At 73.9% G+C, this 55580-nt stretch carries 49 protein-coding genes, 1 tRNA gene, 1 pseudogene and 1 riboswitch; of the genes and pseudogenes, 25 read left to right on the top strand and 26 right to left on the bottom strand.

What is annotated here, in order from left to right:
• Positions 1-322 precede the first annotated feature (322 nt).
• Genes ABZW10_RS33445 through cbiE form a run of 4 tightly spaced genes read right to left on the bottom strand, consistent with a single transcriptional unit; the run spans position 323 to position 3669 of the window.
• A complete protein-coding gene (locus tag ABZW10_RS33445) occupies positions 323-853 on the bottom strand; it encodes a DinB family protein (protein ID WP_355373685.1) in 531 nt (176 codons plus the stop codon).
• Positions 854-894: 41 nt separating this feature from the next.
• Positions 895-1635, bottom strand: a complete 741-nt coding sequence (locus tag ABZW10_RS33450) for a cobalt-precorrin-6A reductase (RefSeq protein WP_355373688.1) — start codon at positions 1633-1635, stop codon at positions 895-897.
• Between the two features lie 16 nt (positions 1636-1651).
• Complete coding sequence (gene cobM, locus ABZW10_RS33455; RefSeq protein WP_355373691.1) at positions 1652-2413, bottom strand: precorrin-4 C(11)-methyltransferase; 762 nt, start codon at positions 2411-2413, stop codon at positions 1652-1654.
• Positions 2410-3669 carry a precorrin-6y C5,15-methyltransferase (decarboxylating) subunit CbiE gene (gene cbiE / locus ABZW10_RS33460; protein ID WP_355373693.1) on the bottom strand — a complete coding sequence of 420 codons (1260 nt, stop codon included), beginning with the start codon at positions 3667-3669 and terminating at the stop codon, positions 2410-2412. The genes cobM and cbiE overlap by 4 nt, the downstream gene beginning before the upstream one ends.
• A 211-nt stretch (positions 3670-3880) precedes the next feature.
• On the opposite strand from cbiE, the gene ABZW10_RS33465 reads away from it, so the two are divergent.
• Positions 3881-5341 (top strand): catalase, encoded by a 1461-nt coding sequence (locus ABZW10_RS33465; RefSeq protein WP_355373696.1) that lies wholly within the window; start codon positions 3881-3883, stop codon positions 5339-5341.
• A 76-nt stretch (positions 5342-5417) separates the two neighbouring features.
• Here the strand turns inward: ABZW10_RS33465 and ABZW10_RS33470 are convergent, their stop codons facing one another.
• A complete protein-coding gene (locus ABZW10_RS33470; protein WP_355373699.1) occupies positions 5418-5843 on the bottom strand; it encodes a gamma-glutamylcyclotransferase family protein in 426 nt (141 codons plus the stop codon).
• 223 nt (positions 5844-6066) lie between these two features.
• Between ABZW10_RS33470 and ABZW10_RS33475 the strand changes: the two genes are divergently transcribed.
• Entirely contained in the window at positions 6067-6966 is a 900-nt protein-coding gene (locus tag ABZW10_RS33475) for an EamA family transporter (protein ID WP_355373795.1), read from the top strand.
• On the opposite strand, the gene ABZW10_RS33480 is transcribed toward ABZW10_RS33475, so the two are convergent.
• The gene (locus ABZW10_RS33480; RefSeq protein ID WP_355373702.1) at positions 6920-7516 is read right to left on the bottom strand and encodes a dihydrofolate reductase family protein; all 597 of its coding nucleotides are present in this window, start codon (positions 7514-7516) and stop codon (positions 6920-6922) included. The genes ABZW10_RS33475 and ABZW10_RS33480 overlap by 47 nt on opposite strands.
• A gap of 149 nt (positions 7517-7665) precedes the next feature.
• Here ABZW10_RS33480 and ABZW10_RS33485 point away from each other — a divergent pair, with 149 nt between their 5' ends.
• Positions 7666-8241 (top strand): TetR family transcriptional regulator, encoded by a 576-nt coding sequence (locus tag ABZW10_RS33485; protein ID WP_355373704.1) that lies wholly within the window; start codon positions 7666-7668, stop codon positions 8239-8241.
• Here ABZW10_RS33485 and ABZW10_RS33490 read toward each other — a convergent pair whose 3' ends face one another.
• Both ABZW10_RS33490 and ABZW10_RS33495 read right to left on the bottom strand, forming a co-directional pair.
• On the bottom strand, positions 8242-8799 hold the full coding sequence (locus ABZW10_RS33490) for an AAA family ATPase (protein WP_355373707.1): 558 nt from the start codon (positions 8797-8799) through the stop codon (positions 8242-8244).
• A gap of 17 nt (positions 8800-8816) precedes the next feature.
• Complete coding sequence (locus ABZW10_RS33495) at positions 8817-9449, bottom strand: AAA family ATPase (protein ID WP_355373710.1); 633 nt, start codon at positions 9447-9449, stop codon at positions 8817-8819.
• Positions 9450-9649: 200 nt separating this feature from the next.
• Here ABZW10_RS33495 and ABZW10_RS33500 point away from each other — a divergent pair, with 200 nt between their 5' ends.
• Positions 9650-10984 (top strand): MFS transporter, encoded by a 1335-nt coding sequence (locus ABZW10_RS33500; protein WP_355373713.1) that lies wholly within the window; start codon positions 9650-9652, stop codon positions 10982-10984.
• A 43-nt stretch (positions 10985-11027) separates the two neighbouring features.
• Here ABZW10_RS33500 and ABZW10_RS33505 read toward each other — a convergent pair whose 3' ends face one another.
• Positions 11028-11591 carry an EF-hand domain-containing protein gene (locus ABZW10_RS33505; RefSeq protein ID WP_355373716.1) on the bottom strand — a complete coding sequence of 188 codons (564 nt, stop codon included), beginning with the start codon at positions 11589-11591 and terminating at the stop codon, positions 11028-11030.
• A gap of 227 nt (positions 11592-11818) precedes the next feature.
• On the opposite strand from ABZW10_RS33505, the pseudogene ABZW10_RS33510 reads away from it, so the two are divergent.
• The 3 genes and pseudogenes from ABZW10_RS33510 to ABZW10_RS33520 all read left to right on the top strand — a co-directional run.
• Positions 11819-12104 (top strand): annotated as a pseudogene (locus ABZW10_RS33510) (hypothetical protein); the annotation flags it as partial.
• Between the two features lie 163 nt (positions 12105-12267).
• A complete protein-coding gene (locus ABZW10_RS33515) occupies positions 12268-12486 on the top strand; it encodes a ferredoxin (protein ID WP_355373719.1) in 219 nt (72 codons plus the stop codon).
• A gap of 90 nt (positions 12487-12576) precedes the next feature.
• Positions 12577-13782, top strand: coding sequence for a cytochrome P450 (locus tag ABZW10_RS33520; protein ID WP_355373722.1), 1206 nt, complete (start codon positions 12577-12579; stop codon positions 13780-13782).
• Between the two features lie 47 nt (positions 13783-13829).
• Here the strand turns inward: ABZW10_RS33520 and ABZW10_RS33525 are convergent, their stop codons facing one another.
• From ABZW10_RS33525 to ABZW10_RS33540, 4 genes are all read right to left on the bottom strand, one after another.
• Positions 13830-15584, bottom strand: a complete 1755-nt coding sequence (locus tag ABZW10_RS33525) for an ABC transporter ATP-binding protein (protein WP_355373725.1) — start codon at positions 15582-15584, stop codon at positions 13830-13832.
• A 32-nt stretch (positions 15585-15616) separates the two neighbouring features.
• Positions 15617-16609: an ABC transporter permease gene (locus tag ABZW10_RS33530; protein WP_355373728.1), complete on the bottom strand. Its 993-nt coding sequence runs from the start codon at positions 16607-16609 to the stop codon at positions 15617-15619.
• A 97-nt stretch (positions 16610-16706) separates the two neighbouring features.
• Positions 16707-18458 (bottom strand): ABC transporter substrate-binding protein, encoded by a 1752-nt coding sequence (locus ABZW10_RS33535; RefSeq protein ID WP_355373730.1) that lies wholly within the window; start codon positions 18456-18458, stop codon positions 16707-16709.
• Positions 18459-18537: 79 nt separating this feature from the next.
• Positions 18538-19518 (bottom strand): ABC transporter permease, encoded by a 981-nt coding sequence (locus tag ABZW10_RS33540; protein WP_355373733.1) that lies wholly within the window; start codon positions 19516-19518, stop codon positions 18538-18540.
• Positions 19519-19834: 316 nt separating this feature from the next.
• A riboswitch (ZMP/ZTP riboswitch) is annotated at positions 19835-19931 on the top strand.
• A 21-nt stretch (positions 19932-19952) separates the two neighbouring features.
• Between ABZW10_RS33540 and ABZW10_RS33545 the strand changes: the two genes are divergently transcribed.
• On the top strand, positions 19953-21410 hold the full coding sequence (locus tag ABZW10_RS33545) for a glycine hydroxymethyltransferase (protein ID WP_355373736.1): 1458 nt from the start codon (positions 19953-19955) through the stop codon (positions 21408-21410).
• 40 nt (positions 21411-21450) lie between these two features.
• Here the strand turns inward: ABZW10_RS33545 and ABZW10_RS33550 are convergent, their stop codons facing one another.
• The 5 genes from ABZW10_RS33550 to ABZW10_RS33570 all read right to left on the bottom strand — a co-directional run bounded on the left by ABZW10_RS33550 (position 21451) and on the right by ABZW10_RS33570 (position 27400).
• Positions 21451-23601, bottom strand: coding sequence for a hypothetical protein (locus ABZW10_RS33550; RefSeq protein WP_355373739.1), 2151 nt, complete (start codon positions 23599-23601; stop codon positions 21451-21453).
• Positions 23598-24368 (bottom strand): hypothetical protein, encoded by a 771-nt coding sequence (locus tag ABZW10_RS33555; protein WP_355373742.1) that lies wholly within the window; start codon positions 24366-24368, stop codon positions 23598-23600. The genes ABZW10_RS33550 and ABZW10_RS33555 overlap by 4 nt, the downstream gene beginning before the upstream one ends.
• A gap of 145 nt (positions 24369-24513) precedes the next feature.
• Positions 24514-25167 carry a Crp/Fnr family transcriptional regulator gene (locus tag ABZW10_RS33560; protein WP_355373745.1) on the bottom strand — a complete coding sequence of 218 codons (654 nt, stop codon included), beginning with the start codon at positions 25165-25167 and terminating at the stop codon, positions 24514-24516.
• Between the two features lie 134 nt (positions 25168-25301).
• Complete coding sequence (locus ABZW10_RS33565; RefSeq protein ID WP_355373748.1) at positions 25302-25832, bottom strand: Pycsar system effector family protein; 531 nt, start codon at positions 25830-25832, stop codon at positions 25302-25304.
• Positions 25833-25951: 119 nt separating this feature from the next.
• Positions 25952-27400 (bottom strand): aldehyde dehydrogenase family protein, encoded by a 1449-nt coding sequence (locus ABZW10_RS33570; protein WP_355373750.1) that lies wholly within the window; start codon positions 27398-27400, stop codon positions 25952-25954.
• Between the two features lie 407 nt (positions 27401-27807).
• Between ABZW10_RS33570 and ABZW10_RS33575 the strand changes: the two genes are divergently transcribed.
• The 3 genes from ABZW10_RS33575 to ABZW10_RS33585 all read left to right on the top strand — a co-directional run bounded on the left by ABZW10_RS33575 (position 27808) and on the right by ABZW10_RS33585 (position 31544).
• Complete coding sequence (locus ABZW10_RS33575) at positions 27808-28806, top strand: class I SAM-dependent methyltransferase (protein ID WP_355373752.1); 999 nt, start codon at positions 27808-27810, stop codon at positions 28804-28806.
• Positions 28807-29037: 231 nt separating this feature from the next.
• Entirely contained in the window at positions 29038-30441 is a 1404-nt protein-coding gene (gene lysA, locus ABZW10_RS33580) for a diaminopimelate decarboxylase (RefSeq protein WP_355373754.1), read from the top strand.
• A gap of 167 nt (positions 30442-30608) precedes the next feature.
• Entirely contained in the window at positions 30609-31544 is a 936-nt protein-coding gene (locus ABZW10_RS33585) for a LysR substrate-binding domain-containing protein (protein WP_355373756.1), read from the top strand.
• Positions 31545-31583: 39 nt separating this feature from the next.
• Here ABZW10_RS33585 and ABZW10_RS33590 read toward each other — a convergent pair whose 3' ends face one another.
• From ABZW10_RS33590 to ABZW10_RS33620, 7 genes are all read right to left on the bottom strand, one after another.
• Positions 31584-32549 (bottom strand): serine hydrolase, encoded by a 966-nt coding sequence (locus tag ABZW10_RS33590; protein ID WP_355373758.1) that lies wholly within the window; start codon positions 32547-32549, stop codon positions 31584-31586.
• Positions 32546-34240: an amidohydrolase family protein gene (locus tag ABZW10_RS33595; protein ID WP_355373760.1), complete on the bottom strand. Its 1695-nt coding sequence runs from the start codon at positions 34238-34240 to the stop codon at positions 32546-32548. The genes ABZW10_RS33590 and ABZW10_RS33595 overlap by 4 nt, the downstream gene beginning before the upstream one ends.
• A complete protein-coding gene (locus ABZW10_RS33600) occupies positions 34240-34998 on the bottom strand; it encodes an amino acid ABC transporter ATP-binding protein (protein WP_355373797.1) in 759 nt (252 codons plus the stop codon). Before ABZW10_RS33600 ends, ABZW10_RS33595 begins: the two co-directional genes overlap by 1 nt.
• Before the next feature lie 20 nt (positions 34999-35018).
• Entirely contained in the window at positions 35019-36011 is a 993-nt protein-coding gene (locus ABZW10_RS33605) for an amino acid ABC transporter permease (RefSeq protein WP_355373763.1), read from the bottom strand.
• Positions 36008-36904, bottom strand: a complete 897-nt coding sequence (locus ABZW10_RS33610; protein ID WP_355373765.1) for an ABC transporter substrate-binding protein — start codon at positions 36902-36904, stop codon at positions 36008-36010. The genes ABZW10_RS33605 and ABZW10_RS33610 overlap by 4 nt, the downstream gene beginning before the upstream one ends.
• Positions 36905-37085: 181 nt before the next feature.
• Positions 37086-38747, bottom strand: coding sequence for an APC family permease (locus ABZW10_RS33615; RefSeq protein WP_355373768.1), 1662 nt, complete (start codon positions 38745-38747; stop codon positions 37086-37088).
• 246 nt (positions 38748-38993) lie between these two features.
• Positions 38994-39081 (bottom strand) — tRNA-Leu (locus ABZW10_RS33620).
• A 281-nt stretch (positions 39082-39362) separates the two neighbouring features.
• Between ABZW10_RS33620 and ABZW10_RS33625 the strand changes: the two genes are divergently transcribed.
• Entirely contained in the window at positions 39363-39875 is a 513-nt protein-coding gene (locus tag ABZW10_RS33625; RefSeq protein WP_355373771.1) for an ATP-binding protein, read from the top strand.
• 51 nt (positions 39876-39926) lie between these two features.
• Here ABZW10_RS33625 and idi read toward each other — a convergent pair whose 3' ends face one another.
• Positions 39927-40640, bottom strand: a complete 714-nt coding sequence (idi, locus tag ABZW10_RS33630; protein ID WP_355373774.1) for an isopentenyl-diphosphate Delta-isomerase — start codon at positions 40638-40640, stop codon at positions 39927-39929.
• Positions 40641-41003: 363 nt separating this feature from the next.
• Between idi and ABZW10_RS33635 the strand changes: the two genes are divergently transcribed.
• The 13 genes from ABZW10_RS33635 to hpnH all read left to right on the top strand — a co-directional run bounded on the left by ABZW10_RS33635 (position 41004) and on the right by hpnH (position 55464).
• Complete coding sequence (locus tag ABZW10_RS33635; protein ID WP_355373776.1) at positions 41004-41759, top strand: phosphocholine cytidylyltransferase family protein; 756 nt, start codon at positions 41004-41006, stop codon at positions 41757-41759.
• On the top strand, positions 41747-42820 hold the full coding sequence (locus ABZW10_RS33640; RefSeq protein ID WP_355373779.1) for an iron-containing alcohol dehydrogenase family protein: 1074 nt from the start codon (positions 41747-41749) through the stop codon (positions 42818-42820). The genes ABZW10_RS33635 and ABZW10_RS33640 overlap by 13 nt, the downstream gene beginning before the upstream one ends.
• A 91-nt stretch (positions 42821-42911) precedes the next feature.
• Entirely contained in the window at positions 42912-43649 is a 738-nt protein-coding gene (locus ABZW10_RS33645; RefSeq protein ID WP_355373800.1) for a CDP-alcohol phosphatidyltransferase family protein, read from the top strand.
• A gap of 164 nt (positions 43650-43813) precedes the next feature.
• A complete protein-coding gene (locus tag ABZW10_RS33650) occupies positions 43814-44659 on the top strand; it encodes a glycosyltransferase (protein WP_355373802.1) in 846 nt (281 codons plus the stop codon).
• Between the two features lie 152 nt (positions 44660-44811).
• On the top strand, positions 44812-45747 hold the full coding sequence (locus ABZW10_RS33655) for an ABC transporter permease (RefSeq protein ID WP_355373782.1): 936 nt from the start codon (positions 44812-44814) through the stop codon (positions 45745-45747).
• 64 nt (positions 45748-45811) lie between these two features.
• Positions 45812-46588: an ABC transporter ATP-binding protein gene (locus ABZW10_RS33660; RefSeq protein ID WP_355373804.1), complete on the top strand. Its 777-nt coding sequence runs from the start codon at positions 45812-45814 to the stop codon at positions 46586-46588.
• 286 nt (positions 46589-46874) lie between these two features.
• A complete protein-coding gene (gene hpnC, locus ABZW10_RS33665; protein WP_355373807.1) occupies positions 46875-47882 on the top strand; it encodes a squalene synthase HpnC in 1008 nt (335 codons plus the stop codon).
• Between the two features lie 41 nt (positions 47883-47923).
• Positions 47924-48781, top strand: coding sequence for a presqualene diphosphate synthase HpnD (gene hpnD, locus ABZW10_RS33670; protein WP_355373810.1), 858 nt, complete (start codon positions 47924-47926; stop codon positions 48779-48781).
• A gap of 166 nt (positions 48782-48947) precedes the next feature.
• On the top strand, positions 48948-50384 hold the full coding sequence (gene hpnE, locus ABZW10_RS33675) for a hydroxysqualene dehydroxylase HpnE (RefSeq protein WP_355373785.1): 1437 nt from the start codon (positions 48948-48950) through the stop codon (positions 50382-50384).
• Positions 50385-50566: 182 nt separating this feature from the next.
• Positions 50567-51643: a polyprenyl synthetase family protein gene (locus ABZW10_RS33680; protein ID WP_355373813.1), complete on the top strand. Its 1077-nt coding sequence runs from the start codon at positions 50567-50569 to the stop codon at positions 51641-51643.
• A gap of 7 nt (positions 51644-51650) precedes the next feature.
• Positions 51651-53744, top strand: coding sequence for a squalene--hopene cyclase (gene shc, locus ABZW10_RS33685; RefSeq protein ID WP_355373787.1), 2094 nt, complete (start codon positions 51651-51653; stop codon positions 53742-53744).
• Complete coding sequence (locus ABZW10_RS33690; protein ID WP_355373790.1) at positions 53741-54436, top strand: 1-hydroxy-2-methyl-2-butenyl 4-diphosphate reductase; 696 nt, start codon at positions 53741-53743, stop codon at positions 54434-54436. The genes shc and ABZW10_RS33690 overlap by 4 nt, the downstream gene beginning before the upstream one ends.
• A 2-nt stretch (positions 54437-54438) precedes the next feature.
• Positions 54439-55464 carry an adenosyl-hopene transferase HpnH gene (hpnH, locus tag ABZW10_RS33695; RefSeq protein WP_355373792.1) on the top strand — a complete coding sequence of 342 codons (1026 nt, stop codon included), beginning with the start codon at positions 54439-54441 and terminating at the stop codon, positions 55462-55464.
• Positions 55465-55580: the final 116 nt, after the last annotated feature.

The following is a 55580-nucleotide window of genomic DNA, read 5'->3' on the forward strand; positions in this document are numbered from 1 at the left end:
GTGTCTCCTCTCACGTCGGCGTCCGAATCAATCCTAGCGGCGCCCCTATCTACACTTCCCCCCAATTCTTTTCGGTACCCGGCCCCCGGGGGCCGGGCCCCCCCCCGCCCCCCCACGGCCGGGCAGCGTGAACGGGCTCACGGCCAGGTCGAACTCCCGTCCCGCGACGGCGGGCTCTGGTCTGCCGCCGGGCGGCGTGAAGTCGTGCCCGCCCATCCAGAGGCCCGGCACGATCTCGTTCCACGGCTCCTTGTGGGCCGGGGGTGCCGCTTCCCTTCTGCCGGGTTCTCATCGTCCGGAGCCTTCCGCCGTGGTGCGGCTGCTACTCGCCGGTGCGGCCGTCGAGGTGTTCGCGGAGGAGGTCGGCGTGGCCGTTGTGGCGGGCGTACTCCTCGATCATGTGGGTGAGGATCCAGCGCAGGGACCAGCTCTGCCCGCCGTCGGGGCGCAGGTACCCGAGGACGTCCAGCGACGGGGCGGCGGCGACGAGTTCCCGGGCGTGGGCGCACTCGCGGCGCCAGATGCCGAAGGCCTCGTCCGGGTCGGCCTCGTCGGCGTCGAACTCGGCGAAGCTGCCGTCCGGGTGCTTCCAGAAGCCGGGGCGGGCCTCGTCGTTGAGGGCGTTGCGGAACCAGCTGCGCTCGACCTCGGCGAGGTGGCGGGTCAGGCCGAGCAGGGAGAGCGTCGAGGAGGACAGCGGGCGGGCGCGGAGCTGGGCGGTGGTCAGCCCGGCGCACTTCATCGCGAAGGTGTCGCGCTGGAAGTCCAGGAAGGCGGTCAGGGTGGCACGTTCGTCGCCGGCCGAGGGGGGCTCGGTGCGGGCGGCGTCGGCGAGGTCGTAGGCATCCGTCATCGGGCCATGGTGGCAGGGCGGACACCGGCCCGGCACGGGAATCAACGGTCCGCCAGCCACGCCAGGGCGGCCTCGACGCTCTCCGCGACCGGGACGCCGGCCGGAGCCGGCGGGCGGTCCACGACCACCACGGGCAGACCGAGTTCGCGGGCCGCGGTGAGCTTGGGCGCGGTGGCCGCGCCGCCGCTGTCCTTGGTGACCACGACGTCGATCCGGTGCTCGCGCAGCACCGCCCGCTCGCCGTCCAGGGTGAACGGGCCGCGGTCGAGCAGGACGTCCAGCGAGGCGGGCAGCGGCGGCTCGGGCGGATCGACCGAGCGGGCGACGAAGTGCAGGCCGTCCAGGTGGGCGAAGGCGCCGATGCCCTGCCGGCCGCTGGTGAGCAGCACCCGCCGGCCGAGGGACGGCAGCAGGTGCGCCGCCGCGGCGAGCGAGGGGACGCGGTGCCAGCGGTCGCCCGGCACCGGCGCCCAGCCGGGGCGGCGCAGGGCGAGCAGCGGTACGCCGGTCGCCGCGGCGGCCTCGGCGGCGTTGCGGGACATCGCGGCGGCGAACGGGTGAGTGGCGTCCACCAGCGCGTCCGCCCGTTGGGCGCGCAGCCAGGCGGCGAGGCCGTCGGGGCCGCCGAAGCCGCCGATCCGCACCTCTCCGGCGGGCAGCCGGGGCTCGGCGACCCGCCCGGCGAGCGAGCTGGTGACTCGCACGGCGGGCCGCCCGGCCGCCAGCGCGGCGGCGAGGGCACGGGCCTCGGTGGTGCCGCCGAGGAGGAGGACGTGCGTCATCGGGCGATTCCCCCGCTCACGCGCCGCAGGGCTCGTGCGGGCGCTCGCGGTCCGCGGAGTAGAGGTGGCTGTCGCGGAACTGCCCGGCGCCGAGCGTGCGCCCGACGAGGATCACCGCGGTGCGGACCACGCCCGCCGCCTTCACCTGTCCGGCGATGTCACCGACGGTGCCGCGCAGCACCAGCTCGTCCGGCCGGCTGGCCATCGCGACCACGGCGGCCGGGCAGTCGGCCCCGTAGTGCGGCAGCAGCTGCTCGACCACGTCGTCCACGTACCCGGCGGCCAGGTGCAGCACCAGCAGGGCGCCGCTGCGGCCGAGGGTGGCGAGGTCCTCGCCCGGCGGCATCGGGGTGGCACGCTTGGCGATCCGGGTGAGGATGACGGTCTGGCCCACCGTCGGCACGGTCAGTTCGCGCTTGAGCGCCGCCGCCGCGGCGGCGAAGGCCGGCACGCCGGGCACCACCTCGTACGGCACCCCGGCCGCGTCGAGCCGGCGCATCTGCTCGGCGACGGCGCTGAACACCGACGGGTCGCCGGAGTGCAGCCGGGCGACGTCCTGTCCGGCGGCGTGCGCGCGGACCAGCTCGTCGGTGATCGCGTCGAGGGTGAGGTTGGCGGTGTCGACCAGCCGGGCGCCCGGCGGGCACTCGGCGAGCAGCTCGCGCGGCACCAGGCTGCCGGCGTACAGGCAGACCTCGGCGCGGGCGAGGATCCGCTGGCCGCGCAGGGTGATGAGGTCGGCGGCGCCGGGGCCGGCCCCGATGAAGTGGACGGTCACGGGGCGTTCTCCTCGGAGGTGGGGGGCGCGGGCGTGGTGGCGGGCTTGACGACGGACCACTGGGTGACCGGCATCGCCTGGCGCCAGCCGGTGAAGCCGCCGACCGGGACGGCGTGCGCCACGGCGAGCCGCAGCAGCTCCCCGCCGTGCCGCCGGTACCGGTCGGTGAGCAGTGCCTCCGACTCCAGGGTCACCGTGTTGGCGACCAGCCGGCCGCCGGGCGCCAGCGCCGCCCAGCAGGCGTCCAGCAGACCGGGCGCGGTGAGCCCGCCGCCGATGAACACCGCGTCGGGCGCGGCCAGCCCGGCCAGCGCCCGCGGGGCGGCGCCGGTGACCACCCGCAGCCGGGGCACGCCGAGCGCGGCGGCGTTGCGGGCGATCCGCTCGGCCCGCACCGGGTCGCGTTCCACGGTGACGGCCCGGTTGTCGCGGTGGGCCCGCAGCCACTCGATCGCGATCGAGCCGGAGCCGCCGCCGACGTCCCAGAGCAGTTCGCCGGGGACGGGCGCCAGGGTGGCCAGGGTGGCGGCGCGTACGTGCCGCTTGGTCAGCTGGCCGTCGCTCTCGTAGGCGCCGTCGGGCAGGCCGGGGACGACGGGGGTGCGCGGGCCGTCGGCGGGGAGCTCGACGGCGATCACGTTGAGCGGGTCGCCGGGCGGGTGCGGCCAGCCGTCGGCGGGGCCGTCGAGGCGCCGTTCGCCGGGGCCGCCGAGCTGTTCGAGGACGTGCAGCCGGGCGGCGCCGTGGCCGCTCGCGGCGAGCAGCCCGGCGACGGCGGCCGGGGTGGCGGCGCCCGCGCTGAGCACGAGCAGCCGGCGCCCGGGGTTGAGGGCGAGCCGCAGGGTGTCGAGCGGGCGGCCGACCAGGCTGACCACCTCGGTGGCCTCCAGCGGCCAGCCGAGCCGGGCGCAGGCGTACGCGACGGAGGAGGGGTGCGGCAGGACGCGCAGCCGCTCGGGGCCGGCGGTCTCGGCGAGGGTGCGGCCGATGCCGTAGAACATCGGGTCGCCGCTGGCCAGTACGGCGAGCGGGCGTCCGGCGTAGCGGTCGAGCAGTCCGGCCACGGCCGGGCGCAGCGGGGACGGCCACGGCACCCGTTCGGCGGCCACCTCGTCCGCGGGCAGCAGGTCGAGCTGCCGGGGGCCGCCGATCACGGCGCCGGCCGCCCGCAGCGCGGCGCGGGCGGTGCCGGCGAGCCCGGGCCAGCCGTCGGCCCCGATCCCGACGACGGTGATCGGGGGTGGCTGCTGGGGCACCGGTGGGCTCCTCGGGGCGGGTCGGCGGTGGGTCGTCGCCGGGTCGTCGCCGGCTCGGCGGCTGATCGCCGGCGGGCCGGGGACCAGGGTGTGGGCAGCCTACCTGGCGGTATCCGGCGGCCGGTGAGCCAGGGTGCGGGCCCGGTCGCAGCGGGTTAGCGTCGTGCCGGGAACACCTCCGGGGGGACCTCAGCACGCAACGGAGGACAGCATGTCCGAGTCAGCGGTCCCGTACACCACCAACAACGCCGGCGTCCCGGTGCCGAGCGACGACAACTCGCTCACGGTGGGCAGGGACGGCCCGATCCTGCTCCACGACCACTACCTGATCGAGAAGATGGCCCAGTTCAACCGGGAGCGGGTGCCGGAGCGGGTGGTGCACGCCAAGGGAGCCGGGGCGTACGGCGTCTTCGAGACGACGGAGGACGTCAGCCGGTTCACCAGGGCGACCCTGTTCCAGCCGGGCCGGCGGACCGAGATGCTGGCCCGTTTCTCGACCGTGGCGGGCGAGCAGGGCAGCCCGGACACCTGGCGCGACCCGCGCGGCTTCGCGCTGAAGTTCTACACCGAGGACGGCAACTACGACCTGGTCGGCAACAACACGCCGGTCTTCTTCGTCCGCGACACCATCAAGTTCCAGGACTTCATCCGCTCGCAGAAGCGCCGCCCGGACAACGGTCTGCGCGACAACGACATGCAGTGGGACTTCTGGACGCTCTCGCCGGAGTCCGCGCACATGGTCACCTGGCTGATGGGCGACCGGGGCATCCCGAAGTCGTACCGGCACATGAACGGGTACGGCTCGCACACCTATCTGTGGGTCAACGGGGGCGGCGAGCGGTTCTGGGTGAAGTACCACTTCAAGACCGACCAGGGCATCGACTTCCTCACCCAGGCGGACGCCGACCGGCTGGCCGGCTCGGACCCCGACCTGCACCGGCAGGACCTCTGGGAGGCCATCGAGGGCGGCAACCCGCCGTCCTGGACGCTGTACGTGCAGGTCATGCCGTTCGACGAGGCGCCCGACTACCGCTTCAACCCCTTCGACCTGACCAAGGTCTGGCCGCACGGCGACTACCCGCTGATCCGGGTCGGGACGATGACGCTGAACCGCAACCCGGAGGACTACTTCGTCCACATCGAGCAGGCCGCCTTCGAGCCGGCCAACCTGGTGCCGGGCATCAGCGTCTCGCCGGACAAGATGCTGCTCGGCCGGATCTTCTCCTACCCGGACACCCACCGGTACCGGATCGGCCCCAACTACGCGCAGCTGCCGCCGAACCGCCCGCACGTGCCGGCGCACTCCTACGCCAAGGACGGGCCGATGCGCTTCGACCCGGCGCGGACGGCGAGGCCCTACGCGCCCAACTCCTACGGCGGGCCGGCCGCGGACCCCCGGCGCTACGACGACCCGTCGGCCGGCTGGCACAGCTCGGGCGACATGGTGCGCGAGGCGTACTCGCTGCACAGGGAGGACGACGACTGGGGGCAGGCGGGCACCATGGTGCGCAAGGTGCTGGACGACGCGCAGCGCGACCGGCTGGTCTCCAACATCGTCGGGCACCTCCAGGGCGGGGTGAGCGATCCGGTGCTGGAGCGGGCGGTGCAGTACTGGCGCAATGTCGACAAGGCGCTGGGCGACCGGATCGCCAAGGGCGTCGGCAAGGCCTGACGGCGCCCTGCCGTCCTCCGCCGCTCCCGCCGCCGGGGGCGCGGGTCCGCCGGGCCCGCGCCCCCGGGCCGCGTTCTCAGCGCCGGCGCCAGTCGCCGGAGGCGATCAGCGCCGGGCGGGCGCGCAGCCGGGCGGCGGCGGCCGGTCCGGCCAGGTACACCCACGCGTCGGCCGTCGCGCCGTCCGCCGTCCGGACGGTGAGCCGCTCGCGCACGTACGCGCCGAGGCCGTCCGGCCGGCAGTCCTCCAGCCGGTCCAGCGCCGCGAGCGCCCGCGGGTAGGCGGCCGGGTGGACGGTGACCAGCTCGCCGCTGATCCGCCGCCCCGGCGCCGGGTCCGGTACGGCGTAGGGGAACCCGGGCCCTTCGTGCAGCGCCGCGCCCTCCAGCACCGCCGCCCGCACCTCGGCGCACCGGCCGGCGAGGAAGGCGGCGTGGTTGCGCTCCCCGGTGAGCAGGGTGCCGTAGACGAAGAAGGGCAGGGCGGCGGGTGCGGCGGGCACGGGGGTTCCTCCTCGAACGGGGGGCCGGTGGAAACGTCGATGGTGCCCGTTCGGTGATACCCACTGGCGCGCGGGGTGCCCGATGCGGTGTCATGGCGGGTACACCTGCCAGCACCGTCCAAGGGGGACACCCGTGACAGCTCCCGCCGAGCGCGGACCGGCCGCGCCCGCGGACGCCGCGCCCGCCGGCCCCGCTCCCGCCGCGGCGCGGCTCGGGGCGGGCGTGTGGGTGGCGCTGGCCGTCGTCTACGTGGTGTGGGGCTCGACGTACCTGGCGATCCGGATCACGGTCGAGACGATGCCGTCCTTCCTCTCCGCCGCCGCGCGCTTCCTGACCGCCGGACTGCTGCTCGCCGGGTTCGTCGCCGTCCGCCACGGCCGGTCCGGCCTGCGGGTGGACCGGCGGCAGCTGGGCTCCTCGGCCCTGGTCGGCGGCCTGCTGCTGACCGGCGGCAACGGTCTGGTGGTGCTCGGCGAGACCTGGGTCCCCTCGGGCCTGGCCGCGCTGCTGGTCGCCGCCGTACCGCTGTGGATGGTGCTGCTGACGGCGGCGGGCGGGGACCGGCCGAAGCCGGCCGAGCTGGCCGGCGTGCTGCTCGGACTGGTCGGCCTGGCCGTGCTGTCCGCCCCCGCGGTCGGCGGGGACATCGCGCCCGCCGGGGTGGTCGCGATCCTCTGCGGCACCCTCACCTGGGCGTTCGGCTCCTTCGCGTCCAAGCGCATCCGGATGCCCGCCGACGTCCTCGCCGCCAGCGCCTACCAGATGCTGGCCGGCGGGCTCGGCAACGCGCTGATCGGACTGGCCCGCGGGGAGCAGCACGGTCTGCACCCCGGCGACATCTCCACCCGCTCCTGGCTGGCGCTGGGCTTCCTGGTGGTGTTCGGCTCGCTGGTCGCCTTCACCGCGTATGCCTGGCTGCTGCGCTCGGCCCCGCTCACCCTGGTCGCCACCTACGCCTATGTGAACCCGGTGGTGGCCGTGCTGCTGGGCCGGCTGGTGCTGGCCGAGCCGCTGACCGGCCCCACCCTGCTGGGTGGGGCGATCGTGGTCGCGGGCGTCTGCCTGGTGGTGAGCGTCAGCCGGCTGTCGGCGCGCCCGTCCGCCCGAAGGTCCGCACGGTGACCCCGTTGGGGAAGACCCGGGAGTCCGTGAGGGTGAAGGTGTGCGGGGCGAAGCCCGCGCGGAACAGCGGCACCCCGGCGCCGATCGCCACCGGGGACTGCTTGACGATCAGCTCGTCGATCTCCGGCAGCAGCCGGCCGGCCAGCTCGCCGCCGCCGCAGAGCCAGATGCCGAGGCCGTCCTGCCGCTTGAGCTCCCGCACCACGTCCAGCGGGTCGGCCGCGGTGACCTCCACGGCGGGGTCGGGGCTCTCGCCCAGGCCGCGCGAGAAGACGATCTGCCGCAGGTGGGCGTAGGGGCTGGTGAGGCCCACGGCCAGCCCCGGCTCGTAGGTGCCGCGGCCCATGACCACGGTGTCGAAGCGCCGGTTGGGCGCCTCGGCGATCCCCAGCGCGGCCCGGCCGGGGGTCGGCACCGTCTCCGGGTACTCGGTGCACAGGTGGGAGAGGAATTCCCCGCCGACGTACGGCATGAGGAACTGGTAGTCGCCGTCCGGGGCGGCGATGAAGCCGTCGACGGTGGTGCCGACGTAGTACGTGAGCTTTCGCATCCATGTCCTTTGTTCGGATCGACTTCGGTCGGACCGACTTCGGTCGGACCGACTCCGTTCGGACCGACTCCGTTCGGATCGATCAACCACGACAGTTATAGTACTTCGTCTGTAGTGGTTGCAAGAGATTTTCTGAGGGAGCTTCAGCGATGGCCCAGAACCCCGCCCGCCGTGCCGCGCTCACCGACGCGGCCGTCGACGTCCTCGCCGAGCAGGGGGCGCGCGGACTCACCTTCCGCGCCGTGGACCTGCGGGCGGGCGTCCCGGCCGGTACCGCGTCCAACTACTTCACCGGCCGCGAGGACCTGCTCGACCAGACCGCCCGGCACGTGCACCACCGGCTCACCCCCGACCCGGTGATCATCGGCGAGCTGCTGCGCGCGCCCCGTGACCGGGCCCTGGTCACCGCCCTGATGCACGACCTGGTGCGGCGCATCGACGCCGACCGCTCCGGCTACCTCGCGCTGCTGGAACTGCGCCTGGAGGCCACCCGCCGCCCGGACGTGCGCGCCCGGCTCACCGCCACCGTCCGCGAGCAGCTGGACGCCAACATCGCCTACCACCTGGACGAGGGCCTGCCCGGCGACCGCGAGACCGTCGTCGTCCTCTACCTCGCGATGACCGGCCTGCTCGTCGAGCACCTCACCCTGCCCGGCGTGCTCGGTCCCGACGCCCTCCCGGCCCTGGTCGACACCCTGGTCGCCCGCACCGTCCCGGAGGCCTGATCAGACCTCCGGGAGCATCTCCCGCACCGCCACCTCGACCAGGTCCGCCCGCGCGGACACCGCCGCCGCCGGAACCTCGATCAGCCGGTAGCCACGTGCCCGGTAGACCTCCTCGTGCAGCCGCTCGAAGGCGAGCGCGTCCGCGAGCGAGATCCGGCGGGCGGCGGTCCGCTCGACGAAGCCGAGCCCGCGGACGAAGAACACCTCGCGCCGGTAGGTGGCCTCGGCCCCGATCCGGTCCAGTTCCGCGGTGAGCGCGGGCGAGGCGGGGCGGCCGAGGAAGATCCTGAGCGCCTCGGTGCAGACCGGGGAGCGGTCGTGGAACCGGACCGCCCCGGCCGCGGCCGACGGCCCCGCCGCGGCGCGGGCCCGCTGCACGTCCGCCACCTCGTCGACGAAGCCGGCCCGCTCCCACGGCGCCGCCTCCCCGGCGGCCTGCCGCCGGGCGATCACGTCGGTCGCGGCCTCCCGCACGACGTCGTGGCCGCGCCGCGCCAACTCCTCCAGGAGCGTGGTCTTCCCGGACCCCGGGGTGCCGGTGAGGATGAACCGTCGCACGGTGTGTCGCCGTCCTCTCAGACGAAGCGGATGTGGCGCGCGCCGACGGCGGCGCGGCGCAGCCGGGCGCGCAGCGGGCCGTCGGTGTCGGCGGCGAGCGCCAGGCCGGCGGAGGCGGCGAGGCGGCCGGCAACCTCGGAGACGGTCAGCCGGTCGGTCCGCACGTGCTCGCCGAACGCGGGGCCGCTCAGCCGCTCCAGGCAGTGGTCCAGCCGGGTGACCGCGAAGGACTCCCGGCGCAGCGGCGCCTCCTTGCCGGCGATCAGCTGGACGGCCCGGCCGCCGCCGCGCTCGCGCAGCCGCCGCAGCACCACCTCGCGCTCCGCGAGCAGCGCGAAGTGCCGTACGTCGTGGCCGCGTTCGCGCAGCCGGCCGACCGTCTCGGCGAAGTGCCCGGGCTCGGTGACCGTCATCGGGACGATCACCGTGCCCCGGTGGCCGGCGAGCGTGCGATCCAGCACCTCGAACACGCCCTGGCGCCAGGCCGGCAGGTCCCGGAAGTCGCCGCGCAGCGGCTTCGGGGTCATCCGGTGCAGACCGAAGCCGACCTCCTCCGGGTCGCAGACGACACTGCCGGGCAGCCGGCGCAGCAACTCGTGCGCGACCTGCGTCTTGCCGCCGCCGAACGGGCCGTTGATCCACAGGAGCATGCCCGCCAGCCTACGCGGGCGGCCTCGGTCCGCGGGGCCGGACCAGGTGGCGAGCAGGGTGCTCAGGGTGGCGCCCGCCGCGCACGCCCCGGCCCCGGTCCGGGATCCGCCGCGTGCCCGCGCCGGAGCGGATCATTCGACTACCATCCGTCGGGTGCCCGGCCCGGAGGGGGAGCCGGCGCCGGGACCGGGGGAGCGGTATGACGAGCACGCGGACGGCGACGGCCACCGGGGCGGGACCCGCGGCCGCCCCGCCACCGGCCCTGTGGCGGCAGCGGAACTTCGCCGCCCTCTGGTCCGCCCACACCGTCAGTCAGTTCGGCACCCAGCTGAGCCTCTTCGTCCTGCCCGTCCTCGCGCTCGCCACCGTCGGCGCGACCCCCGGCCAGCTCGGCCTGGTCTCGGCGGCCGAGACCCTGCCCTTCCTGCTGGTCGGCCTGCCCGCCGGCGCGCTGCTCGACCGCTGGGACCGGCGGCGGGTGATGGTGGCCGCGGACGCGGGCCGGGCGGTCGCGCTCGGCGTCGTCCCGCTCGGCCACGCGCTGGACGTGCTGAGCGTGCCGCTGCTCTGCGCGGTCGCCTTCGTCACCGGCCTGTTCACCGTCTTCTTCGACATCGCCGACCAGGCCTTCCTGCCCGAGGTCGTCGGCCGCCGCCAGGTCGCGGACGCCAACGGCCGCCTGGAGTTCTCCCGTTCGGCCGCCGAACTCGCCGGACCGGGCCTGTCCGGCCTGCTGCTCCAGTGGGTGACGGCCCCGCTGGTCCTGCTCGCCGACGCGGCCAGCTACCTCGTCTCGGCGCTGCTCCTCGGCGCGATCCGCCCCCCGAGGCCGGTCGCCGCCCCGGTCGCCGCCCCGGCCGCCGGGGCGGACCCGCGACCGCCCGCGGCGCCGGAACGGATGCGCACCCGGATCGCCGAGGGCCTGCGGTTCGTGCTGCGCCACCGCGCCCTGCGCTCGCTCGCCCTGGCCACCGCCGTCGCCAACCTGGCCGGGCTCGGCGGCGCGCTCAGCGCCCTGCTGCCCGCCTTCGCCCTGCGGGACCTCGGGCTCTCGCCCGGCCGGCTCGGCCTCGCGCTGATGCTCGGCAACGCCTGCGCCCTGCTCGGCGCGCTGTTCACCGCCCGGCTGGTCCGGGTGCTGGGCCTGGGCCGGCTGCTGCTGGCCTCCCGGTTCCTGCCCTGCCTCGGCGTGCTGCTGCTCGCCACGGCCGAGCCGGGCCGGGCCGTCCCCACCCTGGCGGCGGCGGCCGGGCTGATGGCCTGTGGCATCACCGCCTACAACATCGCCCAGGTGAGCCTGCGGCAGGCGGTGACCCCGGCGGCGCTGCAGGCCCGGATGAACGCCTCGGTGCGCTTCGTCATCTGGGGCACCCTGCCGCTGGGCGCTGCCGCCGGGGGTCTGCTCGGGTCGGCGGTCGGTACGCGTCCGGCGCTCTGGGTGGTCGCCGGGGTGGCGCTGCTCTCCCTGCTGCCGCTGCTGCTGACCCGCGAGGTGCGCGCGCTGCGCGACTTCCCGGACGACGTGGAGGAGTGACGGCCGGTCGGCCGGGGCGGGCCGCCCCGCCGGGTGAGGCCGGTCAGCCGAGGTAGGGCGGGCGGCCGGCCCACCAGTGGCCGGGGGCCTGCGGGGCGCGGCTGGTCCAGAACTCGATCAGGCCGGAGACGAACTCCTCGGCGGAGAGCGTGCCGTCGCCGTCCAGGTCGAGCCGGTGGAACGCCTCGTCCGCGTCGTCGCGGGAGAGCGCGGAGAAGTGGCCGCGCTGGAAGACGAAGAACTCGCCCGCGTCGACCGTCCCGCTGCCGTCCACGTCGGCGATGGCCAGGAAGGCCTCGGCGAGCGCCCCGAACACGGTCCGCGCGGCCACCGGGTCGTCGGCGAGCGCGCGGGTGGAGGCGACGAACTGCCGGCGGCTGATCGCGGTGGTCCCGATCGGCAGGTGGGAGACGTGCAGGTCCCGCCAGATGGCGAGGTAGGCGGCGACGATCCGCTGCTCGGCGCGCGAGCCCTCGGCGTGGCCCAGCGAGCGGGCCACCGCATGGCCCATCAGCACGTGGTCGTGCTCGGTCAGCAGGCCGTCCCCGTCGGCGTCGAGGTGGTCGAAGCCGTGGTTGATCCTCGCGAGCAGCAGTTCCTCGGACACGTCTCCCCCGGCTGGTCGTTCCCGGCAATCACAACGGAGTTCAGGCGCAACGGTCGGACGCAGCACGCTAACCCGCCGGGTGCCGGGCGCGCAGCCGAAGCCGCGAAGTGGCCGGCGCAGGGCCGGCGCAGGGCCGGCGGCGCCGGGGCCCGCCGGCTGACCGGCCGGCCGGTCGGCCCGCCGGGTTGCTCGCCCGGGAGACCGGGCGGGACATCCGGACGGCGCTGGTCCGGCCGGAACTGGTCGAGGTCGCCTTCGACGGCCTCCAGCGCAGCCCCCGCTGCCCCGCCGGGCCGGCCCTGCGGGGCAGCCCCGGTTACCCCGCAGGGCAGCCCCCGCTACCCCGGCGGGCCGGTCCTGCGATTCGCCCGGGTGGTGCGCCACCGGCCGGACAAGAGCGCCGCCGAGGACGAAACGGTTTCCTCCGTACGGGAGTTGGCCACCACTGAAGGCTTGTGGGGCCGTCCGTGCGGCCGGGTCCGCCGACCCGTCCGGCGAAGTGCCGCGAGTTGAAACGCAGTGCGCGGCAAAGGAGTTCACGCACAGGGGCCGAATCGGCCATTCTCGATCCGGCCACCGGACCCCTCCGTGAACGGACCGGCGATGGCTAGGTTGACCGTGACAACGAGAGGCGGCCGCCGGGCAGTCGGCGCCGCCCTGGCGAAAGGTGCCCGACATGCAGGTGAGTGTCGACCGGGACCGTTGCTGCAGCTCCGGCATGTGCGTGACGAACGCCCCCGCGGTCTTCGACCAGGACGACCGGGACAGTCTCGTGAGGCTTCGTCGGACCGTCTTGCTGCCCGAGCAGTTCGACGACGTGAGACTCGCCTCCGAGCTCTGCCCGGGCCGGGCGATCACCGTCACCGGGGACGAGCCCGCGCGGACCGGGGCCTGACGGCCCCCGCCGCCGGCCCCGCGGGCCGCCGGGAACCTTCCCGGGCCCCGAACCCCACGAGAACACCCACGACGTGAGGAGACCCCCGCCTTGACCACCGCACCCACCACCCCCGTCCTCCCCCTGCCGGCCCGGCACTCCGGCGGCTGCCCGTTCGGCCCGCCGTCCGCGTACTCCGAGGCCGCCGCCACCGGGCCGGTGACCAGGGCCGAGCTGCCCGACGGCGACCTCTGCTGGCTGGTCACCGGCTTCGCCGAGGTCCGCACCGTGCTGTCCGACCGCCGGTTCAGTGCCGACATACGCCACCCGGCCTTCCCGCTGCTGGTCGCCGGAGCTCGCGAGCTGATCACCGACAATCCGGACTTCCTGCGGCTCGACGACCCCGAGCACGCCCGCCAGCGCCGCATGCTCACCGGGGAGTTCCTGGTCAAGCGGGTGGAGGCGCTGCGCCCGGAGATCCAGCGGATCGTGGACGAGGCACTGGACCGGATGACCGCGGGCCGGACCACGGCCGACCTGGTCACCGACTTCGCGCTGCCGGTGCCCTCGCTGGTGATCTGCCTGCTGCTCGGCGTGCCGTACGAGGACCACGACCGCTTCCAGCGCCTGAGCCGCACGATGCTCAACCAGGAGAGCACCGTGGAGCAGCTCCGGGAGGCCCAGGAGGAGGTCCGGGACTACCTGCGTGACCTGACGGCCCGCAAGCGCGCACAGCCGGAGGACGACGTCCTGAGCCGACTCGCGGCGCGGGACGACCTGACCCCGGACGACGTGGCCGGCATGGGCGTGCTGCTGCTGATCGCCGGGCACGAGACGACCGCGAACATGATCTCGCTGTCGACCGCGCTGCTGCTGGAGCACCCCGAGCAGATCCCCGGCCTGGCCGACCCGGCCACCCTGCCGGGCGCGGTGGAGGAGCTGTTGCGGCTGCTGACCATCGTGCACACCGGCCTGCCCCGGGTGGCGCTGGAGGACGTGGAGCTGGGCGGCGTCACCGTCCGGGCCGGGGAGGGCGTGATGGCGATGCTCTCCACCGCCAACCGGGACGAGGCGGTGTTCGGCGGCGCCGGCCATCGGGCGACGGACGAGCTGGACCTGGACCGGGACGCCCGGCGGCAACTGGCCTTCGGCTTCGGCGTGCACCAGTGCCTGGGCCAGCCGCTGGCCCGCGCCGAACTCCAGATCGCCCTGGAGACGCTGTTCCGCCGGCTGCCGGGGCTGCGGCCGGCCGGCGAGCGCGAGTTCCGTACCGAGTCGTTCATCTATGGGATGCGGTCACTGCCCGTGACCTGGTGAGCGGGGCCCGAGGGAGAACTCCCACCGGAGTACCGGACAGCTCCTGGCTAGTGCGCGGCGGCGAGCAGCTCCCGGGTGTAGTCGGTGTGCGGCGCGGCGAAGAGCCGGTCGCGGTCGGTGGACTCGACCAGGCGGCCGCGGTGCATCACGGCGACGCGGTCGCAGAAGTGGCGCACCACCGCGAGGTCGTGGGAGACGAACAGGAAGGCGACGCCGAGGCGTTCGCGCAGCTCCATCAGCAGGTTGAGCACCTGCGCCTGGACCGAGACGTCCAGAGCGGAGACCGGTTCGTCGGCGATGATCAGCCGCGGTTCGGGGGCGAGCGCCCGGGCGATGCCGATCCGCTGGCGCTGGCCGCCGGAGAACTCGTGCGGGTAGCGGTCCAGGTGGGCGGCCGGCAGGCCGACCTGCTCCAGCAGTTCGGCGGAGCGGGCGCGCCGCTGCCCGGCGTCCAGCGCGGTGTGCAGCCGCAGCGGGGTGTCCAGGGTCTGGGCGACGGTGCGGCGCGGGTTGAGCGAGGCGTACGGGTCCTGGAAGACCAGCTGGACCTCCTTGGCGAGCCGTCGCCGCAGCGCGCGGTCGGGGGCGGTGGCGTCGACGCCGTCGTAGCGGACGGTGCCGGCGGTGGCGGCCTGGAGGCCGGCCAGCACCCGGGAGGTGGTGGACTTGCCGGAGCCGGACTCGCCGACCAGGCCGAGCGTCTCGCCGGGGGCGATGCGCAGGCTGACGCCCTCGACCGCGCGCACCGGTGCGGGCCGCCCGCGCCCCGGCAGGGCCAGGCCGCGGCGGCGGCCGGGGAAGTGCACGGCGAGGTCCTCGACCTCGACCAGCCAGTGGCGGTCCGGCGCGGGCGGCGCGCCGGCCACCGCGTCGGACGGCCCGGTGCGGGCGGCGGTCCGGGGCGCGGGCGACGGGTCGTCGACGGTCGGCAGCGGCGTGCCCGGGACCGAGTCCAGGGTGAGCGCGGCGCCCACCAGAGCCCGGGTGTACGACTCGCGGGGCGCGGCCAGCAGGGTGGCGGTCGGCGCGCTCTCCACCGGCCGGCCGCCGCGCAGCACCAGGGTGCGGTCCGTGGTGCCGGCGACCACCCCGAGGTCGTGGCTGACCAGCAGCACCGCGGTGCCGTGCTCGCGCTGCAGCTCGCCCAGCAGGTCCAGCACCTGGCGCTGGACGCGGGCGTCGAGCGCGGTGGTCGGCTCGTCGGCGATCAGCACGTCGGGGTCGTTCATCAGCGCCATCGCGATCATCACGCGCTGGCGCATGCCGCCGGAGAACTGGTGCGGGTAGTCGCGGACCCGGGCGGCCGGGATGCCGACCCGGTCGAGCATCGCCGCCGCCCGCCGGCGGGCCTCGGCCCGGCCCGCGTCGGGGTGGTGCAGCCGGTACATCTCGGCGAGCTGCGCGTCGACGCCGTGGAAGGGGCTGAGCGAGGTCAGCGCGTCCTGGAAGACCAGCGCCACCCGCCCGCCGCGCACCCGTCGCAGCACCGGCTCCCCGGCGCCCACCAGCTCCTGCCCGGCCAGCCGGATCGAGCCGGTGACGGTGGTGGTGCGGGGGTCGTGCAGGCCGAGCACGGCGAGCCCGGTGGCGGACTTGCCGGAGCCGGACTCGCCGACCAGGCCGAGCACCTCGCCGCGGGCGAGGTCGAAGGAGAGCCCGCGCACGGCGGCGACGGGCGCGCCGCCGCGCGGGTCGGCGAAGGTGACGGACAGGTCCCGGACGCTGAGCACCGCCGGCTCGGCGTGCTGGTCGGCGTGCTGCTCGGCGCGGTGCCCGGGGGCGGCGGCGGGGGAGGGGTTCACGGTGGGGCTCCAGAAGGGGGCGGCGGGGACGGTCAGCCGAGGCGGATGCGCGGGTCGAGCCAGGCCACCGCGAGGTCGGCCAGCGCGACGAACAGCACGACGAAGCAGGCGGCCAGCAGGACGGCGCCGACCACGGCCGGCAGGTCCTGCCCTTCGACGGCCTCCAGGGCGAAGCGGCCCACGCCGTTCAGCCCGAACACCGTCTCGGTGATCACCGCGCCGCCGAGCAGGGCGCCCGCCTCCAGGCCGAGCAGCTGCACCAGCGGTCCGGCGGCGCCGCGCGAGGTGTACTTGAGGTGGGTGCGCAGCCGGCCGAGGCCCTTGCCGCGGGCGGTGCGCACGTACTCCTCGTTCATCGTCTCCAGCAGCTGGGAGCGCGTGAGCCGGGCGAACACCGCCGAGTTGACGAAGCCGAGGACGATCCAGGGCAGCAGCAGACCGCCCGCCCAGGCGACGGGGTCGGTGGCCGGCGGGGTGTAGGAGGGCAGCGGCAGCAGTCCGGTGGTGTAGACGAGCCCCCACTGCGCGACGTAGCCGAGGAAGTAGATCTGCACGCTGGCGCCGACCAGCGTGAAGCCGGACAGCAGCTTGTCGGTGCGGGTGCCGTGCCGCAGCGCGGCGACGAAGCCGGTGCCGAGCCCGAACAGCACCAGCACGGCCAGCGCGCCCGCCGCCAGCGAGACGGTCACCGGCAGGTGGTCGGCCAGCGCCTCGGTGACCGGCTGGTGCAGCCGGTAGGAGTAGCCGAGGCAGGGCGCGTCGCAGTGGCGGGTGGAGCCGTCGACGTCCTGGACGTCCCGGCCGGCGACGATCCCGGTGAGGTAGTCGGTGTACTGGGCGAGCAGCGGCTGGTCCAGGCCCATGCTCGTGCGGACCGCCGCGACCTGGCCGGTGTCGCAGCGCGGGCCGCAGGCGGCGCGCGCGGGGTCGGCGGGGCCGGCGTAGAAGAGGGCGAAGGCGGCGGCGGAGACGGCGGCCAGGACGGCGAGCGCCTGGAGGATCCGCCGCAGGGCGAAGGAGAGCATGGTGGCCGGTCCGGGGTCGGGGGGCGTCGGGGTGGTGGTCCCGCCGCGCGCTCCTCGGGGGAGGCGCGCGGCGGGACCGTCCGGGGACTTCGGGGCGTCAGGACTTCAGGTAGAGCCAGGCGAGGCTGACCGACCCGTAGATCGGGTGGATGAACGAGCCGCCGACGTTGGCACCGTGCAGCTGGTCGACGTTCGGGTAGACCCACGGCAGCACCGGCAGGTCCTTCATCACCGTCTGCTCCAGGGCGTACAGCTCCTTGGCCTTGGCGTGCGGCTCGCCGATCTGGTTGATCCGGTCGATCTCCTTGTCCACCTCGCCGTTGCGGTAGCGGGCGGAGTTGAGGTCGGCGTTGGCACGGCCGTCGAAGGAGAACGGGATCAGGGTGGAGGGCGTCGGCCAGTCGACCGAGCTGGTCTCCTCCCACAGGTCGTACGGGGAGTCGGCGCGGTGCGCCTCGTCCAGCAGGGCCTTGGCGTCGACCGGCTTGGGCACGACCGTGATGCCGGCCTTGGCGAAGCCGTCGACCAGCACCTGGGCGACCCGCTGCCCGTCGGGCGTGTTGGCGTACGCGTAGGTGAGCGGCGCGGGCGGCTGCTTGGCCTTGGCCAGCGCGGCCTTGGCGGCCTCCGGGTCGCCCTCCGGCTTCGCCGGGTTCAGGTCGTACTTCTGCCAGTCGACCAGGGCGGGCGAGCTGAGCGTGCTGGCGAACTCGCCGACCCGGCTGCCGCCCTGGACCTGGCGGGCCTGCTGGCGCGGGTAGGCGAGGTTGAGGGCCCGGCGGACCTCGACGTCGTTCACCCGCTCGTTGTTGACCATGAGGTAGGTGACGAAGGCGCCCCGCCGGCCGGAGGTGACCAGTTCCTTGGCCTTCGGGTCGGTGTCCACGGTCTGGTACAGCTCGGGGGAGAGCGGGGTGGAGACCGTGGTGGCGTCGGCGCCGCCGTCGCGACCGGAGAGGATCTCCTGGTTGATGTTGAGCGCCTCCTTGCCGAAGCTGAAGACGAACTTCTCCGGGTACTGGTGGCGGATCGGGTCGGTCTCCGCCTTCCAGTTCGGGTTGCGCTCCAGCACCAGCCGGGTGTTCTGGACGTGCTCGACGATCCGGTACGGGCCGGTGGCGAACGGCTGGCGGTCGTAGTCGACGCCGGTGTCCTTGTCCTTGCGCACGGGCGAGGAGGAGGACTGCGCGGCCATGTACGGCACGTCGGCCTGCGGCTGCGGGAAGTGGAAGACGACGGTGCGCTCGTCCGGCGTCTCGATCGCGGCGAGGTCGCCGTCCTGCGGGCCGCCGTACTTCTTGCGGGCGTCGTCGTAGCTGGCCTCGCCGGTGAGCCACTGCGGCCAGTACGGCGGCCCGACCTCGTAGCCCTTGCCGAAGGAGCGCTCGATGCCGTACTTGACCTGCTGGGAGGTGATCGGCTGGCCGTCCTCCCAGGCCACGCCCTCCTTCAGCTTGTACGTCCAGGTGCGGCCGCCGTCGGTGGAGGTGCCGGTGTCGGTGGCGAGGTCGCCGACCAGCTTGGCCTTGCCGTCGACCACCTGGTACTGGGTCAGCTGGCGGCCCCACAGCAGCGAGGTGTTGTAGGCGGCGCCCGCGTACACCTTCTGCGGGTCCAGGTGGCGGAAGTCGGTGGCGTTGTAGACGTTCACCGTGCCGCCCGGGCGGGCGCCGGGGACGGCGGGGGCCGGGCCGGCGCTCTCCTGCTCGGTGCCGAGCGCGGCGGTCAGCGGCGAGCTGTCCTTGGCGGCGGCGCTCGGGCCGCTGCCGGTGGTGCCCGCGCCGGCCGAGCAGGACGTCGCCAGCAGGGCGGTCGCGACGACGGCGAGGGACGGTCTGATCCAGCGCATGGCGAATCTCTCCTTGCCCCGGGAGCTCCGGGGCGGGTCGGGTGAACGGTGTGAACGAGGGAGGTTTCGGGAGGAGGCCTCAGCGCGCGGCGCGCGGGTCCAGGGCGTCCCGGACGGCGTCGCCGAGCAGGTTGAAGGCGAGCACGAAGGCCAGCAGCGCGAGGCCGGGGAAGAACATGTAGGTCGGGTCGGCCTGGAAGACCTCGGAGCCGCGGGAGATCATCCGGCCCCAGTCCGGGACCGGCTCGTTGACGCCCACGCCGAGGAAGGACAGCACCGCCTCGGAGGCGACGAAGGTCGGCACCGCCATGGTGGCGTGCACCAGCAGCTGCGCCCGGACATTCGGCAGGAGTTCCCGGAAGACGATATGGAATCCGCCGGCGCCGAGCGCCCGGGCGGACTGCACGAAATCCCTTTCGCGGAGCGACCGGACGGCGGCCCGCAGGGAAAGCGCGAGCGGAATCCAGCCGAACGCGGAGAAGACCAGGACGAGCACCAGGAACTGCATCCACTCCGGTTCCGCGGTGCCCGGATCGACCAGCCGGGACTGGATCACCGGGCTGAGCGCGAGCAGCAGGAGCAGCGTCGGAAAGGCCAGCAGGACGTTCGACAGGAAGCCGAAGAGCCGGTCGGTGACCCCGCCGAGGTAGCCCACCGCGACCCCGGCCAGCACCCCGAGGGCGGTGGTCACGGCGGCCGAGGCGAAGGCGATCAGCAGCGAGGTGCGGATGCCGTACAGCAGCTGGGTGAACACGTCGCGCCCGAGGCCGGGCTCCAGGCCGAACCAGTAGTCGCCGGAGATGCCGCCGTTCGGTGCGATCGGCAGGCCGCCGTCGCTGAGCAGGCCCGGAACGTTCTGGCCGTAGTGCTCGGTGGGGTTCTTGCCGTACAGCGCGGCGATCAGCGGGGCCGCCACGGCGATCAGCAGGAAGAACACCACGACGCCGAGCGCGACGGCCCCGGTGCGGTCGCGGCAGACGCGGCGCAGCAGGCTCGTCGGGACGGGCGCCGGGGACGGCGCCGGGGCGTCCGGTGCGGCGACTTGTTCGACCACGGCCATGAGAGGCGTACTCCCCGAATTCTGCGCCCCCTGCGGTCCAGGGGGCGCCGACGTGCATTTCCGAGCGGCCGATCCGGGGGTTTCCCGGAAGGCCGACGGGCGTCATCAGATCGGATCCCGGGGACTTCTCGCAAATCATTCCGAAGGCGTCGCCGGGGTACTTCGAGTACTTTGTTTCGGGAATTGTTGCGGTTTCATTCCGCCGCAATACTGCCGTAGCACTGGACCGGGCATACCGGGGCAAAAGGCGTGTCATGTCCGCCACCGTCCCGTATGGTGAGATCTCCGCCACAGACCGCCCGGCATTGGTACGATTCCGGCGGGCCGCGACTGGCGCGCACGGATGGAATCGACCATCGGGAAGCGGCCCCGTGCCGAACACGACGCAGTTGCCGAGCGCCTGGGCCTCCCGACCTCCCCACCAGGAGACCGCCATGGCCCCGCAGCCGCACACGGCCGCCACCCCCGCCGCCGACACCGCCTTCCGCTCCGCCCTCGACGTGGTCCGCGAGGTCGAACCGCGGATCGCCGACGCCATCGGCCGGGAGATCGACGACCAGCGCGCCTCGCTCAAGCTCATCGCCAGCGAGAACTACGCCTCCCCGGCCGTCCTGCTCGCCATGGGCAACTGGCTCAGCGACAAGTACGCCGAGGGCACCGCCGGCCGCCGCTTCTACGCCGGCTGCCGCAACGTCGACACCGTCGAGACCGTCGCCGCCGAGCACGCCCGCGCCCTGTTCGGCGCCGACCACGCCTACGTCCAGCCGCACTCCGGCATCGACGCCAACCTCACCGCCTTCTGGGCCGTGCTCTCCCAGCGCGTCGAGAGCCCCGCCCTGGAGCGCGCCGAGGTCCGCAACGTCAACGACCTCACCGAGCAGGACTGGGCCGAGCTGCGCCGGGAGCTCGGCAACCAGCGCATGCTCGGCATGTCCCTGGACACCGGCGGCCACCTCACCCACGGCTTCCGCCCCAACATCTCCGGCAAGATGTTCGACCAGCGCAGCTACGGCACCGACCCGGTCACCGGCCTGATCGACTACGACGCGCTGCGCGCCACCGCCCGCGAGTTCCGCCCGCTGATCCTGGTGGCCGGCTACTCCGCCTACCCGCGACTGGTGAACTTCCGCAGGATGCGCGAGATCGCCGACGAGGTCGGCGCCACCCTGATGGTCGACATGGCGCACTTCGCCGGCCTGGTCGCGGGCAAGGTGCTCACCGGTGACTTCGACCCGGTGCCGTACGCCGACATCGTCACCACGACCACCCACAAGTCGCTGCGCGGCCCGCGCGGCGGCGCGGTGCTGTGCACCACCGAACTCGCCGAGCACGTCGACCGCGGCTGCCCGCTGGTGCTCGGCGGCCCGCTCGCGCACGTCATGGCCGCCAAGGCGGTCGCCTTCGCGGAGGCCCGCCGCCCCGAGTTCCGCGCCTACGCCCGCCAGGTCGTCGACAACGCGCAGGCCCTCGCCGAGGGCCTGCTGCGCCGCGGCGGCACGCTCGTCACCGGCGGAACCGACAACCACCTCGTACTCGCCGACGTCTCCGGCCACGGCCTGACCGGCCGCCAGGCCGAGGCCGCGCTGCTCGACTCCGGCGTCGTCACCAACCGCAACTCCGTCCCGCAGGACCCCAACGGCGCCTGGTACACCTCCGGCGTGCGGCTCGGCACCCCGGCGCTCACCACCCGCGGCCTCGGCACCGCCGAGATGGACGAGATCGCCGACCTCATCGACACCGTCCTGCGCGCCACCACCCCGGCCACCACCGCCGCCGGCGCCCCGTCCAAGGCCCAGTACGCCCTGGACCCCGCCGTCGCCGGGGCCGTCGCCAAGCGCGCCGCCGACCTCCTCGCCGACTTCCCCCTCTACCCGGGCGTCGACCTGTCCTGACCCCGACCCGCGGCGTGACGGCCCGCGAGCCGTCACGCCGCTAGGGCATGGCCGAGAGCGCGTCCCACACGTCGTCCCCGACGCTGCTGCCGTCGGGCAGGACCAGTCCCTCGATACTGCGCATCAGATGGACACCCGCGGTCCGCGACGGACGGCCCCGCAACAGGGGCACCGCGCGGTCGAGGACCACTCGGTAGGCCGGAATGTCGCCGGCGGCGGCCTGCAGCCACCTGGCGATCGCCTCCACCGCCTCGGCCTCGAAGGCCGGGTCCGACAGCAGCTCACGCAGTCCGTCGTCCACGGCGGTGCGCACCTCCTGGTTGTCGATGCGGAGCAGCCAGGGCAGCGGGTGGTCCGCCGTGTGCTGATCCGTGGCCAGGGCCAACAGCGCGATCTTTCCGGGCAGCGGAGCCTTGCGTTCGAGCTTCCACAGCACCACCTCGGACAGCAGCAGATCCCGTCCGGATTCTTCGGAGCCCAGCTGTCGATAGGTGTCGTGGACCGCGCGGAGCACCGAGACGTCCTTCGAGGTCGATGCGACCCGGCGAAGCCGGGTGACGGCCTTGCGTCGGGCGGTCGGCGTGCCTTCCGGGTCGGCCAGAACGCGGTCGGCCACGGCCACGACGAGGAGCTGCGTCTCCGCCCGGTGGTCCGCCCAGTCGTAGAGCCTGGCCCAGACGGCCCACTCCATGCGCTCGGTCCGCAGGGCGTGGGACATGACCTCCGCGCACACATCCGGCCGGCCGAGGCCCGAAGCGGCATCGCGGATGTCCGTCAGCACCGCTGGATCCTGGTGCCGGACGGCCAGGGTGGTGAGCGAGGCGATGCCCAGGTCGGAACGACGACTGCCCGGTGGAGCGATCTCCACGAGCCAGCGCAGCAGCACCGGACGCATGTCCTCGTAGTTGTCCCAGACGTAGCCGAGGACGGCGCCGTCGAATCCGGGGCGGTGGAACTCGACGACATCCTGGGAGTTCACCTCGGCCCGAAGGTCGGTGAGCCGCTGGCGCAGCCCCCGGCCCGCGAAGACCTGTCCGAGGTTGGTCGGCGGCGTGGTGCGGTCGGACTCGGCGATCAGCTTCTCCAGCAGCCGCGCGTCCTTGTAGATCACCGCCGCGGGCGCGCGGCGGTGCACCGCGAGCGAGAGCAGGAGGCAGCGGTCCTCCAGCGAGAGCGTCCGTCCGGCGCCGCCCCCGGCGAAGGTCTCGTCCAACTCGGCGCGCCAGTCCCCGAGAGCGTTCTCGATCCGCTGCCGAAGGTCGGCGTCGAGAGCGCTGCCCGGTGGCCGTCCGGTGTCGACCGGGCGGCTCGTCACGACGGCACGGGCCTCCAGCGGCCGGTCATGTCGGTACTCCCGCCACTGGCCGATGACCGAGGAAGCGGCCTGGACGGCCTGGACGGCGTCCCGGACCGCCGACACCTGCCTTCGGGCGGTCGGCGTCCGGACGTACTCGGTGAGCCAGGGATGCCCGGATGCGGCGAGCGCCTTCTCCACCACGACCTGGGAGTCCGGTGGCGACCGGAGTTCGATGACCTGGACACCCGGCGCCGACCAGGCCCAATGGCTCGCCCACAGGTCGGCGGCCACGGTGAGGACCCAGATCGACCTGTCGGACCTCAGCTTCTCGACCTTCTTCGCCAGATCCGTCAGAAACGCCTGGGAGGGCCGGTCCTTCTCCGGGTTCTTGAGATTGAGTTGATAGGCGTGGAAGGGTTCGAGGTGGAGCTTCTCGACCTGGGGACGAGGCCAGTCCGGTTCGAGCTGGACGAGCGTCATCCGCCCCGGCGTCCGGGCGGCCAGCAACTGGTGGGCGAAGGTGGTCGAACCGAAACCCCGCGGCGACACGACGATGATCACCCGGACGTCGGGGTCGGCGAGGGCGGCCCATCCCTGATCCCATGCGCCGTTCCAGCCGGCCGGGCGCGCGAAGGTGCGGGAGCCGAGGATCTCCCCCCGGTCGAGCTGCCTGGCCCACAGCAGGTCCCGCCGGACTTCCTGGACCACGGTGCCGATGTGCCAGGCGGCGACACCGGCGTTGCCGACGTTGAACGTCCGGCCGCCACCGGGCGCGCTCGCCGTGGCGGCGGCCGGGGCGTCCGCCTGACCGGGGCCCGGCGCGGGGCCGCGCTGTTCCGTCCGCTTCGGTGCGGGCAGGAAGGCCAGCAGGTCTTCCAGGTCGTCCTCTGTCATGCGAAGTTGATGTCTCCGACGGTCATGGTTCCGATCGAGTTCACGGCCGTGCCGACGTTCCCGGCGATGTGGAACGTGCCTCCCGCGGAGGGCGGAGCGGGAGTCACGGGCGCGGGATCCGGCTCCGGCTCGCCGGCCGTGAGGAGGGCGGGGGAGAGCCGGGGGACGTGCACCCACGCCGTGCGGCTGAACTGCTTCTGCCGCACCGTGGCGGACACTTCGAGGAAGTCCCGCTCGGACAGGTGGACGGTACGGCGGGCCGCGACGACCCGGCGGTACACCTCGTCCGAGAGGATCGCCGCCGTGAACGACTCGTGCACGGCCGCGACTTCGGCGGCTGCCCGGACCGCGTCGCTGTCGACCAGCCGACAGGCGTCGTTGATCGCGTCGCCCCGGTAGTCGGCGGACAGCGGCCCCAGGTGGACGCTCACCCTGGTGCGGAGCGCGGGAACCGAGGCACGACGCTGCCAGTGGTGCCGGTGCAGCGCCTCCTCCAGCAGCGCGATGCCCGGATCCACGAGCTGTGCCACTCGGGCGGCCGGCACGATCTTGATCCACCCGTCGCCCGTGTCGCGGGCGGTGGTCCGGTCCGCCCACTCGTCGGACAGGCCGCTCCGGTCGAACGACTCCGCGAGCGCGTCGTCGAGCGCGGACCGCAGCTTCGGCATCTCGGTCTCGTGGATCTTGCTGTAGCCGACGATGTCGACCACGAAGAGCGCGACGTCGGGTGGAAGATCGCGAGGGTTCGCGGCGCTCTGCTGGGACATGGCGGTGTTCCGTTTGGGTCGGAGGTCCGGGTCACTCGGTGACCATGACCCGATCATCACCGCTGACCGGGCGACCGCGCTGCCCATTGCTGGGCAGGTGGCGGGTGAGCTGTGCCACGCGGTCGGGACCGGCGGCGCTCCGGCGCTACGGAGCGGTCGCGTGGTCGTACAGCGCGGTGATGTCGGTGACGGTGATGCCGCCACTGGGCGTCGTGGTGAGCCAGCCGCGGTCACGCCATTCCTTCAACGCGTTCCCGACCGCGTTGCGCGAGGCGCCGATCAACTGGGCGAGGGCCTCCTGGCGCAGGCCGATCCGGGCCGGGGTCTCGGCGGAGGCCGTCCCCGCCAGCCTCGTCAGGAGGCAGGCGAGCCGGACCGCGACGGAACCGGTGGCCAGCTCCAGCCTGCTCTGCTCGGACTCGCGGATCCGGCCGTAGGAGTGCTGGAGCAGCGGCTGGAGGAGCCCGTGCTCGTCCACGAAGGTGCGAAACTCGTCGGCGGGGATGACGTGGACCTGGCAGGAGGTGAGGGTCCGTACGGTCGCGCTGCGCTTGATGCCCGTCAACACGGCCATCTCGCCCAGGATTTCGCCGCTCCCCCGGACGGCGATCAGCTGCTCCCGGCCGAGCGGCCCGGTCGCGGTCACCATCACTCTCCCGGCCTCCAGGAGCATCACGCAGGTGCCGGCCCGGTCCTGCCGCAGGAGCTCGCTCTGCGCGGCGCGGAAACGGACCGGTGCGAGCTCCCGGAGCGCCTCCCAGCGGTTCTCGCCGAGGGCCTCCCGATGGGACGTCGGCATCGTGGCCTCTCGATGGGACGTCGGCATCGTGGCCTCCCGTGGATGCGGGCCGGGCCCGCGCCAAGGCCGGGCCGGTTCTGCTGTCCACGGACAGCCGAGGGGGCGCGGAACGATGGTACGCGGTTGACCGGCCGTCAGTGACCGAGCCAGGAGAGGGCGATGGCCGTCGCGCCGAGGGCCAGCCCGCCGCACAGGAGGTCCACCGAGACACGAAGGAGCCGGTACTTGCGGCGGGCGAGGCGGGACAGTGCCACCAGCCTCTGCGCGTGCGAAGCGGCCAGGGCGTCGGCGTCGTGGTGCGTGGCGACCGCTTCGAGCAGCTGGTCGGGCGTGAGGCGGGCGAAGTCGAGGTAGGAGACGGCGAGGTGCTGCCCGTGCTTGAGGTGCGGCCGGACGGCGACCAGGGCCAGGCCGAGTGCGCCGGCCAGGGCGGTGACCGCGACGGCGATGACCGCGGTCGTGGTCCAGGTCAGTGGCGGCGGCGTTCCGCAGAGGGCGGCGGCGGTGGTGAGACCGGCCGCCGAGGTCGCTCCGATTCCGGCGGCCTTGGCATCGGTGCGCTGCAGCTCGCCGATGACTTCGGTGGTGGACGAGGTCAATGGGGCGGTGAGCCGGGCCACCGGTCGGTGGCCCGGTTCGGCGGGTGTGCCCGTCTGCACGTTCATCCCCTTCTGCTGAGTCCTCCGCGGGCGCGGTGGGAGCCCCAATTCTGTGGGCGCGCGACCGCGGAGGCTGCCCAGCGCGGTGCCGGCCGGGGGAGACGTGGGTCACTGCTGCTGCGGCGTCAGTACTGCAGCGACTTGTACTGCAGGAACTCCTCCAGGCCGTGCCGGCCCAGTTCGCGGCCGAGGCCGGAGTTCTTGTAACCGCCGAACGGGGCACGGGGGTTGAAGGGACCGCCGTTGAGGTGGAGCTGACCGGCGTCCAGACGGCGGGCGAAGCGGGCGGCGGTGTCGGTGTCGGCCGCCCAGACCCCGCCGGCCAGGCCGTACTCGGTGGCGTTGGCCAGTTCGGCGGCGTGGTCCTCGTCGTCGAAGGCGAGGACCGCCAGCACCGGTCCGAACACCTCCTCCCGGGCCACCGTCATGTCGGCGGTGACGTCGGCGAGCACGGTCGGGCGGACGTAGTAGCCGGTCGCGAGGCCGTCCGGGGCCTCGGCGCCGCCGGAGACCAGGCGCGCGCCCTCGGCGAGGGCGCCGGTGATGTAGCCGCGCACCCGCTCGCGCTGGCGGGCGTTGACCACCGGCCCGACCCGGGTCAGCGGGTCCGTCGGGTCGCCCGGGGCGTACTTGGCGGCGGCCTTCGCGGCGAGCGCCACCGCCTCGTCGTACTGGTCGCGGTGGACCAGCAGCCTGGTCCACGCGCTGCAGGTCTGGCCGGAGTTGGCGAAGACGTTGGCGATGTTGACGTTCACCGCGCGGGCCAGGTCGGCGCCGGGCAGCACCACGTTGGCGGACTTGCCGCCCAGTTCCAGGGACACCCGCTTGATGCCGCGCCCGGCCGTCTCGGCGACCGTGCGGCCGACCGCCGTCGAGCCGGTGAAGGACACCACGTCCACGTCCGGGTGGGCGGCCAGCGCCGCGCCGGCCACCGCGCCGGTGCCGGTCACCAGGTTGAACACCCCGGCGGGGAAGCCCGCCGCGTCGACCAGTCGGGCGAACAGCCGGGCCACCAGCGGGGTGTCCTCGGCCGGCTTGAGGACCACCGGGCAGCCGGCCGCCAGCGCGGGCACCACCTTGGCGGCGATCTGGTGCAGCGGGTAGTTCCACGGCGTGATCGCCGCGACCACCCCGGCGGGCTCGGCGTGCACCACCGAGTTGCCGATCCGCTCCTCGAACGGGTACCCGGCCAACAGCTCCAGGTAGGTCTCGGTGACCGTCAGCGGCAGCGTGGCCTGCACGGTGGTGGCGAAGCCGATCGGCACGCCCAGCTCGGCCGTCAGGGTGGCGGCGATCTCCTCCTGGTGCGCGGCCAGGCCGTCCCGCAGCCGGGTCAGCGGCACCAGCCGCTCGGCGGCGCCGGTCGCGCCCCAGGCGCGGGCCGCCCGGCGGGCCGCCGCGACGGCCGCGTCCACGTCCGCCGCCCCGCCGGCCGGGACGGTGGCGAGCAGGCGTTCGGTCGCCGGGTCGAGCACCGGGATCGACCCCTGGTCCAGGGCGGGCCGCCAGGCGCCGTCGACGTACTGATCGGTGTACTCGGCGTACCCTGCGGCCCGCTGCGTCTCGTCCGCCATGTGCTGCCCCTTCGTACCGGTTCAGATCGTTCCCGGGCCCCGCCGGTCCGCCGGACGGCCGACCGGGTCCCGGACCAGTCAACGGTGCGCCCCCGGCAGGCGCAAGGACCGGCCCTCCCGCGCCTACTCCGGTGCGGTGAAGATCGTTTCCGGTGCTGGTGACAAACCGGGTGACCCGGCGGAGTATGGACGAACCGGGCCGGTGTTTTGTGCCAGATGGTCAAGTACGCCCGCACATGGCCGGGTGACCGGAGCTCTTTCCCGCGAGTTCTCCCGAGCCGGCCCGGTGGCGAGTAGATTGCAGCCCACTCGGGCGCGCCGGACCAGGGCCGGCCGGCAGGCCGGGTCCTGTCCATGTGCCCGGAGATCCAGCCCGTGGTCGTTCGTACCGTCTTAGGAGCCGCCTCATGAACGACGCCGCACGCAGTGCCGATCAGCAGCCGGTGGAGCCGGCGGTGCTCGACGACGTCCCCGGGTGGTTCTGGGACCACGACCGCCACCTCTTCGACTGGTTCCTCGGACGGCAGGAGAAGGCGGGCGTCTCCGGGGACCTCCTGGAGATGGGCGCCTACCTCGGCCGCAGTGCGATCGTCATCGGGGCGCACCTCCAGGCGGGCGAGACCTTCACGGTCTGCGACCTCTTCGACTCGGACGCGCCGGACGATGAGAACGCCGCCGAGATGGACATGTCCTACCGCAGGACGCTGACCCGCACCGCCTTCGAGGCCAACTACCTCTCCTTCCACGACCGGCTGCCGGAGATCATCCAGGCCACCACCGCGACGCTGGCCGGCGGCCGCATCCCGCCCGGCGCCTTCCGGTTCATCCACGTCGACGCCTCGCACCTCTACGAGCACGTGGCCGGCGACCTCCAGGTGGCCAGGAACGCGCTCGCCCCGGAGGGCGTCGTGGTGCTGGACGACTACCGCTCCGCGCACACCCCGGGCGTCGCCGCCGCCACCTGGGAGGCGGTGTTCAACAACGGCCTGCGGCCGATCGTGCTGACCGACTCCAAGTTCTACGGCACCTGGGGCGACCCGGAGCCCGCCCAGCTCGACCTGCTGGCCCGCCGCGGCACCCTGCCGCAGTCCGACGTCACCAACGAGACGCTCGCCGGGCAGCGGGTGGTCCGGATCGGCGGCAGCGACGCCGGGGCCGCGCCGTTCCGGGTCTCCCGCCACCACACCCGGCTGGCCTCCGAGGCCGCGCGCCGGGAGATCGCCCGGGCCACCGAGGACGCCCTGCGCGCCGCCGAGCGCGAGCGCGACGAGGCCGTGCGCGACCTCGCCGAGCGCCGGGCCCGCGCCGCCGAGCGCCGCCGTCCGGCCAATGTCGCCAAGCGGGCGGTGGGCGACCTCCTCCCGCCGGTGGTCGCCTCCGCGATCCGCCGGGCCCGGCGCGGCTGACCGCGCCCCGTCGGCTGCCGCCTGCCGCCTGCCGCCTGCCGCCTGCCGCCTGCCGTCCGTCGGCCGCGCACCCCCGTTGCGGGGGAGCGCGGCCGACGCGCGTTCCGCCGACGCCGTGCCACCGGGCAGGAGCATCGAAGACGGTACTGCTCAGGGTCGGAAGAAAGCGCTTTTCCGACTCCTCCCACCCGGCCGAGGATGGCAGGCGAACCAGCCCGCCGGGAGGAATCCGTGTCGTCCATCTCGCCCGCCGCCCCGCCCTCCGCCGTCCCGTCGCCCGCCGACGACGGCCGCCCCACCGCCGAGCCGCCGGTCGACGCCGGACTGCTGCCGCTCACCGCCGGGACGGGCCCCGCCGGGCTCGCCGTCGGCGGGGTGGCGCTGACGGAGCTCGCCCGCCGGTTCGGCACCCCGCTCTTCGTCTACGACGAGGAGCACCTGCGCCGCCGCTGCCGGGAGGCCGTCGCCGCCTTCGGCCCGGGCAACGTCGCCTACGCCTCGAAGGCCTTCCTCTGCACCGCGATGGCCCGGCTCGCCGCCGAGGAGGGCCTGCTGCTCGACGTCGCCTCGGGCGGCGAACTGCGCACCGCCCTGCACGCCGGGGTCTCCCCGGAGCGGATCGTGCTGCACGGCAACAACAAGAGCGAGGCCGAACTGCGCACCGCGCTCACCGTCGGCCTGCGGCACGTCGTCGTCGACAGCTTCGACGAACTGGACCGGATCGAGCGCCTGGTCGCCGAGGAGGGCCTGCCGCCGGCCCGGGTCCAGCTGCGGGTGGCGCCCGGCGTCGCGGCGGGCGCCCACGAGGCGATCCGCACCGGCGGGCACGACTCCAAGTTCGGCTTCGGCCTGGCCGACGGGGCCGCCGAGGCCGCCGTCCGCCGGGCCGCCGCCTCGTCGGCCGTCCATCTGGAGGGCGTCCACGCGCACGTCGGCTCGCAGGTCCTGGACCCGGCCGAACTCGCCGACGGCGCCGCCGCCGTGGCCAGGTTCGCGGTGGATTCCGGGGTGGCCCGGCTGACGGTGGGCGGCGGACTCGGCGTGGCCTACCTGGCGGGCCAGAGCGCGCCGTCCTTCGCGGTGTGGGCGGACCGGGTCCGGGCGGCCGTCCGCGGGGCGGGCTGGACCGGGGAGTTCGGGGTCGAGCCGGGGCGCTCGATCACCGCCCGGGCCGGGCTCACCCTCTACCGGGTGGGCACGGTCAAGCGGATCGCCGGCGTCCGGACGTATGTGAGCGTCGACGGCGGGATGAGCGACAACCTGCGCCCGGCGCTCTACGGCGCGCGCTACGAGGCGTTCCTGCCGCGCTGCCCGCAGGAGCCCCGGCCGCTGCGCGCCCGCCTGGTCGGCAAGCACTGCGAGAGCGGGGACGTCATCATCGACGACGCCGCCCTCCCGGCCGGGCTGCGGATCGGCGACGTGCTCGCCACCCCGGTCACCGGCGCGTACGGGTACGCGATGGCGTCGAACTACAACAAGCTGCCGCGCCCGGCGGTGGTCTTCGTCCGGGACGGCGAGGCCCGGGTGGTGGTGCGCCGGGAGACCGAGGAGGACCTGCTCCGCCTCGACGCCGACGGCCCGGCCGACGGCCTCGCCACGCTCCCCGCCGCTTCGGCCCGGACCGCCGGCGCCTGAGCGCGGACCCGGCCGAACACGTGGACCGGTCCCCCGGAACGGGGGGACCGGTCCGCTCCTTCCCCGGTGCCGGGCGCACCGCCCGGCCCGCCGCCTCGCCCCCGCCCCGCCCCGCCCGCCGCCCCGCCCTCCGCCCCTGACCAGCCACGATGACCTACCCTGGCCCGATGCTGAACAGCGCCCGCCTGCTCGTCCTGCTGGAGATCGCCCGCCGGGGCACCATCGTGGCCGCGGCGCAGGCGCTCCACCTGAGCCCGTCCGCCGTCTCCCACCAGCTCGCCCGGCTCGAACAGGAGCTGGGCGTCGCCCTGGTCGAGCGTCAGCCGCAGTCCCTGCGGCTGACACCGGCGGGCGTCCGGCTGGCCGAGCACGCCCAGGCGATCGCCGACCTCATGGCCGTCGCCCAGGACGACCTGCGCGCCCACTCCGGGGGCACCGCGGGCGTGCTGCGCCTCGGCTTCTTCGCCTCCGCCGGCCTGGACCTGCTGCCCCGCGCGCTCACCGCGTTCTCGGCCCGCCACCCGCAGGTCGAACTCGAACTCATCATGGGCCAGCCGCACGAGCTGCTCCCCGATCTGGAGGCCGGCCGGCTGGACGCCGCCGTGGTCTTCGAGCACCCGCTCGACCCGTGGATCCGGCAGGCCGGCCGCCAGGGCGTCGCCGAGGTCGAACTCTACTTCGACGAGCCGCAGTTGGTGATCGTGCCGCTGCGCCACCGGCTCGGCCGGCGGACCCTGGTCCGGCTCGCCGAGCTCGACGGCGAGAGCTGGATCGGCACCCACGGCGGCTCGACCGGCGAGCCGGTGCTGGAGCGCGCCTGCGCCGCCGAGGGGTTCCGCCCCCGGGTGCGCTGCCGCAGCGACCACTACCAGGTGACGATCAGCCTGGCCCGGGCCGGTATGGGCGTCGCGCTGATCCCGGCGCTCGGCCTGGCCGACAGCGCCGGTGTGCACGTCTGCCGCCTGGACCACCCGCAGCTGCACCGCCGGATCGGCGTGGCCACCCGGGCCACCAACCGCAACCCCGCGGTCCGCGCCTTCCTCGGCGAACTGCGCGCGGCCGCCGGGGAGGTCCGGTCACTGCTCGAACTGCAGTGGTCCTGACCACCCCGGCGGCCGCTCACCGCCGGAGACCCCGGGGGCTCAGCCGCCCGGCTGCCGCAGCAGCGCGCAGTTCGCCGGCTCGCCGCGCTGGGCGCCCGCCGCGAGCGCCCGCCCGACCTCGCGGATGGCGTGCACCGCCGCCCGCTCCGTGCTCGGCCCGAGCGCCACGTCCCAGTGCGCGATGACCGCGTAGGCGACCCGCCGGGTGCCGATCAGCACCCCGGCGTCGGCCCGCACCCCGGTGTCGGTCCCGGTCTTGTTGGCCACCAGCAGCCCGCCGGGCAGCGAGTCGGGGAAGCACTCCGCGTAGGGGTCGTGCTGGACGAGCGCCGGCACCAGCCCGTGGTCGGTGTTGGAGCGCATCCACTCCAGCAGCCGCGCCGACGCGCCGGGCGTGACCAGCTCGCCCCGGACGGCCAGCGCGACCAGCCGGGCGAGGTCCCGGGCGGTCCCGGTGGCGAACACCGGCGGCACACCGGGCCCGCGGACGTCCCGGACCCGGTCGTGCAGGGTGAGCCGCTCCAGCCCGAGCTCCCGGGCCAGCCGCTCGGTGGCGGGCAGGCCGACCGTGCGCAGCAGCGCGTTGGTGGCCGTGTTGTCGCTGACCGAGGCGGTCAGCCAGGCCAGGTCCTCGACCGTCCAGCCGCACGCGCCCGCGCCGTCGGCACTGCCCGCGCCTCCGCCGTCGGCCGCACGCCCGCTCGCACGCCCGCGCGCGAGCCGCCGGAGCAGTCCGGTGCCCCCGGCCACGTCCTCGGCCTCGATCGGCACCACCGCGTCCGCCCGCAGCTCCCCGGTGTCCAGCCGGCGCGCGACCTCCGCGAGCAGCAGCAGCTTGGACGCGCTGGCGACCGGCAGCACCACCGTGTCGTCCACCCCGACCGCGCTGTCGCCGGTCCCGGCGGTCAGCTCCGCGTCCGCATCCACGTCCACCGCCGCGACCGCCAGGGTCAACGGCAGCGCGGCCGCCGACCGTGCGGCGGCCGCCACCTGCGCCAGGATCATCGGACCCGTACCACCTCTCCGGCCCGGGCGTCCGTCGCCCGCCCGTCGCACACCGCGACCTGCCCGGCGACCACCACGGCCGCCACGCCCTCCGGCGCCAGCAGCGGCCGCTCGAAGGTGGCCGCGTCCCGGACGGCGTCCGGGTCGAGCACCACCAGGTCGGCCACCGCGCCGTCGCGGACCACGCCGCGCCCGGCGAGCCGGAACCGCGCCGCCGGCAGCCCGGTCATCTTGTGCACCGCGTTCTCCAGCGACAGCAGCCCCTCCTCCCGGCCGTAGTGGCCGAGGACCCGGGCGAAGCTGCCCGCCCAGCGCGGGTGCGGGCGCCCGGGCTTGGGCACCCCGTCCGAGCCGATCATCGACAGCGGGCTGGCCAGCACCCGGCGGACGTCGTCCTCGCGCATCGAGTGGCTGATGATGGTCACCTCTCCCCGTGAGTCGAGCAGCAGGTCGCAGACGTAGTCGACCGGGTCGACGCCGCCCGCGGCCGCCAGGTCGGCGATCCGGTGGCCCTCCGCCGCGCGGCGGGCCGGGGCGGCGGCGACCGCGATGAGGTCCCAGCCGCCGTTGCCGACGGTGTTCTCCCAGCCGTCCACGCCGCCCGCGATGTCCGCCCGGATCCGCTCGCGCACCTCGGGACGGCCCAGCCGCTCCAGCAGCGCGCCGATCCCGCCCTCGCTGGCCCACGGCGGCAGCATCGCGTGCAGCACCGTACTGCCGGCGGTGTAGGGGTACACGTCGAGCAGGACGTCGAGGCCGTCGGCGCGGGCCTGTTCGAGCCGGGGGAGGGTGCGCAGGGTGGCGCCCCAGGCGTGCCGGCCGGCGGTCTTGTGGTGGGAGACCTGGAGCGGCGCGCCGGAGCGCTCGGCGATCTCCAGCGCCTCCTCCAGGGCCTTCTCCACCTGGGACATCTCGTCCCGCAGATGGGTGACGTACGGCTTGCCGTGGCGGGCCGCGACGCGGGCGAGCGCGACGATCTCCGCCGTGTCGGCGTAGGTGCCGGGCGGGTAGATCAGGCCGGTGGAGAGCCCGGCCGCGCCCTGGGTGAGGGCGCGGTCGAGCAGTTCGCACATCGCGGCCAGCTCCTCCGGCCGGGGCGGCCGGTCGGTGAAGCCCATCACCCCGGCGCGCAGGGTGCCGTGGCCGACCAGCGAGGCGAGGTGGTTGCGGCGCAGTTCGGGCCGCTGGGCGGCGGCGAAGGCGGCGAAGTCCTCGGCGGGGCGGACCGGGCCGAGGCCGAAGGTGACCCGCAGGTGCTCGGCCAGCTCCGGCAGCCGCTCGGGCAGGCAGGGGAACAGGCTGCTGCCGCAGTTGCCGCTGATCTCGGTGGTCACGCCCTGGAGCAGCGGGGCGAGCCGCAGCTCCTCCAGCGCGTCCCACGCGGTGTCCGCGCCGTCCGCCCGCGCGCCCTGCGTCCCCGTCCCCGATTCCGCGTCCACGCCCGGCCCGCCGACGGCGGCCAGCGCGTCGGAGTGGGTGTGCACGTCGATGAACCCGGGGGTGACGACCCGCCCGGTGGCGTCGACGACCGGCACCGGACGGCCGCCGGTGTCACCCGCCGCGCCCGCGTCCGCCCCGGGCGCCAGCACGGTGACCCGCCCGCCCGCCACCGCGAGGTCGGCCGGCCGCGCGGGTGCCCCGGTGCCGTCCACCAGCAGTCCGCCGCGCACCAGCAGTTCCACGGCCGCCATCACAGCACCGTCGCCAGGAAGGCCCGGGTGCGCTCGTGGCGCGGGGCGGTGAACACCTCGGCGGGGTGCCCGGCCTCGACGACCGCGCCCTGGTCCATGAAGACGACCCGGTCGGCGACCTCGCGGGCGAACCCCATCTCGTGGGTGACGACGATCATCGTCATGCCGCTGCGGGCCAGATCGCGCATCACGCCCAGCACCTCCCCGACGAGTTCGGGGTCGAGTGCGGAGGTCGGCTCGTCGAAGAGCATCAGGGTGGGCTCCATGGCCAGCGCCCGGGCGATGGCGACCCGCTGCTGCTGGCCGCCGGAGAGCTGGCCGGGATAGTGGTCGGCGCGGTCGTCGAGGCCGACCCGGCGCAGCAGCTCACGGGCCTGCCGCTCGGCCTCGGCCCGGCCGCGTCCCTGGACGGCGACCGGTCCCTCCATCACGTTCTGCACCGCCGTGCGGTGCGGGAAGAGGTGGAAGCGCTGGAACACCATGCCGATCCGCTCGCGCTGGCGCTGGATGTCCTTGGGCCGCCGCTCGCGCAGGACGCCGCCGGAGCCGGCCGGCTCGTAGCCGATCAGCTCGCCGTTGACGGCGATCCGCCCGGCGTCGATCTTCTCCAGGTGGTTGAAGCAGCGCAGCAGGGTGGACTTGCCGGAGCCGGAGGGCCCGATCACGCAGAGCACCTCCCCGGACCGCACTTCCAGGTCGATCCCGCGCAGCACCTCCAGCTCGCCGAAGTGCTTCCGCACCCCGCGCGCCGAGAGGATCACCTCGTCCGTGGCCACCGTCACTTCGCCGCCCCCTTCTTCTTGACGTCGGTCTTCCTCGCACCGGGCCGCAGATTGCGCAGCACCCGCTGCCCCAGCCCCGGGCGCGCCGTCTGCGCGCCGGGACTGAACTTCCGCTCCACGGCGTGCTGCGCGACGCTCGCGATGGTGGTCAGCACCAGGTACCAGATCGACGCCACCACCAGCAGCGCGATGACCTCGAAGTTCGCCAGGTACAGGTGCTGGGAGACCGTCATCAGGTCGGCTCCCGCGATGACCGAGACCAGCGAGGTGGTCTTCAGCATCGAGATGAACTGGTTCCCGAACGGCGGGATGATCACCCGCATGGCCTGCGGCAGCACCACCCGGACCAGGATCTGCCGGTTGGACATGCCCAGGGCCGCCGCGGCCTCCCGCTGCCCGGGGTCGACGCTCTGGATGCCGGCCCGGACGATCTCCGACATGTAGGCGCCCTCGTTGATCGACAGGCCCAGCAGCGCCGCGACGAACCCGGTGATCAGCGCGTTCGTCTGCCAGCTGATCAGCTTCGGCCCGTCGAACGGGATCCCGATGCTGATCTCCGGGAACAGCAGCGCGAGGTTGAACCAGAAGATCAGCTGCACCAGCAGCGGCGTCCCGCGGAAGAACCAGGTGTACGCGCCGGCCGTGGTCCGCAGCACCGGGCTGTCCGAGAGCTGCATCACCGCCGCCGCCACACCGATCACGATGCCGGCCACCTGCGAGATGAGGGTCAGCTGGACGGTGACCCACAGGCCGTCCAGGATCACCCCGTCGAACTGGTACTTCGCGATGACGTCCCAGTGCAGGTTGGGGTTCACGATGATCGTGTACGCCAGCCAGACCGCGGCGAACGCCGCCGCCAGCACGGCCACCCACCGCCCGGGCCGGGGCCGCCCGGTGACCCGCAGCTCCAGGTCGTCGTCCTCGATCGCCTTCGCCGCCGGGGCGGTCGCGGTGGCGCCTCTCGTGCCCTCGCCCGTCACCGTGCTCACTGCCCGACCGTGTTGAGGGTGGCCTTGGTGACGGCGCTGCCGCCGACCTCGTACTTGTCGAGCACCGTGCGGTACTCACCGGAGTCGATCAGCTCCTGGAGCGCCCGCTGCACCGCGTCGCGCAGCCCGCTCTCCTTCTTCGCCACCGCGATGCCCCAGGGCGCGGTCCCGTACTGCTCGGGCAGCACCTGGTACGCGGTGTTCTTCTGCGCGAACATCTGCGCGACCGGGTAGTCCACGATGGTGGCGACGGCCCGCCCGCTGTCCAGCTGCAGCAGTCCGGTGGGCGCGTCCTCGCTCTGCGAGATGGTCATCTTCTGCGCGCACTTGGCGTTCTGCTGCTCGCCGATCTCCAGGTTGGAGCTGCCCTTGGCGAGCACCACCTGCTTGCCGCAGAGGTCCTCCAGCGACTTGATGCCCTGGGGGTTGTCCTTGGCGGTCATGACCACCCCGCCGGTGCGGAAGTAGTCGACGAAGTCGACGGCCTGGCGGCGCTGCTCGCTGTCGGTCATCGAGGACATCACCAGGTCGAAGCGGCCGGCCTGGAGGCCCGGGATCAGCCCGTCGAACGAGGCGTTGGTCATCTCCAGCTTCAGCCCGAGCTTCGCCGCGAGCGCCGCGGCGAGGTCCGGGTCGACCCCGGTCAGCTCGGTGGTGCCCGGCTTGTACATCTCCATCGGCGGGTAGCCCACGGCGGTCGCCACTCTGAGCACGCCGGCCTGCTTGAACGTGCCGGGCAGCAGCTCGGCGGAGCTCTTCCCGGCGGTGTCGGCGGCCCCGCCGGCCGCACCGGGTGCGGCGGCGGAACCCTGATCGGAACGCCCGCAGGCGGTGGCGGCGAGGGCCACCAGTGCCAGCGCGGCCAGACAACGCAGGGGACGGGGGCGGTTCATCGGCATCTCCCTCAGGCGGTGACGGTCCGCCGATGCTGGCAGCCGCCCCCAACTGAATGGAAGATGATGAAACTATTGCCCCCTGACCAACGAAATACGTACGCCTGCCCCCCCTGCCCCGAACCTGCGAAAGCGCCGACCGGACATCGCCCGGTCGGCGCTTTCGCAGGTGGGAGGGGTCTCAGACCCGGGAGGCCGTGCCGGTTTCCGGCGCGCGGGGCGCCTGGTCGGCGGCGCCGTCGGTTTCCGTCAGCTCGCGCTTGACGGCGGCCAGCGAGGGGTTGGCCCAGGCGCTGCGCACGCCCCAGGCGTAGAAGACCAGGGCGATCGCGGCGACGAACAGGAGGTCCCAGCCCTCCGGCAGGTAGCCGTGGCCGCCGAAGTCGGCGGAGCCGGCCCAGGAGACGCCGGCCATCACGAACAGGTAGGCGATCATCCAGGCGCCCGCCTTGAGGTGCGGCTTGAGCTCGGCGAACGGCTTGCGCAGCTCGTACCAGGCCCAGATCGGCAGGCCGGCGGCCATCAGCAGGATGACCTTGCCGGTCAGCGGCCAGCGGGCCCAGTAGAGCACCAGCGAGCCGAAGATCATGGCGACCGGGGCGATCACCGGCATCGCGCGCAGCCGGACCGGGCGCGGCAGCTCGGGCGCCAGGCGGCGCAGCGCCATCACGGCGACCGGGCCGGTGATGTACGAGATCACGGTGGCCACCGAGACGATCTCGGCGAGCGAGCCCCAGCCGCGGAAGACCGCGAGGAAGCCGAAGGCGACGACCAGGTTGAGCACCAGCGCCGGGCGCGGGATGCCGGTCCGGGGGTCGACCCTGCCGAAGACGGACGGCAGGTGGCCGTTCTCCTGGACGCCGTGGATCATCCGGGAGGTGGTGGCGGCGTAGATCATGCCGGTGCCACTGGGGGAGACGAAGGCGTCCGCGTAGAGCAGCAGTGCGAGCCAGTTCAGGCCCCAGGCGACGGCCAGGTCGGCGAGCGGCGAGGTGTAGCCGAGGCCGCTCCAGCCGTTGGCCAGGTCCGCGGTCGGCACGGCGCCGAGGAAGGCGATCTGCAGTGCGACGTAGATCACCAGGGCGATCAGGATCGAGCCGATCACCGCCTTGGGCAGCGACTTGCCGGGGTCGCGGGCCTCGCCGGCCAGGTTGAGCGGGGACTGGAAGCCGTTGAACGCCCAGACGATGCCGGAGACGGCCACCGCGGTGAACACCGCGCTCCAGCCGTTCGGGGCGAAGCCGCCGTGGTCGGTGAAGTGCTTGGTGTCGAAGTGCGCGAGCAGCAGCGCGCCGGCGGTGACCGTCGGGACGACGATCTTGAACACCGTGATCGCGGTGTTGGTCTTGGCGAACAGCGTGATCGCGAACCAGTTCAGCGCGAAGTACACCAGCAGCAGCACGCTCGCCAGCGCCACACCGCTGACCGACAGCTCCCGCCCGTCGTACAGGCCCTTGGCCCAGTCGAAGTCCCAGGAGCTCATGTACTGCACCGAGGCGGTCGCCTCACCGGGGATGACCGAGACGATGGCGATCCAGTTGGCCCAGGCGGCCAGGTACCCGGCCAGCGAGCCGTGCGAGTACTGCCCGTACCGGACCATGCCGCCGGCCTTGGGGAACATCGACCCCAGCTCGCTGTAGGTGAGCGCGATGGTCAGGGCGACGGCCGCCCCGATCACCCAGGCGACGATCGACGCCGGCCCGGCCAGCCGCGCCGCCCGCTCGGCCCCGAAGAGCCAGCCGGATCCGATGATCGACCCCAGGCCCACGGCGGTGAGGCTGATGGTGCCGAGCGAACGGCGGTAGTGCTGATGGGATGCCGTCGTCGACTCGGGGTCACTCACCGTATCGGTCCTCTGTCTCATCGTGCCATTTGGTCTTCCGGACAAACGGAGACAGCCTAGGCGGCCAAATCGGGCGAAACCTCAGATGACCCTCAAATGCGGCACAAAACACCCGATCGTTGTCATCTCGTGTCCGAACCATCGTGCCGTGGGGGCGGGTCGCGGAAGGGTTGGCGACAGGCGGTGCGAAAGGGTGAAAAAAGAAATTCCCCGTGGGATCTCTTTCGAGTTCCCACGGGGAATCCATGGTGTCCGAGGGGGGACTTGAACCCCCACGCCCGATAAAGGGCACTAGCACCTCAAGCTAGCGCGTCTGCCATTCCGCCACCCGGACGGGGTGTGTGCTTCGGGGGATTTCTGCTCGCCCCCTCGGCGACAGAGAGAACATTACCAGGGTTTCGGAGTGCTTCTCACCTGCGTTTCCCCGGTGGGGATGGTGGGGGGCCGTGGGATGGATCGCAGGTGTGCGCGAAGCGGTGGTTCGTCGGTGGTAAACGGTCGAGTTGCGGATGGTGAACGGTCGGGAACGGGCAGGGGTGGTCCGACACGGGCAACTTGTCGACGGTGCCCCGGCCGCCGGGGCGGCTCTCCTAGCCTCTGTGGACCGAGGGCGCCATGAGCGGAACGCCTGATTCCCGGGTCGCGGACGAAGGGCGGCTGGACGTGGAGCGGATCAGCGAGGAAGAGGCGGCGGCGCGGGGCGGGCCCGCCGAGGGGGTGTGGCGGTTCACCGTGCCCGCCGAGCAGGCCTCGGTGCCGCGCACCCGGCACGCGGTGCGCGACCGGCTGCTGGCCCAGGGCCTGGCGGAGGTCCGCTACCAGGAGCTGGTGGACGACCTGCTGCTGATCGTCTCGGAGCTGGTCGGCAACGCGGTGACCCACGCCGCCGAGCTGTCGCCGGAGGTGACCACCGAGGTGGCGGTGCGGGACGGCTGGGTACGGGTCTCCGTCGAGGACGGCGACCCGTACCGGCCGAAGGCCCTGGCGGCCGACACCGGGCGCACCGGCGGGCGGGGGCTGCTGCTGGTGAAGAGCGTGACGCTGCAGGCCGGCGGGGTCTGCGACGTCGAGAAGTCGGGGGAGGGCGGCAAGGTCATCTGGGCCTCGCTGCCGCTCCCCCGGAGCTGACGGCCGGAGCCGCTGTCGGAGCGGGCGGCGCCGGACGGTCTCCCGGGCGGTCTACCAGGCGTTCCCGGCGATCTCGCGGATCCCCGGCAGGGCGGCCTCGAACACGGTCCGGAACCACACCGAGAACGGTCGCTCCGCCTCCAGCGCGCGCAGCTCCTCGGCGGTCACGAAGGCGTAGTCGTCCACCTCCTCGGGCGCCGGCCGCACCGGCCCGGTGACCAGGCCCACGAACAGGTGGTTCCACTCCCGCTCGATCAGCCCGGACGCCTCGTCCGGCAGGTCGTAGCGGACCGTGCCCGCCTCGCACAGCAGCGCCGGGGCGACGCCCAGCTCCTCCGCGGTCCGCCGGGCGGCGGCCACGAAGGGCAGCTCGTCGGGGTAGGGGTGGCCGCAGCAGGTGTTCGACCAGACGCCGGGGGAGTGGTACTTGCCGAGCGCCCGGCGCTGGAGCAGCATCCGGCCCTGCCGGTCGAAGAGGAACACCGAGAAGGCCCGGTGCAGCCGGCCGGGCTGCTGGTGGGCCCAGAGCTTCTCGGCGGTGCCGATCGTCACGCCCTCGTCGTCGACCAGCTCCAGCAGGATCTCCTGCTGGGCGCCGGAGGGCCGCGCGCCGCTGTCCACGTCCGTCTCGACGTCGAGGCCGGTGTCGAGGCCGGTGTCGATTCCGGTGTCCACGCCGGAGTCGAGCGGCCCGTCGGCGTCGGCACCGGGGCCGGTCCGCGGGTCGAGGTGGGTCGGGCGGTCGGTCGGCAGGCTCTGGGGCATGAGGCCTCTTTCGGCAGCTTCGGGAGCACTTCGGGAGCACGGGGAGCAACCACGGCTCGCACCGGTGGCGTCGCGCCCCAGTCTGCCGTACGGGTGGCACCACGCCGAGGTCCGACGCACAACCGGGCGGGAAGGGGACGCCCGGTGGCCGGGGAGCGGCGCCGCATTAGCAGAGTTGTTCGGAATGTGTTCGATCTGTGTTCGACGCTCCGGCCGCGTTCGGGCTGGTCGCCGTGGTCGCCTACCATCACATAGGACACCGCGGCCGCATCTCGGCGGCCCCGGCGCGCCATCGCCGGTCACCCGGAGACTCCCGGTAGCCGCGCGCGGCCGCGCACCGCACGACGGATCAGGAGACCTCGCATGATCGGCCTCGTTCTGGCAGCCGGCGCCGGCCGCCGACTGCGCCCGTACACCGACACGCTGCCCAAGGCGCTGGTGCCGGTCGACGGGGAGCGGACCGTTCTGGACCTCACCCTCGGCAACTTCGCCGAGGTCGGCCTGCGCGAGGCGGCGATCGTCGTCGGCTACCGCAAGGAGGCGGTGGAGGAGCGCAAGGACGCTCTGGAGCGGAAGTACGGCGTCAAGCTCACCCTGGTCGAGAACGACAAGGCCGAGGAGTGGAACAACGCGTACTCGCTCTGGTGCGCCCGCGACCTCTTCACCGAGGGCCTGCTGCTCGCCAACGGCGACACCGTCCACCCGGTCTCCGTCCAGCGCACCATGCTGGAGGGCAGCGCCCGGCTGGCCGCCGAGGGGCGCGAGCCCGGCATCCTGCTCGCCCTCGACACGGTGAAGCGGCTCGCCGACGAGGAGATGAAGGTGGTCGTGCACCCGACCGCCGGCATGCGCCGCATCACCAAGCTGATGGACCCGGCCGAGGCCACCGGCGAGTACATCGGCGTCACCGTGATCAACCCGTCCGCCGCCGCCGACCTCGCCGACGCGCTGCGCGCCACCTACGAGCGCGACCCGCAGCTGTACTACGAGGACGGCTACCAGGAGATGGTCGACCGCGGCCTGCGGATCGACGTCCAGCCGATCGGCGAGGTCTCCTGGGTCGAGGTCGACAACCACGACGACCTGGCGAAGGCGCGGGAGATCGCGTGCCAGTACTGACCCGGCTGGTGCCGTCGCCGGTCTTCGTGGAGATCCGCCCGGGCGCCCTGGACGCGCTCGGCGGCATCCTCGCCGACCAGCGGCTGTCCGCCTCGGGCCGGATCGCGGTGGCGATCAGCAACGGCTCGGGCTCGGTGCTGCGCGCCCGGCTGGAGCCGGCGCTGCCCGGCGCCGACTGGTACAGCGTCGAGGACGGCAGCCTCGACAGCGCGGTCCGGCTGGCGGACGAGATCCGCGGCGGCGTGCACGGCGGCCACTACGACACCGTCGTCGCCCTGGGCGGCGGCAAGATCATCGACGTCGCCAAGTACGCCGCCGCGCGGATCGGCCTGCCGCTGGTCTCCGTCCCGACCAACCTGGCCCACGACGGCATCTGTTCGCCGGTCTCCACCCTGGACAACGTCGGCGGGCGCGGCTCCTACGGGGTGCCCAGCCCGATCGGCATCGTGATCGACCTGGACGTGATCCTGGGCGCCCCGCCGCGCTTCGTCGCGGCCGGCATCGGCGACATCGTCTCCAACATCTCGGCCTGCGCCGACTGGGAGCTGTCGCACGCCGAGACCGGCGAACCGGTGGACGGACTGGCCGTCGCGATGGCCCGCTCGGCGGGCGAGAACCTGCTGCGGCACCCGGGCAACCTCCAGGACCGGGGCTTCCTGACGGCCCTCGCGGAGGCACTGGTACTCTCCGGCATCGCGATGAACATCGCCGGCAGCACCCGGCCCTCGTCCGGCGCCTGCCACGAGATCTCGCATGCCCTGGACGTGCTGTACCCCAAGCGGTCCGCCCAGCACGGCGAGCAGGTCGGCCTCGGTGCCGCCTTCGCCAGCTTCCTGCGGGGCGAGCGCGAGCTGGCCGGCCTGATCGTGGAGCGCCTGGCGCACCACGGACTGCCGGTGACCGCCGCTCAGATCGGCTTCACCGAGGCGGAGTTCACCGAGGCTGTGCACTACGCTCCGAACACCCGGCCGGGCCGCTTCACCATCCTCGAGCACCTCGACCTCTCCCCCTCCGCAATCAGGGACGCGTACGCCGACTATGTCCAAGCCGTCAACAGCTGACCGCTCCGCCGCGGGGGCCGTGCCACCGCCGGTGGACCTGACCCGCCGGCCCTCGATCGAGGAACTGCGCGCGGTGATCCACCCGGAGGGCATGCTCCAGCGCCGGAGCGCCGAGCACTGGGCCGGACGGCTCTACATGCGGAGGATCTCGCTGCGGATCACCCGGGTGCTGTCCACCGTGACGGCGATCACGCCCAACGGCCTGACGTACCTGATGATGGTCACCGGCATCCTGGCGGGCGCCGCGCTGGTCGTCCCGGGCATCGCCGGCGCGGTGCTGGCGGCGCTGCTGATCCAGGTGTACCTGCTGCTGGACTGCGTGGACGGCGAGGTGGCCCGCTGGCGCCGGCAGACCTCGCTCACCGGCGTCTACCTGGACCGGGTCGGCCACTACATGTCCGAGGCGGCGCTGCTGACCGGCCTCGGCCTGCGCGGCACCGACCTGCTCCACCGCGAGGGCGCCGCCGCGCACTGGGAGTGGGCCTTCCTCGGCACGCTGGCCGCGCTCGGCGCGATCCTGATCAAGTCGGAGACCGACCTGGTCGACGTCGCCCGTGCCCGCAGCGGCCTGACGGCGGTCGAGGACAGCGCCTCGGTGCCGCGCTCGGCCGGCGTCGCCAGGGCCCGCCGGGCCGCCTCGCTCCTCAAGTTCCACCGGCTGGTCGGCGCGGTCGAGGCCTCGCTGTTCATCCTGGCCGCGGGCGTCGCCGACGTCCTCCACGGGGGCCTGTTCTTCACCCGGGTCGCGGTGGTCGTGCTGGCCGCGATCGCCATGCTGCAGACCGTGCTGCACCTGCTGAGCATCGTCCTGTCGAGCAGGCTCCGGTGACCGATGCGACGGGGAGCGACGTGAAGGGGAGTGACGTGACGGGGAGTGACGTGAAGGGGAGCGACGTGACGGCCACCGGAACGACCGGGAGCACCGCGCCGGGCGGCACCGCGGGCGGCACGGCCGGCGCCGACGCCTTCCGGCTCGGCGCGGTGATCATCACCATGGGCAACCGCCCGGACGAGCTGATCGCCCTGATCGACTCCGTCCGCGCCCAGCAGGGGCCGGCCGTCGAGCTGGCCGTGGTCGCCAACGGCGCCCCGATGCCCCCGCTGCCGGAGGGCGTGCGCGCCGTCGAGCTGCCCGAGAACCTCGGCATCCCGGGCGGGCGCAACGTCGGCATCGAGCTGTTCGGCCGCAACGGCCGGGAGGTCGACGCGGTGCTGTTCCTGGACGACGACGGCCGGCTGCCCGGCACCGACGCGGCCCGCCTGCTGCGCGAGGCCTTCACCGCCGACCCGGAGCTCGGCATCGTGAGCTTCCGGATCGCCGACCCGGACACCGGTGTCACCCAGCGCCGGCACGTGCCCCGGCTGCGCGCCAGCGACCCGCTGCGCTCCTCCCGGGTGACCACCTTCCTGGGCGGCGCGAGCGCGGTGCGGTGCGCCGTGTTCGAGAACGCCGGCCAGCTGCCCGGCGAGTTCTTCTACGCGCACGAGGAGACCGACCTCGCCTGGCGCGCGCTGGACGCCGGCTGGGCCATCGACTATCGCGCCGACGTGGTGCTGCACCACCCCACCACCTCGCCCGCCCGGCACGCCACGTACTTCCACAACGTGGCCCGGAACAGGGTCTGGCTCGCGAGGCGGAACCTTCCGGCCCTGTTGGTGCCTCTATACCTGGGAACCTGGTTCCTGCTCACGCTGGCCCGTCGGCCCTCCCCGGAGGCCCTCAAGGCCTGGCTGGGCGGGTTCAAGGCGGGCTGGCGCGAACCCTGCGGTGCGCGGCGGCCCATGCGATGGCGTACCGTGTGGCGCCTGACCCGGCTGGGCCGGCCGCCGGTCATCTGATCCGTCCGACGACCGTACGGTAGGACGGTCGTCATGGCCGGTGCCCACGTACCGGCCGCACTCCCCCCGATATCCGAGTGGATCCCCCTCGGGGCAGGCCGGCGGACCCCCGCCGACCGGTTCGCCCCGACGATCCCGCGCGAAGGACGAATGTGTCGACAGTGAGTGAACCCGTCAGCCTCTCCGCCCCGAGGGGGGCGGACGCGGGCCTGACCCCCAAGCAGCTTGCGGACAAGTACGGTCTGACGGTGAGCGGCAGACGGCCCGGCCTGTTCGCCTACAGCAAGCAGCTCTGGGCCCGCCGTCACTTCATCTGGGCCTTCGCCACCGCGCGCCTGGTGGCCCAGTACACCGACGCCAAGCTCGGCCAGGTCTGGCAGGTCGTGACGCCGCTGCTGAACTGCGCGGTGTTCTACCTGGTCTTCGGCGAGATCCTGAAGAACAAGGACGACAACCCGTACTACGTCGCCTGGCTCTGCATCGGCGTCTTCATCTTCCAGTTCACCCAGAACGCCGTGCAGTCCGGCACCCGGGCGATCTCGGACAACCTCGGGCTGATCCGGGCGCTGCACTTCCCGCGCGCCTCGCTGCCGGTCGCGTTCACCGTGATCCAGCTCCAGCAGCTGCTGATCTCGATGGTCGTGCTGTTCGCCGTGGTCCTGATGAACGGCATCGAACCCGGCCGCACCTGGATCCTGGTCGTGCCCGCGCTGGTGCTGCAGTCGATGTTCAACACCGGCGTCGCCCTGATCTTCGCCCGGATAGGCGCCAAGACCAGCGACATCTCCCAGCTGATCCCGTTCGCGATGCGCGCCTGGCTGTTCCTGTCCGGCGTCATGTACAGCATCTCGGACAAGATCAAGGAGTGGCCGCCGTTCTGGCAGAAGGTGATGGAGCTCAACCCGGCCTCGGTCTACATCGACCTGGTCCGCCACGCGCTCGCGCCGATCATCTACAACAAGCACGAGAAGGTCTTCCTGGAGTTCCCGGCGCACCAGTGGAAGTACGGGATCGCCTGGGGTGTGGGCATGCTGGTCATCGGATACGTCTTCTTCTGGAAGGCTGAGGAGGAGTACGGCCGTGGCTGACACCGACGTGCGCGGGACCGACGACCTGCGCAAGGACCTCAAGGACGCCCGTCCGCGCCGCAAGGTGTTCGACGCCGACGTGGCCCGCGACCCCACCGTCGTCGTCGACGACGTGCACATCGTCTACCGGGTGCACGGCGCCGGCTCCGGGAAGGGCAGCGCCACCTCGGCAATGAGCCGGATCATCAGCCGCAAGCGCGGCTCCGGCGTGCGCGAGGTGCACGCGGTCAAGGGCGTCAGCTTCACCGCGTACAAGGGCGAGGCGATCGGCCTGATCGGCTCCAACGGCTCCGGCAAGTCCACCATGCTGGCGGCCATCGCCGGCCTGCTGCCGACCGAGAAGGGCGGCATCTACACCAACGGCCAGCCCTCGCTGCTCGGCGTCAACGCCGCGCTGATGAACGAGCTGACCGGTGAGCGCAACGTCGTCCTCGGCTGTCTCGCCATGGGCATGTCGCCGGCCGACGTGAAGCGCCGCTACCAGGAGATCGTCGACTTCTCGGGCATCAACGAGAAGGGCGACTTCATCTCGCTGCCGATGCGCACCTACTCCTCCGGCATGGGCGCCCGCCTGCGCTTCGCCATCGCCGCCGCGAAGACCCACGACGTGCTGCTCATCGACGAGGCGCTGGCCACCGGTGACCAGGCCTTCCAGGCCCGCAGCAAGAAGCGGATCGAGGAGCTGCGCGAGCAGGCCGGTACGGTCTTCCTGGTCAGCCACGACAACGCGTCGATCCGCGAGACCTGCGAGCGGACCATCTGGATCGAGGCCGGCGAGCTCGTCATGGACGGGCCGACCGAGGAGGTCGTCCGCCGCTACGAGCGCGGCGAGCGTCCCTGACGGCGGACCGGACCGCGCAGGACCCCGCGGAGGGGCCGGTCCCGGAGGAGATCCGGGACCGGCCCCGCCGTCGTTCGTGCGCCCCGCCCCGCCCCGTCGTGCCCCGGGTGGCCCGCCGCCGCCCGGGTGAGCGCCCCGTGCGCCGGGCGAGGCGCCCTTCTCCGGCGCGGCCGTTGGTGTCAGGCTGTAGGCGCGGGGGTGGTGTGCCGGACGTGACTCCCGTGGTCGGACGCGTGTCCGACTCGGGCCGGTCACCGGAGCGGTGTAGAACGGGGGAGTGACAGCAGTGTCGGCTTCGGCCCAGCCCAACAGTGATTCCCCGCCCGCGGAGGGTGCCGCGGGAGCGGCGACCCTCGCCAAGGCGAGCGCGGAGAACTTCCCGGTCGCCCCGTTCTTCCTGCCCGCCGCGTGGCGCGACGACCTCATGACGGTCTACGGCTTCGCCCGGCTGGTCGACGACGCCGGTGACGGCGACCTCGCCGACCCGGCCGGCACCGCCGCACTGCTCGGCGTGCCCGCCCCGCCCGCGGCGCCCGCCCCCGCGGCCGGGCCCGGGGCCGGCCCGCACCGGCCCGGCCCCCAGGAGACCGCTTTCCGGCTCGCCCTGCTGGACGGCCTGGAGCGCGACCTCGACCGGGTCTTCGAGACGGCCCTCGCCCCGTCCTCGGCCGCCGAGGCCCCCCGCCACCCGCTGATGCGCCCGCTGGTCCCGCTGGTCGACCGGCACGGCCTCACCCCGGAGCCGTTCCGCCGGCTGATCCAGGCCAACCGGGTCGACCAGACCACCGACCGCTACCCCCGCTACGACGACCTCCTCGAGTACTGCACGCTCTCCGCCGACCCGGTCGGCCGCCTGGTGCTCGCCATCGCCGGCGTCTCCACCCCCGAGCGGGTGGCGATGTCCGACGCCGTCTGCACCGCCCTGCAGATCGTCGAGCACCTCCAGGACGTCGCCGAGGACCTCGCCCGCGGCCGGATCTACCTGCCCGCCGAGGACCTGGAACGGTTCGGGGTCACCGAGGAGGACCTCGCCGCGCCGAGCGCGAGCCCCGCCGTGCGGCGGCTGATCTCCTTCCAGGTGGACCGGGCCCGCACCCTGCTCGACCGCGGTGCGCCATTGGTAGGTACGGTTCGGGGGAGGCTTCGACTGCTCCTGGCGGGATTCACCGCGGGCGGCCACGCGGCCCTGGCGGCCGTCGAGGACGCCGGGTACGACGTGCTCGCCCAGCAGGCGAAGCCGGACAAGCGCCGCCTCGCAGCGAAGGCGGCGGCCATCTTCGCGAAGGGAAGGTGAACGCCCGCGTGGCGGCATCACCACTGGCGTCGGCGCCGGTCATGGCGGCGTACCGGTACTGCGAGGCAGTGACCGGGCTGCAGGCCCGCAACTTCAGCTACGGCATCAGGTTGCTGCCGGAACCGAAGCGGCTGGCCATGTCGGCCCTGTACGCGCTCGCCCGCCGGGTGGACGACATCGGCGACGGCGACCTCCCGGACGACCGCAAGGCCGAGGCCCTGCTGCGCACCCGCGAGCTGCTCGACGAGATCCGGGCCGGCTCGGTCGCGGAGGACGACACCGACCCGATCAAGGTCGCGCTGGCGGACGCGGCCCGGCGGTTCCCGATCCCGCTCGGCGGCTTCGACGAGCTGATCGACGGGGTCGAGATGGACCTCAAGGGCGCCGAGTACCAGACGTACGAGGAGCTCAAGGTCTACTGCCGGTGCGTGGCCGGGGCGATCGGGCGGCTCTCGCTCGGCGTGTACGGCTGCGACGACCCCGAGCGCGGCGCCCGGTACGCCGACACCCTCGGCCTGGCGCTCCAGCTCACCAACATCCTGCGCGACCTGCGCGAGGACGCCCTGAACGGCCGCACCTACCTGCCGACCGAGGACCTCGTCCGGTTCGGCTGCCAGGAGGGCTTCGCGCAGTCCCGGCCGCCGGTCGGCGCGGACTTCACCGGCCTGATCGCCTTCGAGGCGGCCCGCGCCCAGGCGGCCTTCGAGGAGGGCCTGCGGCTGCTGCCGATGCTCGACCGCCGCAGCCGGGCCTGCACCGCCGCGATGGCGGGCATCTACCACCGGCTGCTCGGCCGGATCGCCGCCGACCCGGAGTCGGTGCTGCGCGGCCGGGTGTCGCTGCCGGGCTGGGAGAAGGCGTACGTCGCGCTTTCCGGGCTCGCCGGGGGGCGTTCTTGATTCTTGCCACAGTTCTGTCACGCTGTGTCAGCGGGGAATCACTTGTGGGTAGAGCCCTGTTGACGGCTGTGCCGGATCCGACCGCACCGGTCCCGGGTCCGACCGCATTGACCACGGGCGCTCCGGCCGTGACCGGACCGGACGCCGGACGCGAGGGGGAGGTCCGATGACCGGGCGAGCCGACTCCGCGCGCCCGGCCGCCGTCGTGGTCGGCGGCGGCCTCGCGGGCATCACCGCCGCCCTGCGGCTGGCCGAGGCCGGCCACCGGGTCACCCTCGCCGAGGGCCGTCCCCGGCTGGGCGGCCTGGCCTTCTCGTTCCGGCGCGGCGAGCTGACCGTCGACAACGGCCAGCACGTCTACCTGCGCTGCTGCACCGCCTACCGCGGCCTGCTGGAGCGGCTGGGCGCCAACCGGCTGGTGCACCTCCAGGACCGCCTCCAGGTGCCCGTGCTGGGCGTCTCCGGGCCCGCCGGCGCACCGGTGCGCACCCTGGGCAAGCTGGAGCGCGCCGCACTGCCGGTGCCGCTGCACCTGGCCGGCAGCCTGGCCGGCTACCCGCACCTGAGCCCGGCCGACCGGGCCCGGGTGGTGCGCGGCGCCCTGGCGCTGCGCCGCCTCGACCTCGCCGACCCGGCGCTGGACGAGGTTTCCTTCGCCGACTGGCTGCGGTCCCACGGCCAGAACGATCGCACCCTGGCCGCGCTCTGGGACCTCGTGGGCGTGGCGACCCTGAACGCCCGCGCCGACCAGGTGTCGCTGGCGCTGGCCGCCATGGTGTTCAAGACCGGGCTGCTGTCCGACCCCGGGGCCTCCGACATCGGCACGCCCACCGTCCCGCTCGGCGTGATCCACCACGACCGGGCGCTCGCCGAGCTGGAACGCGCCGGAGTGAAGGTACTGCTGCGCGCCCGGGTGAGCGAGCTCAAGCCGGCCGTCCCGCAGCACGCCGTCCGGCTGGAGGGCGTCGACGAGCCGCTCGCCGCCGACACCGTGGTGCTGGCCGGCGCCCAGGACACCGCGGCGGCCCTGCTGCCGCCGGACGCGCTCCCCGGGCAGGAGCGGCTGGCCGGCTTCGGCACCGCGCCGATCCTCAACGTGCACGTGATCTACGACCGGCGCGTCCTGCGCAGGCCGTTCTTCGCCGCGTTCGGCTCGCCCGTCCAGTGGGTCTTCGACCGCACCCGGCACTCCGGCCTGGCCGGCACCGAGCTCGGCGCGGCCCACCCGGACGCCCAGTACCTGGCCCTGTCGCAGTCCGCGGTGCAGGACGAGATCGACCTGCCGGTCGCCGAGCTGCGCCGGCGCTACCTGCCGGAGCTGGCCCGGCTGCTGCCCGCCGCCGGCGGCGCCGAGGTGCTGGACTTCTTCGTCACCAGGGAGCGCACCGCCACCTTCGACCCGGCCCCGGGCACGGCGGCGCTGCGGCCGGGCCCGCTCACCGCCGTCCCCGGACTGCTGCTGGCCGGCGCGTGGACGGCCACCGGCTGGCCCGCGACGATGGAGGGGGCGGTGCGCAGCGGCCACGCCGCCGCCGACGCGGCCCTCGCCGCCGAGGGTCGGCGCCGGCCCTCGGACCGCGGCGACGGGAGGTGGCCGCGGTGACCGGCGCCCAGCGCACCGGGGACCGCGGCGAGCCCGCCAGAGCCGGCGCCCACCGCCCGGGTCCCGGCGGCGCGACCCCCCGTGCCGGCCGTGGCCCCACCGGCCGCACCACCACCGCCAGCGTCCGGCCGTCCCACGCGGCCAGGCACCACCAGGGAGAGGGAACGTACGTGGAGTCACGCATCGGCACGGCCGTCGGAGGCACGGCACATGCCGAACCGGTCTCGGTGCCGGAGCTGCTCAACCGCACCCGCGCGCTCTGTACCCCGCCGCTGAGGGCCGCCGTCGCCCGTCTGGCGGAACCCATGAACACCGTCGCGGCGTACCACTTCGGCTGGATCGACCGGGACGGCACACCGGTCGCGGGGGACGGCGGCAAGGCCGTCCGCCCGGCCCTGGCCCTGCTCTCGGCCCAGGCCGCCGGCGCCCCGGCGGAGGCCGGTGTGCCCGGCGGGGTCGCTGTTGAGCTGGTGCACAACTTCTCCCTGCTCCATGATGATCTGATGGACGGTGACGAGACCCGGCGCCACCGGGCCACCGCCTGGACGGTCTTCGGCCCGTCCCAGGCGATCCTGGTCGGTGACGCCCTGGCGACGCTCGGTACGGAGGTGCTGCTCGACGCCGCGACCACGGGCGGGGCGAGCCCCACCGATGCCGCGCGCGCCGTCCGGCTGCTCAACACCGCCAGCCGCCGGCTGATCGACGGCCAGGCGATGGACGTCGCCTTCGAGCAGCGGGACACCGTCACCGTCGCCGAGTGCCTGGAGATGGAGGGCGGCAAGACCGCCGCCCTGCTCTCCGCCGCCTCGGCGCTGGGCGCCGTCCTGGCCGGCGCCGACGACCGGGTCTCGGACTCCCTCCAGCGCTTCGGCGAGCACCTGGGCCTGGCCTTCCAGGCGGTCGACGACCTGCTCGGCATCTGGGGGGCCACCGAGGTCACCGGCAAGCCGCACTGGGGCGACCTGCGCCAGCGCAAGAAGTCCCTGCCGGTCGCCGCCGCCCTCGCCGAGGGCGGCGAGGCCTCCCGCGAACTGGCCGAACAGCTCGCCGACCCCAAGGGGCGCGGCGAGGAGAGCGAGACCGAGCTGGCCGCCCGCGCGCTGCTGATCGAGAAGGCCGGCGGACGCGCCTGGACCCAGGAGGAGGCCCGCCGCCAGCACACGACTGCCCTCGCCGCGCTGGACGAGGTGCCCATGCCCGATGTGGTGCGCGAGCACTTCGTCGCACTCGCCGAATTCGTGGTGGTACGAGAGAGGTGACGTTACGTTGACAGCAACCGCGGACGGCCGGCTCGACCCTGAGTACGATTCCGAGCCGGTCGCGGTGGGCGGCCTCCCCCCGGCGCTGCTGAGCGCCGGGCGGTGGCAGCCCGAGGGATCCGCCCCGGACGCCCCGGCCGGCCGGACCGATCAGCAGCAGGACGGGGCCGCCTCCGCCGAGGAGGCACTGGCCCGTGCCACCACCCACCTGCTCTCCCTGCAGAGCTCCGAGGGGTGGTGGAAGGGCGATCTGGAGACCAACGTCACCATGGACGCCGAGGACTTACTGCTCCGGCAGTTCCTCGGGATCCTCACCGAGGAGCAGACCAAGGCCACCGCCGAGTGGATCCGCTCCCAGCAGCGCGAGGACGGCACCTGGTCCACCTTCCACGGCGGCCCGGCCGAGCTCTCCACCACCGTCGAGGCGTACGTCGCCCTGAAGCTCGCCGGCGACGACCCGAACGCCCCGCACATGCTGGCCGCCGCCCGCTGGATCCGCTCCGCCGGAGGCATCGCCGCCTCCCGGGTGTTCACCCGGATCTGGCTCGCGCTCTTCGGCTGGTGGCCCTGGGAACGGCTGCCCGAGATGCCGCCGGAGATCATGTTCCTGCCCAAGTGGCTCCCCCTGAACATCTACGCCTTCGGCTGCTGGGCCCGGCAGACCATCGTCCCGCTGACCATCGTCTCCGCCCACCGCCCGGTGCGCCCGGCGCCCTTCCCGCTCACCGAGCTGCACACCGACCCGGACGACCCCTACCCCGCCCGGCCGATGGCCCCGGCCACCAGCTGGGACGGCCTGTTCGAACGCCTCGACAAGGTCCTGCACGCCTACCACCGGCGCGCGCTGCGCCCGCTGCGCCGGCTCGCGCTCTCCCAGGCCTGCCGCTGGATCGTCGAGCGCCAGGAGGCCGACGGCTGCTGGGGCGGCATCCAGCCGCCCGCCGTCTACTCGCTGATCGCCCTGAACCTGGAGGGCTACGAGCTCGACCACCCGGTGATGCGGGCCGGCCTCGCCTCCTTCGACCGCTTCACCGTGCACACCCCCGACGGCCGCCGCTGGCTGGAGGCCTGCCAGTCCCCGGTCTGGGACACCTGCCTGGCCACCATCGCCCTGGTCGACGCCGGCGTACCGGCCGACCACCCGGCACTGGTCTCCGCCGTCGACTGGATGCTCGGCGAGGAGATCACCAAGGCCGGCGACTGGTCCGTCCAGCGGCCCTCGCTCGCCCCCGGCGGCTGGGCCTTCGAGTTCGAGAACGACACCTACCCGGACATCGACGACACCGCCGAGGTGGTGCTCGCACTGCGCCGGGTCGCCCACCCCGACCCCGGCAAGGTCGCCGCCTCCGTCGACCGGGGCGTGCGGTGGAACCTCGGCATGCAGTCCAAGAACGGCGCCTGGGGCGCCTTCGACGTCGACAACACCAGCACGCTGCCGAACAAGCTGCCGTTCTGCGACTTCGGCGAGGTCGTCGACCCGCCGTCCGCGGACGTCACCGCACACGTCGTGGAGATGCTCGCCGAGGTCGGCCGGGCGGCCGACCCGCGCACCCGGCGCGGCGTCGAATGGCTGCTGCGCAACCAGGAGGCGGACGGCTCCTGGTTCGGCCGCTGGGGCACCAACTACATCTACGGCACCGGCTCGGTGCTGCCCGCCCTGGTCGCGGCCGGCGTCCCCGCCGAGCACCCGGCGATCCGCCGGGCGGTGCGCTGGCTGGAGGACCGCCAGAACGCCGACGGCGGCTGGGGCGAGGACATGCGCTCCTACGACGATCCGGCGCGCTGGGCCGGGCGGGGCGAGTCCACCGCCTCGCAGACCGCGTGGGCGCTGATGGCGCTGCTCGCGGCCGGCGAGGGACCGGACGGCCGGGCCAACGCGGCGGTGGAGCGCGGCGTCGACTGGCTGGTGCGCACCCAACTGCCCGAGGGCACCTGGGACGAGCCCCAGTTCACCGGCACCGGCTTCCCGTGGGACTTCTCCATCAACTACCACCTGTACCGGCTGGTGTTCCCGGTCACCGCGCTCGGCCGCTACCTGCACGGCAACCCCGCGATCGGCCGCCCGGCCGGGGGTCCCGCCGGGATCGGGGCGTCCCGGTGACCGCTTCCCCGCTGCTGGTCCTGTGCGCGCTCGGCCCCGAGGTGTGGGCCCTGCGCGGAGGGGACTGGCGCGGTGCGGCGGGCGGCCCGCCCGTCGTGGTGCGGACCGGGGTCGGCCGCCGCCGGGCCTCACTCACCGTCAGGAGGCTGCTCACCGCCGCCCCGGGCGGCTACGGCGCCATCGTGGTGGCCGGCTTCGGCGCCGCCGTCGCGCCGGGAATAGCGCCCGGAGAGGTGATCGTTGCCGACGGGGTGCGCGATGCCGAGGGGAACCACTTCGCCGTCGATTCCGGCCCGGCGCTCCACCGGGCCCTGACCGTGCGCGGCCTGACCGCGCACACCGGCGTGCACCACACCGCCGACCACGTGGTGCGCGGCCTGGAGCGGCGCGCCCTGCACCTGCAGGGAGCGCTCGCCGTCGACATGGAGGCCGCCGCCGTGCTGGCCGCCCTGCGCGAACTGCGGCCCGGCCTGCCCGCGGCCGTGCTGCGGGTCGTCGTCGACACGCCCGAGCGCGAGCTGCTGCGCCCGGGCACCCTGCCGGCCGGGGTCCGCGCCTGGCGGACCCTGCGCTCCACGGTGCCCGCCCTGGTCGACTGGCACCTGCACAACGACCGGCCGCCGCGCGCCCGCCCCGCGCCCGCCGCCCTGAACCACCCCACATCCTCGACGCTCCCCCAGGAGGCGAGCTAGCCATGGCCATGCCGCTGCGCCAGACCGTGCGGGTCGGCACCTACCTCATGCAGCAGAAGCTCAAGCGACGCGACAAATTCCCGCTGATCGTCGAACTGGAACCGCTCTTCGCCTGCAACCTGGCCTGCGAGGGGTGCGGCAAGATCCAGCACCCGGCCGGCGTGCTGAAGCAGCGGATGCCGGTCGCCCAGGCGGTCGGGGCGGTCCTGGAGTCCGGCGCCCCGATGGTCTCGATCGCCGGCGGCGAGCCGCTGATGCACCCGCAGATCGACGAGATCGTCCGGCAGCTGGTCGAACGCCGCAAGTACGTGTTCCTCTGCACCAACGCGCTGCTGCTGCGCAAGAAGCTCGACAAGTTCAAGCCCTCGCCCTACTTCACCTTCACCGTGCACATCGACGGGCTGCGCGAGCGGCACGACGCCTCGGTGGCCAAGGAGGGCACCTTCGACGAGGCGGTGGCGGCGATCAAGGAGGCCAAGCGGCGCGGCTTCCGGGTGACCACCAACTCCACCTTCTTCAACACCGACACCCCGCAGACCATCATCGACGTGCTCGACTACCTCAACGACGAGCTCAAGGTCGACGAGATGATGATCTCCCCGGCGTTCGCCTACGAGAAGGCGCCCGACCAGGAACACTTCCTCGGCGTCGAGCAGACCCGCGAGCTGTTCCGCAAGACCTTCGCCGGCGGCCGGCGGCGGCGCTGGCGGCTCAACCACAGCCCGCTCTTCCTGGACTTCCTGGAGGGCCGGGTCGACTTCGAGTGCACCGCCTGGGGCATCCCCAACTACTCGCTGTTCGGCTGGCAGCGGCCCTGCTACCTGATGGCCGACGGCTACGTGCCGACCTACCGCGAGCTGATCGAGAAGACCGACTGGGACAAGTACGGCCGCGGCAAGGACGCCCGCTGCGCCAACTGCATGGCGCACTGCGGCTACGAGCCGACCGCCGTCCTCGCCACCATGGGCTCCCTCAAGGAGTCCCTGCGGGCGATCACCGAGACCGTCGGCTCCACCCGGAGCCGCTGAGCGCACCCGTCGGCGGCCGGCGCACCCCCCCCCCCCCCCCCGCCGCCCCGGGCGCCCCGCCCCGGGGCGGGGCCCCCCGGGGCCCCGCGCCCAGCGGGGGGCGCTCCCCACCCCAC

This window comes from Kitasatospora sp. NPDC004723 (assembly GCF_040609255.1).
Taxonomy (GTDB): Bacteria; Actinomycetota; Actinomycetes; order Streptomycetales; family Streptomycetaceae; genus Kitasatospora.

Excerpts from the sequence above, each read along its gene's own strand:
- ABZW10_RS33450 (WP_355373688.1), bottom strand. The coding sequence starts at position 1,635 with ATGACGCACGTCCTCCTCCTCGGCGGCACCACCGAGGCCCGTGCCCTC.
- ABZW10_RS33540 (WP_355373733.1), bottom strand. The coding sequence starts at position 19,518 with ATGGCCGTGGTCGAACAAGTCGCCGCACCGGACGCCCCGGCGCCGTCC.
- hpnD (WP_355373810.1), top strand. The coding sequence starts at position 47,924 with ATGGCGGCGTACCGGTACTGCGAGGCAGTGACCGGGCTGCAGGCCCGC.
- idi (WP_355373774.1), bottom strand. The coding sequence starts at position 40,640 with ATGCCCCAGAGCCTGCCGACCGACCGCCCGACCCACCTCGACCCGCGG.
- ABZW10_RS33530 (WP_355373728.1), bottom strand. The coding sequence starts at position 16,609 with ATGCTCTCCTTCGCCCTGCGGCGGATCCTCCAGGCGCTCGCCGTCCTG.
- hpnE (WP_355373785.1), top strand. The coding sequence starts at position 48,948 with ATGACCGGGCGAGCCGACTCCGCGCGCCCGGCCGCCGTCGTGGTCGGC.
- ABZW10_RS33560 (WP_355373745.1), bottom strand. The coding sequence starts at position 25,167 with ATGCCGACGTCCCATCGGGAGGCCCTCGGCGAGAACCGCTGGGAGGCG.
- ABZW10_RS33590 (WP_355373758.1), bottom strand. The coding sequence starts at position 32,549 with ATGATCCTGGCGCAGGTGGCGGCCGCCGCACGGTCGGCGGCCGCGCTG.
- ABZW10_RS33635 (WP_355373776.1), top strand. The coding sequence starts at position 41,004 with ATGATCGGCCTCGTTCTGGCAGCCGGCGCCGGCCGCCGACTGCGCCCG.
- ABZW10_RS33610 (WP_355373765.1), bottom strand. The coding sequence starts at position 36,904 with ATGAACCGCCCCCGTCCCCTGCGTTGTCTGGCCGCGCTGGCACTGGTG.
- ABZW10_RS33445 (WP_355373685.1), bottom strand. The coding sequence starts at position 853 with ATGACGGATGCCTACGACCTCGCCGACGCCGCCCGCACCGAGCCCCCC.
- ABZW10_RS33515 (WP_355373719.1), top strand. The coding sequence starts at position 12,268 with ATGCAGGTGAGTGTCGACCGGGACCGTTGCTGCAGCTCCGGCATGTGC.
- ABZW10_RS33545 (WP_355373736.1), top strand. The coding sequence starts at position 19,953 with ATGGCCCCGCAGCCGCACACGGCCGCCACCCCCGCCGCCGACACCGCC.
- ABZW10_RS33550 (WP_355373739.1), bottom strand. The coding sequence starts at position 23,601 with ATGACAGAGGACGACCTGGAAGACCTGCTGGCCTTCCTGCCCGCACCG.
- ABZW10_RS33625 (WP_355373771.1), top strand. The coding sequence starts at position 39,363 with ATGAGCGGAACGCCTGATTCCCGGGTCGCGGACGAAGGGCGGCTGGAC.
- ABZW10_RS33535 (WP_355373730.1), bottom strand. The coding sequence starts at position 18,458 with ATGCGCTGGATCAGACCGTCCCTCGCCGTCGTCGCGACCGCCCTGCTG.
- ABZW10_RS33650 (WP_355373802.1), top strand. The coding sequence starts at position 43,814 with ATGGGCAACCGCCCGGACGAGCTGATCGCCCTGATCGACTCCGTCCGC.
- ABZW10_RS33595 (WP_355373760.1), bottom strand. The coding sequence starts at position 34,240 with ATGGCGGCCGTGGAACTGCTGGTGCGCGGCGGACTGCTGGTGGACGGC.
- ABZW10_RS33495 (WP_355373710.1), bottom strand. The coding sequence starts at position 9,449 with ATGCTCCTGTGGATCAACGGCCCGTTCGGCGGCGGCAAGACGCAGGTC.
- hpnH (WP_355373792.1), top strand. The coding sequence starts at position 54,439 with ATGGCCATGCCGCTGCGCCAGACCGTGCGGGTCGGCACCTACCTCATG.
- ABZW10_RS33555 (WP_355373742.1), bottom strand. The coding sequence starts at position 24,368 with ATGTCCCAGCAGAGCGCCGCGAACCCTCGCGATCTTCCACCCGACGTC.
- ABZW10_RS33485 (WP_355373704.1), top strand. The coding sequence starts at position 7,666 with ATGGCCCAGAACCCCGCCCGCCGTGCCGCGCTCACCGACGCGGCCGTC.
- ABZW10_RS33570 (WP_355373750.1), bottom strand. The coding sequence starts at position 27,400 with ATGGCGGACGAGACGCAGCGGGCCGCAGGGTACGCCGAGTACACCGAT.
- ABZW10_RS33480 (WP_355373702.1), bottom strand. The coding sequence starts at position 7,516 with ATGCGAAAGCTCACGTACTACGTCGGCACCACCGTCGACGGCTTCATC.
- ABZW10_RS33585 (WP_355373756.1), top strand. The coding sequence starts at position 30,609 with ATGCTGAACAGCGCCCGCCTGCTCGTCCTGCTGGAGATCGCCCGCCGG.
- ABZW10_RS33465 (WP_355373696.1), top strand. The coding sequence starts at position 3,881 with ATGTCCGAGTCAGCGGTCCCGTACACCACCAACAACGCCGGCGTCCCG.
- ABZW10_RS33645 (WP_355373800.1), top strand. The coding sequence starts at position 42,912 with ATGCTCCAGCGCCGGAGCGCCGAGCACTGGGCCGGACGGCTCTACATG.
- ABZW10_RS33575 (WP_355373752.1), top strand. The coding sequence starts at position 27,808 with ATGAACGACGCCGCACGCAGTGCCGATCAGCAGCCGGTGGAGCCGGCG.
- ABZW10_RS33565 (WP_355373748.1), bottom strand. The coding sequence starts at position 25,832 with ATGAACGTGCAGACGGGCACACCCGCCGAACCGGGCCACCGACCGGTG.
- ABZW10_RS33500 (WP_355373713.1), top strand. The coding sequence starts at position 9,650 with ATGACGAGCACGCGGACGGCGACGGCCACCGGGGCGGGACCCGCGGCC.